This window comes from Olsenella sp. An188 (assembly GCF_002160255.1).
Lineage (GTDB): Bacteria > Actinomycetota > Coriobacteriia > Coriobacteriales > Atopobiaceae > Thermophilibacter > Thermophilibacter avistercoris.
Map to the genome: position 1 here is coordinate 1 of NZ_NFKF01000001.1, position 56,091 is coordinate 56,091.

At 70.2% G+C, this 56,091-nt stretch carries 55 protein-coding genes and 1 tRNA gene (1 of these 56 only partly in view); 32 read left to right on the forward strand and 24 right to left on the reverse strand.

Going from position 1 to position 56,091, the window contains the following annotated elements; genetic code table 11:
• The 4 genes from B5F23_RS00005 to B5F23_RS00020 all read right to left on the reverse strand — a co-directional run.
• A partial coding sequence (locus tag B5F23_RS00005; RefSeq protein ID WP_087350036.1) for a thymidylate synthase occupies nt 1-732 on the reverse strand: 732 nt, incomplete at its 3' end.
• Nucleotides 733-745: 13 nt separating this feature from the next.
• The gene (locus B5F23_RS00010; protein WP_087350039.1) at nt 746-1,093 is read right to left on the reverse strand and encodes a hypothetical protein; all 348 of its coding nucleotides are present in this window, start codon (nt 1,091-1,093) and stop codon (nt 746-748) included.
• Nucleotides 1,094-1,141: 48 nt separating this feature from the next.
• Nucleotides 1,142-1,561 (reverse strand): (deoxy)nucleoside triphosphate pyrophosphohydrolase, encoded by a 420-nt coding sequence (locus tag B5F23_RS00015; RefSeq protein WP_087350043.1) that lies wholly within the window; start codon nt 1,559-1,561, stop codon nt 1,142-1,144.
• The gene (locus B5F23_RS00020; RefSeq protein WP_087351310.1) at nt 1,558-2,295 is read right to left on the reverse strand and encodes an acyl-[acyl-carrier-protein] thioesterase; all 738 of its coding nucleotides are present in this window, start codon (nt 2,293-2,295) and stop codon (nt 1,558-1,560) included. Before B5F23_RS00020 ends, B5F23_RS00015 begins: the two co-directional genes overlap by 4 nt.
• A 106-nt stretch (nt 2,296-2,401) precedes the next feature.
• Here B5F23_RS00020 and B5F23_RS00025 point away from each other — a divergent pair, with 106 nt between their 5' ends.
• Genes B5F23_RS00025 through B5F23_RS00035 form a run of 3 tightly spaced genes read left to right on the forward strand, consistent with a single transcriptional unit; the run spans nt 2,402 to nt 4,478 of the window.
• The gene (locus B5F23_RS00025) at nt 2,402-3,466 is read left to right on the forward strand and encodes a Gfo/Idh/MocA family protein (protein ID WP_087350045.1); all 1,065 of its coding nucleotides are present in this window, start codon (nt 2,402-2,404) and stop codon (nt 3,464-3,466) included.
• Nucleotides 3,467-3,468: 2 nt separating this feature from the next.
• Nucleotides 3,469-4,170, forward strand: coding sequence for an AzlC family ABC transporter permease (locus B5F23_RS10010; RefSeq protein WP_275083127.1), 702 nt, complete (start codon nt 3,469-3,471; stop codon nt 4,168-4,170).
• Nucleotides 4,167-4,478, forward strand: a complete 312-nt coding sequence (locus B5F23_RS00035; RefSeq protein ID WP_087350050.1) for an AzlD domain-containing protein — start codon at nt 4,167-4,169, stop codon at nt 4,476-4,478. The genes B5F23_RS10010 and B5F23_RS00035 overlap by 4 nt, the downstream gene beginning before the upstream one ends.
• Before the next feature lie 27 nt (nt 4,479-4,505).
• Here the strand turns inward: B5F23_RS00035 and rnd are convergent, their stop codons facing one another.
• Entirely contained in the window at nt 4,506-5,636 is a 1,131-nt protein-coding gene (rnd, locus tag B5F23_RS00040; protein WP_087350053.1) for a ribonuclease D, read from the reverse strand.
• A gap of 118 nt (nt 5,637-5,754) precedes the next feature.
• Between rnd and B5F23_RS00045 the strand changes: the two genes are divergently transcribed.
• The 11 genes from B5F23_RS00045 to B5F23_RS00095 all read left to right on the forward strand — a co-directional run bounded on the left by B5F23_RS00045 (nt 5,755) and on the right by B5F23_RS00095 (nt 15,182).
• Nucleotides 5,755-6,726, forward strand: a complete 972-nt coding sequence (locus B5F23_RS00045) for a diacylglycerol/lipid kinase family protein (RefSeq protein WP_087350056.1) — start codon at nt 5,755-5,757, stop codon at nt 6,724-6,726.
• A gap of 81 nt (nt 6,727-6,807) precedes the next feature.
• A complete protein-coding gene (locus tag B5F23_RS00050) occupies nt 6,808-7,521 on the forward strand; it encodes a zinc metallopeptidase (protein WP_087350059.1) in 714 nt (237 codons plus the stop codon).
• Nucleotides 7,521-8,861: an exodeoxyribonuclease VII large subunit gene (gene xseA, locus B5F23_RS00055; RefSeq protein WP_087350062.1), complete on the forward strand. Its 1,341-nt coding sequence runs from the start codon at nt 7,521-7,523 to the stop codon at nt 8,859-8,861. The genes B5F23_RS00050 and xseA overlap by 1 nt, the downstream gene beginning before the upstream one ends.
• 30 nt (nt 8,862-8,891) lie before the next feature.
• Nucleotides 8,892-9,164 (forward strand): exodeoxyribonuclease VII small subunit, encoded by a 273-nt coding sequence (gene xseB / locus B5F23_RS00060; RefSeq protein WP_087350065.1) that lies wholly within the window; start codon nt 8,892-8,894, stop codon nt 9,162-9,164.
• A gap of 29 nt (nt 9,165-9,193) precedes the next feature.
• Complete coding sequence (locus B5F23_RS00065) at nt 9,194-9,538, forward strand: histidine triad nucleotide-binding protein (protein WP_087350068.1); 345 nt, start codon at nt 9,194-9,196, stop codon at nt 9,536-9,538.
• 141 nt (nt 9,539-9,679) lie between these two features.
• On the forward strand, nt 9,680-10,849 hold the full coding sequence (locus B5F23_RS00070) for an acetate/propionate family kinase (RefSeq protein ID WP_087350070.1): 1,170 nt from the start codon (nt 9,680-9,682) through the stop codon (nt 10,847-10,849).
• A gap of 188 nt (nt 10,850-11,037) precedes the next feature.
• Nucleotides 11,038-12,012 (forward strand): glutamate ABC transporter substrate-binding protein, encoded by a 975-nt coding sequence (locus tag B5F23_RS00075; protein WP_087350073.1) that lies wholly within the window; start codon nt 11,038-11,040, stop codon nt 12,010-12,012.
• Between the two features lie 85 nt (nt 12,013-12,097).
• Nucleotides 12,098-12,757: an amino acid ABC transporter permease gene (locus tag B5F23_RS00080; RefSeq protein ID WP_087350076.1), complete on the forward strand. Its 660-nt coding sequence runs from the start codon at nt 12,098-12,100 to the stop codon at nt 12,755-12,757.
• Complete coding sequence (locus B5F23_RS00085) at nt 12,754-13,584, forward strand: amino acid ABC transporter permease (protein ID WP_087350079.1); 831 nt, start codon at nt 12,754-12,756, stop codon at nt 13,582-13,584. The genes B5F23_RS00080 and B5F23_RS00085 overlap by 4 nt, the downstream gene beginning before the upstream one ends.
• Before the next feature lie 21 nt (nt 13,585-13,605).
• Entirely contained in the window at nt 13,606-14,370 is a 765-nt protein-coding gene (locus B5F23_RS00090) for an amino acid ABC transporter ATP-binding protein (protein WP_087350082.1), read from the forward strand.
• 62 nt (nt 14,371-14,432) lie between these two features.
• The gene (locus tag B5F23_RS00095) at nt 14,433-15,182 is read left to right on the forward strand and encodes a gamma-glutamyl-gamma-aminobutyrate hydrolase family protein (protein WP_087350085.1); all 750 of its coding nucleotides are present in this window, start codon (nt 14,433-14,435) and stop codon (nt 15,180-15,182) included.
• Here the strand turns inward: B5F23_RS00095 and B5F23_RS00100 are convergent.
• Complete coding sequence (locus B5F23_RS00100) at nt 15,179-15,673, reverse strand: GNAT family N-acetyltransferase (protein WP_087350088.1); 495 nt, start codon at nt 15,671-15,673, stop codon at nt 15,179-15,181. The two genes, B5F23_RS00095 and B5F23_RS00100, sit on opposite strands and share 4 nt — an antisense overlap.
• A complete protein-coding gene (locus tag B5F23_RS00105) occupies nt 15,673-16,557 on the reverse strand; it encodes an aldose 1-epimerase family protein (protein WP_087350091.1) in 885 nt (294 codons plus the stop codon). Before B5F23_RS00105 ends, B5F23_RS00100 begins: the two co-directional genes overlap by 1 nt.
• A 246-nt stretch (nt 16,558-16,803) precedes the next feature.
• Between B5F23_RS00105 and pckA the strand changes: the two genes are divergently transcribed.
• From pckA to B5F23_RS00120, 3 genes are all read left to right on the forward strand, one after another.
• Nucleotides 16,804-18,405 carry a phosphoenolpyruvate carboxykinase (ATP) gene (gene pckA / locus B5F23_RS00110; RefSeq protein WP_087350094.1) on the forward strand — a complete coding sequence of 534 codons (1,602 nt, stop codon included), beginning with the start codon at nt 16,804-16,806 and terminating at the stop codon, nt 18,403-18,405.
• A 201-nt stretch (nt 18,406-18,606) separates the two neighbouring features.
• A complete protein-coding gene (locus tag B5F23_RS00115; RefSeq protein WP_087350097.1) occupies nt 18,607-18,906 on the forward strand; it encodes a hypothetical protein in 300 nt (99 codons plus the stop codon).
• Nucleotides 18,903-19,364 (forward strand): type II toxin-antitoxin system VapC family toxin, encoded by a 462-nt coding sequence (locus B5F23_RS00120; RefSeq protein ID WP_087350100.1) that lies wholly within the window; start codon nt 18,903-18,905, stop codon nt 19,362-19,364. The genes B5F23_RS00115 and B5F23_RS00120 overlap by 4 nt, the downstream gene beginning before the upstream one ends.
• A 103-nt stretch (nt 19,365-19,467) precedes the next feature.
• On the opposite strand, the gene pta is transcribed toward B5F23_RS00120, so the two are convergent.
• A complete protein-coding gene (gene pta, locus B5F23_RS00125) occupies nt 19,468-20,454 on the reverse strand; it encodes a phosphate acetyltransferase (RefSeq protein WP_087350104.1) in 987 nt (328 codons plus the stop codon).
• Between the two features lie 192 nt (nt 20,455-20,646).
• Between pta and glf the strand changes: the two genes are divergently transcribed.
• Together glf and B5F23_RS00135 are read left to right on the forward strand one after the other, a co-directional pair.
• Entirely contained in the window at nt 20,647-21,849 is a 1,203-nt protein-coding gene (gene glf / locus B5F23_RS00130; protein ID WP_087350107.1) for a UDP-galactopyranose mutase, read from the forward strand.
• 65 nt (nt 21,850-21,914) lie between these two features.
• Nucleotides 21,915-22,949, forward strand: coding sequence for a glycosyltransferase family 2 protein (locus B5F23_RS00135; RefSeq protein WP_087350110.1), 1,035 nt, complete (start codon nt 21,915-21,917; stop codon nt 22,947-22,949).
• A gap of 215 nt (nt 22,950-23,164) precedes the next feature.
• Here the strand turns inward: B5F23_RS00135 and B5F23_RS00140 are convergent, their stop codons facing one another.
• From B5F23_RS00140 to ppk1, 7 genes are all read right to left on the reverse strand, one after another.
• Nucleotides 23,165-24,169 carry a P1 family peptidase gene (locus tag B5F23_RS00140; RefSeq protein WP_241145746.1) on the reverse strand — a complete coding sequence of 335 codons (1,005 nt, stop codon included), beginning with the start codon at nt 24,167-24,169 and terminating at the stop codon, nt 23,165-23,167.
• Nucleotides 24,162-24,797: a Maf family protein gene (locus tag B5F23_RS00145; protein ID WP_087350113.1), complete on the reverse strand. Its 636-nt coding sequence runs from the start codon at nt 24,795-24,797 to the stop codon at nt 24,162-24,164. The genes B5F23_RS00140 and B5F23_RS00145 overlap by 8 nt, the downstream gene beginning before the upstream one ends.
• A gap of 78 nt (nt 24,798-24,875) precedes the next feature.
• The gene (locus B5F23_RS00150) at nt 24,876-25,061 is read right to left on the reverse strand and encodes a ferredoxin (protein ID WP_087350116.1); all 186 of its coding nucleotides are present in this window, start codon (nt 25,059-25,061) and stop codon (nt 24,876-24,878) included.
• Nucleotides 25,062-25,522: 461 nt separating this feature from the next.
• A complete protein-coding gene (locus B5F23_RS00155; protein WP_087350120.1) occupies nt 25,523-25,717 on the reverse strand; it encodes a hypothetical protein in 195 nt (64 codons plus the stop codon).
• 56 nt (nt 25,718-25,773) lie between these two features.
• Entirely contained in the window at nt 25,774-26,556 is a 783-nt protein-coding gene (locus B5F23_RS00160; RefSeq protein WP_087350123.1) for a nucleotidyltransferase domain-containing protein, read from the reverse strand.
• A gap of 39 nt (nt 26,557-26,595) precedes the next feature.
• Entirely contained in the window at nt 26,596-27,888 is a 1,293-nt protein-coding gene (rlmD, locus tag B5F23_RS00165) for a 23S rRNA (uracil(1939)-C(5))-methyltransferase RlmD (RefSeq protein WP_087351318.1), read from the reverse strand.
• 50 nt (nt 27,889-27,938) lie between these two features.
• Complete coding sequence (gene ppk1 / locus B5F23_RS00170) at nt 27,939-30,458, reverse strand: polyphosphate kinase 1 (RefSeq protein WP_087351321.1); 2,520 nt, start codon at nt 30,456-30,458, stop codon at nt 27,939-27,941.
• A 136-nt stretch (nt 30,459-30,594) separates the two neighbouring features.
• Between ppk1 and B5F23_RS00175 the strand changes: the two genes are divergently transcribed.
• Both B5F23_RS00175 and argF read left to right on the forward strand, forming a co-directional pair.
• Nucleotides 30,595-31,875 carry an arginine deiminase gene (locus B5F23_RS00175; RefSeq protein WP_087350126.1) on the forward strand — a complete coding sequence of 427 codons (1,281 nt, stop codon included), beginning with the start codon at nt 30,595-30,597 and terminating at the stop codon, nt 31,873-31,875.
• An 82-nt stretch (nt 31,876-31,957) separates the two neighbouring features.
• Nucleotides 31,958-32,956 (forward strand): ornithine carbamoyltransferase, encoded by a 999-nt coding sequence (argF, locus tag B5F23_RS00180; protein ID WP_087350129.1) that lies wholly within the window; start codon nt 31,958-31,960, stop codon nt 32,954-32,956.
• A gap of 197 nt (nt 32,957-33,153) precedes the next feature.
• Here the strand turns inward: argF and trpS are convergent, their stop codons facing one another.
• Nucleotides 33,154-34,203, reverse strand: a complete 1,050-nt coding sequence (trpS, locus tag B5F23_RS00185) for a tryptophan--tRNA ligase (protein ID WP_087350132.1) — start codon at nt 34,201-34,203, stop codon at nt 33,154-33,156.
• Between the two features lie 134 nt (nt 34,204-34,337).
• On the opposite strand from trpS, the gene B5F23_RS00190 reads away from it, so the two are divergent.
• Nucleotides 34,338-34,940 carry a 5-formyltetrahydrofolate cyclo-ligase gene (locus B5F23_RS00190; RefSeq protein ID WP_087350135.1) on the forward strand — a complete coding sequence of 201 codons (603 nt, stop codon included), beginning with the start codon at nt 34,338-34,340 and terminating at the stop codon, nt 34,938-34,940.
• Nucleotides 34,941-34,946: 6 nt separating this feature from the next.
• Here the strand turns inward: B5F23_RS00190 and aroQ are convergent, their stop codons facing one another.
• The 8 genes from aroQ to aroF all read right to left on the reverse strand — a co-directional run bounded on the left by aroQ (nt 34,947) and on the right by aroF (nt 44,336).
• Nucleotides 34,947-35,882: a type II 3-dehydroquinate dehydratase gene (gene aroQ, locus B5F23_RS00195; protein WP_087350138.1), complete on the reverse strand. Its 936-nt coding sequence runs from the start codon at nt 35,880-35,882 to the stop codon at nt 34,947-34,949.
• 178 nt (nt 35,883-36,060) lie between these two features.
• Complete coding sequence (locus B5F23_RS00200; RefSeq protein ID WP_087350141.1) at nt 36,061-37,347, reverse strand: shikimate kinase; 1,287 nt, start codon at nt 37,345-37,347, stop codon at nt 36,061-36,063.
• Nucleotides 37,348-38,499: a bifunctional chorismate mutase/prephenate dehydratase gene (locus B5F23_RS00205; RefSeq protein ID WP_206392168.1), complete on the reverse strand. Its 1,152-nt coding sequence runs from the start codon at nt 38,497-38,499 to the stop codon at nt 37,348-37,350. It abuts the gene before it with no gap.
• Between the two features lie 273 nt (nt 38,500-38,772).
• The gene (gene aroC, locus B5F23_RS00210; RefSeq protein ID WP_087350146.1) at nt 38,773-39,891 is read right to left on the reverse strand and encodes a chorismate synthase; all 1,119 of its coding nucleotides are present in this window, start codon (nt 39,889-39,891) and stop codon (nt 38,773-38,775) included.
• Entirely contained in the window at nt 39,891-41,207 is a 1,317-nt protein-coding gene (aroA, locus tag B5F23_RS00215) for a 3-phosphoshikimate 1-carboxyvinyltransferase (protein WP_087350148.1), read from the reverse strand. Before aroA ends, aroC begins: the two co-directional genes overlap by 1 nt.
• Nucleotides 41,208-41,317: 110 nt before the next feature.
• Nucleotides 41,318-42,421 carry a 3-dehydroquinate synthase gene (gene aroB / locus B5F23_RS00220; RefSeq protein WP_087350151.1) on the reverse strand — a complete coding sequence of 368 codons (1,104 nt, stop codon included), beginning with the start codon at nt 42,419-42,421 and terminating at the stop codon, nt 41,318-41,320.
• Nucleotides 42,418-43,311 carry a prephenate dehydrogenase gene (locus B5F23_RS00225; protein ID WP_275083129.1) on the reverse strand — a complete coding sequence of 298 codons (894 nt, stop codon included), beginning with the start codon at nt 43,309-43,311 and terminating at the stop codon, nt 42,418-42,420. Before B5F23_RS00225 ends, aroB begins: the two co-directional genes overlap by 4 nt.
• Complete coding sequence (gene aroF / locus B5F23_RS00230) at nt 43,311-44,336, reverse strand: 3-deoxy-7-phosphoheptulonate synthase (protein WP_087350153.1); 1,026 nt, start codon at nt 44,334-44,336, stop codon at nt 43,311-43,313. The genes B5F23_RS00225 and aroF overlap by 1 nt, the downstream gene beginning before the upstream one ends.
• A 154-nt stretch (nt 44,337-44,490) precedes the next feature.
• On the opposite strand from aroF, the gene B5F23_RS00235 reads away from it, so the two are divergent.
• The 10 genes from B5F23_RS00235 to mrdA all read left to right on the forward strand — a co-directional run.
• Nucleotides 44,491-44,567: transfer RNA gene (locus B5F23_RS00235), tRNA-Arg, on the forward strand.
• A gap of 334 nt (nt 44,568-44,901) precedes the next feature.
• Nucleotides 44,902-47,292: an HAD-IC family P-type ATPase gene (locus tag B5F23_RS00240; protein ID WP_087350156.1), complete on the forward strand. Its 2,391-nt coding sequence runs from the start codon at nt 44,902-44,904 to the stop codon at nt 47,290-47,292.
• Nucleotides 47,279-49,960 carry an aconitate hydratase AcnA gene (gene acnA / locus B5F23_RS00245; RefSeq protein ID WP_087350158.1) on the forward strand — a complete coding sequence of 894 codons (2,682 nt, stop codon included), beginning with the start codon at nt 47,279-47,281 and terminating at the stop codon, nt 49,958-49,960. The genes B5F23_RS00240 and acnA overlap by 14 nt, the downstream gene beginning before the upstream one ends.
• Nucleotides 49,961-49,969: 9 nt before the next feature.
• Entirely contained in the window at nt 49,970-50,950 is a 981-nt protein-coding gene (locus B5F23_RS00250; protein WP_087350161.1) for a zinc ribbon domain-containing protein, read from the forward strand.
• Between the two features lie 96 nt (nt 50,951-51,046).
• Complete coding sequence (locus tag B5F23_RS00255) at nt 51,047-51,595, forward strand: peptidylprolyl isomerase (RefSeq protein WP_087350164.1); 549 nt, start codon at nt 51,047-51,049, stop codon at nt 51,593-51,595.
• A 25-nt stretch (nt 51,596-51,620) separates the two neighbouring features.
• Entirely contained in the window at nt 51,621-52,925 is a 1,305-nt protein-coding gene (locus B5F23_RS00260; protein ID WP_087350171.1) for a tetratricopeptide repeat protein, read from the forward strand.
• A gap of 9 nt (nt 52,926-52,934) precedes the next feature.
• The gene (gene mreB, locus B5F23_RS00265; protein WP_087350173.1) at nt 52,935-53,978 is read left to right on the forward strand and encodes a rod shape-determining protein; all 1,044 of its coding nucleotides are present in this window, start codon (nt 52,935-52,937) and stop codon (nt 53,976-53,978) included.
• Nucleotides 53,979-54,058: 80 nt separating this feature from the next.
• Nucleotides 54,059-54,985 carry a rod shape-determining protein MreC gene (gene mreC, locus B5F23_RS00270; protein ID WP_241145747.1) on the forward strand — a complete coding sequence of 309 codons (927 nt, stop codon included), beginning with the start codon at nt 54,059-54,061 and terminating at the stop codon, nt 54,983-54,985.
• A 12-nt stretch (nt 54,986-54,997) separates the two neighbouring features.
• Nucleotides 54,998-55,555 (forward strand): rod shape-determining protein MreD, encoded by a 558-nt coding sequence (gene mreD, locus B5F23_RS00275; protein WP_087350180.1) that lies wholly within the window; start codon nt 54,998-55,000, stop codon nt 55,553-55,555.
• Nucleotides 55,556-55,562: 7 nt separating this feature from the next.
• Nucleotides 55,563-56,091, forward strand: partial view of a penicillin-binding protein 2 gene (mrdA, locus tag B5F23_RS00280; protein ID WP_087350183.1) — the 5' portion only. The gene runs 1,505 nt beyond the window's last position; only the first 529 of its 2,034 coding nucleotides appear in the window; it begins with the start codon at nt 55,563-55,565; its stop codon lies off the right edge, out of view.

The window sequence follows — 56,091 nt, forward strand, 5'->3', positions numbered from 1 at the left end:
GGCGGGGTGGGTCGGGCGGGAGATGAGCTCGCGGACCACGTCGACGTGGCGGTCGTAGATGTGCGCGTCGGCGATCATGTGCACGAGCTCGCCGGCCCTCATGCCGCTCACCTGGGCCACCATCATGAGCAGGATCGCGTACTGGCAGACGTTCCAGTTGTTGGCGGCCAGCACGTCCTGGCTGCGCTGGACGAGCACCATGTTGAGCGTGGGGCGCGCCTCGCCCGGCTCCTGCGTCACGTTGTAGATGGCGTTGTAGGCGCAGGGGTAGAGGTTCATCTCGGGCAGGTCGGCAAAGTTGTAGAGGTTGGTCATGATGCGGCGCGAGTAGGGGTTCACGCGCAGGTCGTGCAGGACGCGGTCCATCTGGTCGAAGTCGCCGTCCGCGTAGTGGGTGACCTGGCCCACCTGGTAGCCGTAGGCCTTGCCGATCGAGCCCGTCTCGTCCGCCCACTCGTCCCAGATGTGGGGCTTGAGGTCGTGCACGTTGTTGGACTTGCGCTGGTAGATCCAGAGCACCTCGTCCATCGCGGACTTGAGCGCCGTGCGGCGCAGCGTGAGGGCGGGGAACTCCTCGCGCAGGTCGTAGCGGTTCACCACGCCGAAGCGCTTGATCGTGTAGGCCGGGGTCCCGTCCTCCCAGCGCGGGCGGACCTTCTGGCCCTCCGTGGTGGTGCCGCGCTCGATGATGTCGGCGCACATGGAGATGAAGAGGTCGTCTGCCTTGCTCATGCGTTCCTCCCGCCTACGCGTCGAGGCGGCCGTCGAGGCCGCTGCCGTAGAGGTCGTCGTAGTAGTAGAGGTCCTCGAGGCCGTCCATGCCGTCGTTGCCCCGGGGCTCGTCGCCCCACTCCAGGCGATACTCCCACTCCCAGCCCGACACGGCGTCCCCGAGGCCGCGCGCGGTGGCGTCGCCGAGCGCGGAGGTGCAGCTCGACACGCCGAAGAGCAGGAGGAAGAGGACGGCCACCACCACGCCGAATATGACGTAGGCGGCGTTGCCGGAGTTTGCGTTGTCGCGGCTCGTCGTGGCGCTCGCGCTCTCGATGACGTGCTCCTCGGGGGCGTTCGCGTCCCTCTCGTCGGTGGTCATGGGGTCTCCTCTCGTCTGGGCTCCATCTTAGCAGGCGCGCTCGCGCGCCTAGAGGAGCTGGTCCTCGAAGGTCTCGTCCCAGTAGTAGGCGAGCGTCTGCGCGAGCGCCACGTCGGCGGGGAGCCACTCGAGCGCCTCGAGCTCGTCGCGCGCGACCCAGCGGAGCTCCGAGTGGACGGCCGGGTCGGGCGCGGGCGTCGCCCCCTCGGCGAGGGTGCAGACGAAGCAGTCCATGACCAGGTGGAAGCTGGGGTAGTCGAACTCCACCGTGTCGTAGGGCCACGCCGCGCCCAGCTCGCAGCCGAGCTCCTCGCGGACCTCGCGCCGAAGCGCCGCCTGTGCGGTCTCGCCCTGCTCGACCTTGCCCCCGGGCAGCTCCCAGAGGCCGCCCTGCTCCCCGCCGGCCCTTCTCGCCGCAAGGACGCGCCCGTCGCGGTGGATGATGGCGGCGGCTACGTGAACGCTCATTGCTGTCCCTCCTGTCGTGCCTGGATTCTGACGACCGCGTAGGTGCTCCCCGCCGCGTCGGCGAGGTCGACGTCCCAGCCGCCCGCGCAGGGGTGGACGCGCGGGCGCACGACGTCGCCGAGAAGCGCCATGGACCGGTACTGGACCTGGAGCGTGAGCGGGACGGCGGGGGCCTCGCACCCGAGCGCCTCGAGCGCGTCGAGGGCGATGCGGACGTAGCGGGCGTTGTTGACGTGGTGGTTGGTGTCGAGGTCCGCGTGGGCGACCACGTGCTCGGGCGCGGCGCGGCCAGGCCCCTCGACGCGTATGCGGCGCGCGAGCGGGGCCATGTCCAGGCGACGCTCGTCGCCGACGTAGACGAGCTGGCTCTCGGGCACGCGCGTGGCGCGCCGCCGCTCGACGTCGAAGACGAACCACTGGGAGTCGGCGCGCACGATCGGCCGCCCGTGCGCGCCGGCGATCTGGAAGCAGCGCAGCGCGTGCGCCCGCGTCATCGCGTAGCACCAGGTCGAGACCGTGACGTCCGTGCCGAAGGGCGGGAGCTCGTCGACCTCGATGGTCCAGCTGGCGAGCACCCACGCGAGGCCCTGCCCGGTGAGCCCCTCGATGCCGATGCCGAGCTCCTGCGACTGGAACGTCGAGCAGTCCTGGAGGTAGTTCATCATGGAGAGGGGCGAGAGGCGCCCCGTCTCGTCACACTCGCTGTAGCGGATGCGGGAATCGAATGAGTACACGTCCACTCCCATCTTTTCGTCCGCAGAAAACCATACCAGCTCCGCGGGCGGGCGCACGAGAAAAGCATTGTGTAGAATCGTGCCAGCGACGACGAAAGGGGAGGCAATGGACACTGTCAGGTTTGCGACCATCGGCACGAGCGGGATCTGCGAGCGATTCCTCGAGGCGCTCCCGGAGGCGTCCGGGGTCGAGTACGTGGCCGCGTACTCGCGCGACGCCGCCCGTGCCCGCGCGTTCGGCGAGAAGTACGGCGCGCGCCTCTTCTTCGACGACCTCTCCGAGCTCGCCGCCTCGGACGAGGTCGACGCCGTCTACATCGCGAGCCCCAACGGCGCGCACGCCCCACAGGCCCTCGCCATGATCGCGGGCGGCAAGCACGTCCTCGTCGAGAAGGCGCTCGCCTCCAACGAGCGCGAGGCCCGCGACGTCTTCGACGCCGCGCGCGAGGCTGGCGTCGTCGTCCTCGAGGCGATGCGCAACCTCCACGTCCCGACCTTCGCGGCGATCGAACGGGCGGTGGGCTCCGAGCTCGGCGCGGTGCGCCTCGCCACGCTGCGCTTCTCCAAGGTGACCTCGCGCATGGCGCGTCTGCGCGCCGGGGAGCGCCTGAACGTGTTCGACCCCGCCCTGGCCGGCGGCGCCCTCATGGACATCGGCGTCTACTGCGTCGAGCCCGCCGTGGCGCTCTTCGGGCGCCCCGAGACCGTGCGCGCCCTGGCCGTGACCTCCGCGGTGCCCGGCTGCGCCGAGGGCGACCCCTGCTCCACCTGCGACCTCGCGGGCGAGGCCCTGCTCGGCTACGGCGACAAGATCGTGAGCCTCTCGTACGGCAAGATGAGCGACGACGTGCTTCCCTCCCAGGTGGAGGGCGAGCGCGCGACGCTGCTCTGGGACCAGACGTCCTGCCCGGTCAACCCCCGCGTCCACGAGCACGAGGACAAGGGCCTGATCTTTCGCATGGAGCAGGCGCAGACGCGTCCGATCGAGGTCGAGGTGCCCGACAACGACATGGTCTGCGAGATCGACGACTTCACGGCCGCCGTCCGCGGGGACGAGGCCGCCCTCGCCGCCCGCGACCGCTGGGAGCGCGTGACGCTCGACTCCCTCGCCGTGATGGACGAGATTCGCCGCCAGGTGGGCGTGCGCTTCCCGGCGGACCTCGAGGGGTAGCCTTGCCCTCGCACGCCGACGTGCGTGCCGCCCTCTCCGCGGCCCTGCCCGTCATGCTCGGATACGTCGCGATAGGCATACCCTGCGGCGTCATGTCTGCCGAGGTGGGGCTCTCGCCCGCCGTGGCGTTCCTCCTCTCCGCGACGTTCTACTCGGGGGCGGGCCAGTTCATGATGGCGTCGCTCGCGCTCGCGGGCACGCCGGTCGCCTCGATGGTGGCGAGCGTCGCCCTGGTGAGCTGCCGCCAGCTGCTCTACTCCGCTGCCCTCTCGCCCTACCTCTCCCGGGCGCCGCGCCCGCTCGCGGCGCTCTTCGCGGCGACGGTGACCGACGAGAGCTTCGGCGTGAACCTCTCGCGCCTCGCTTCCGACGACTCCTGGACGCCCGTGCGCGCGACTCTCGTCAACGTGGCGAGCATGCTCTCGTGGGCGGCCGCCAACGCGCTCGGCGCCGCGGTCGGGCCGGCGCTCGCCATCCCCACGGCGATCATGTCGTTCGCCATGACGTCGATATTCATCTGCCTGCTCGTGGGGCAGCGGTGGGCGCGCGTCACCGTCGTCGTGGCCGCCTGCTCGGCCGTCGCCGTCGTCGCGCTCAAGGCGCTCGGCGCCGGCTCGCTCGCGGTGCTGCTCGGCGCTCTCGTCGGCGTGGGCGCCGGGATGGCGGCCGGCGCGCTCGGCCGGGGGGAGGGGGCGCCGCGGTGAGCGGGACCGACTTTGCCGTCTTCTACGTCTGCGTGCTCGCGGTCATCCTCGCGTGCCGCTGCGTCCCCCTGCTCGCCCTCAAGGGCCGCGAGCTCTCGCCGCGCGTGAGCGAGGCGCTCGGCCTCATCCCGCCGGCCGCCTTCGCCGCGCTCGTGGCCAACGACCTCTTCGACCCCGCCGCGGGACCCTCGTGGCCGGCGCTTCTCGCCGCCGCGCTCGTCGTGGTGGTGGCGAGAAGGACTGGCTCGCTCGTCTGGTGCGCGCTCGTGGGGATGGTCGCCTACGCGCTCGTGGGCGCCGTGGCGTGAGCGCGGCCCCGTCCCGGGCCGGTCGCGCTAGAGCAGCTCGATGCGGCCCTCCTTGACGGTGAGGCCGACCTCGCCGGAGAGTAGCCTGTCGAGCGTGGCGCCCGCGAGCTCCCAGCGCCAGCCGCCCGAGAGTCGCGACGCCCCGCGGTCCTGGAGGAACTCGAGGAGGTCGTCTCGGGTGGCGATGAGCTGGGTGGCGACGCCGCTTCTCTCGGAGACGAGCCGCAGCACGGCGTACATGAGGTCGACGACGCCCTCGGTCTCGGGGGAGGGGCGCAGGTGGCGCGACACCTTGGGGCAGAGCTCGGCGGGGCAGGCGAGGCCGCGGGCCACCGCCTCGATCAGCGACCGGCCCTCGCGCTCCGATATCTGGTCGGTCCCGCGGATGCGGCGCAGGCGCTCCATGGTCGAGGGGGCCCGCTTGCAGACCTCGACCACGACCTCGTCGGACGCCACCCACTTGCGCGGGAGGTCGCGCTCCGCCGCGCTGCGCTCGCGCCAGGCGCAGACCTCGCGCGCGATCGCGAGCTGGCGGCGCGTCAGCGAGCCCGCGCGGCGCAGGCGCAGGTACGCCTCCTCGGGGGCGCGGCGGATGCGCGAGAGGTCGGCGAGCTCCTCCATCTCGGGGGCGACCCACGAGAGGCGGTCCCTCTCGACGAGCTGGGCCATCATGCGCTCGTAGATGCCGGGCAGGTAGCGTACGTCGTCCTCGGCGTAGGCGAGCTGCTCGGGGTCGAGCGGCCGGCGCGACCAGTCGGTGAGCGACTCCGCCTTGGGCAGGTGGACGCCGCAGTACGCCTCCACGAGCGAGCCGTAGCTCACCTGCTGGCGCATGCCAAGAAACGCCGCGGCGAGCTGGGTGTCAAAGACCGGCGCGCACGCCACGCCCATGCCGTCGAGAAGGACCTCGAGGTCCTGCGTGCAGGCGTGGAAGACCTTCGTCACGGTCTCGTCCCCGAGTAGCGCCGCGAGGGGGGAGAGGTCCTCGATGAGGATGGGGTCGATCGCGGCGGTCTCTCCCGCCGCGGCCACCTGGACGAGGCAGAGCCGCGGGTAGTAGGTCTTCTCGCGGAGAAACTCCGTGTCCACGGCGATGACCTTGGCGGTGGCGGCGCGCTCGCAGAACGCGGCGAGCTCTTCTTGGGTCGAAAGGTACAAGGGCGCTCGATTCTCCCGTGCGAGGTTTGGGTACACTTGGTGGAACGGGGCGTCGGTCGTGCGCCGACGGCCCCACCATGATACAGAAACGCCACGTCGCTTCTTGGGGAGGAGAGCCGTGCGCACGCTCGTCATCCACAATCCAAAGTCCGGCTTTGGGTCGGACGCCATCTTCCAGTTCGTGCGCGCGCTTGTCAGCGCCGGGGACGAGTGCGTGATGCGCATGCTCGAGGACGACTTCGCGGCGGACCGGGCGTGCTCCGACGCCGAGTCGTTCGACATGGTCGTGGCCTCGGGGGGAGACGGGACGGTCGCCTCGCTGCTCTACGCCCTGCGCGGCCGTGACGTCCCGGCGTGCGTCTTCCCCTCCGGCACCGCCAACCTCCTGTGCGCCAACATCGGCAACGCCCCCGAGCCCTCCGCGCTCGCCCGCGCCTGCCGCGTCGGCAAGACGGCGCCGGTCGACCTGTGCGAGATCTCCTGGGAGGGGGAGGGCGGCGAGCGTCACGTCCGTGGCTTCGCGCTCATGTCCGGCACCGGCTTCGACGCCCAGCTCATGCAGGCGGCGCTGCCCAACAAGGCCGTCATGGGGCAGGCAGCCTACTTCGCGGCCGCCCTCGCCAACCCGCGGCCGGCCGTCGAGCGCTTCTCGATCACCGTGGACGGGCGGACCCTCGAGCGCGAGGGGATCGCGTGCCTCGTCGCCAACAACGCGATGATGCAGGGGGACATCCAGATCGTCCCCGACTGCCGCATGGACGACGGGCTCCTCGACGTCATCGTGGTCGAGACCTCGGGCGCGGCGCAGCTGCTCAAGCCGCTCGCCTTCGGGCTGGTGGACCGGAGCGGCAAGGCGATAGGCAGGCCCCACCTCGAGAGCTTCAAGGGCCGCGAGGTCCGCGTCGAGTGCTCCGAGCCTGTGCCCATCGAGGTCGACGGGGAGGCCCTGCCCGGCACGGTGCGCTCCTACGAGGCGCGCGTCCTCCCCGCGGCGGTGCGCATCGTGGTCGACGCGATGAGCCCCTACGGGACCGCCGACGACGGCTCCTCCCGCTTCGGCCACTCCGACGTGATCGCCTACCCCGAGTAGCGCGCCGGTGCCTCCCTCGCGCGGCGAATTATCGTCCGGCCGGTGGGTAGAATGGACCTCAAGCCTACGATTGGAGAGACGATGCCGCTGCACTTCTACGGATACGGTTTCGGGTACGGGATCGACATGGGCTACCTGCTGGTCGCCCTCGTCGCCCTCGTCATCGGCGGGGCCGCCCAGGCCTACATCAAGAGCACCTACCGCAAGTGGTCCCAGGTGGACGCCCACATCCCGGGCACCGGGGCCGACGTCGCCCGGCGCATGCTCGCCGACGGCGGCGCCTCGGCCGTGGGGATCACGCGCACCCCGGGGAGCCTGACCGACCACTACGACCCGCGGGACAACCGCCTGCACCTCTCCGACGACAACTACCGCGGGGCCTCGGTCGCCTCGGTCGCCGTGGCCTGCCACGAGGCCGGTCACGCCATCCAGGCGGCGCAGGGCTTCGGGCTCTACCGCCTGCGCTCCGCACTCGTGCCGGCGGTCAACCTCGCCCAGCAGTTCTGGGTGGTCGTCCTGGTGCTCGGCCTCCTGCTCAACGCCTTCGGGCTCGTGCAGCTCGCCATCGCGCTGTTCGGGGTCGCCGTGGTCTTCCAGCTCGTGACGCTTCCCGTGGAGATAGACGCCTCCCGGCGCGCCGTCGCCTACCTCTCCGCGCACGGCGCGGGCCTCGACGAGAAGGGCGCCCGCTCGGTGCTCACCGCCGCCGCCCTCACCTACGTCGCCGGTGCCCTCACCTCGATCATCCAGCTCGTCTACCTGCTCGGGCGCTACGGAAACCGGGGCAACGAGTAATGGCTGCCGAGAAGGGCGCCGCGCCCCTCTCCGTCACCGACGCGGTGGCGCTCGCCAAGGGCGCCGTCTCCGCGTGGCCCACGCTCGTGGTCAACGGCGAGGTCTCCGGGTTCCGCGGCCCCAACGCCCGCTCGGGCCACTGCTACTTCGAGGTGAAGGACGACGGCGCCTCGATGAGCGTCATCGTGTGGCGCGGCACCGCGGCGAAGATGGGCTTCGAGCTGCGCGACGGGCTCTCGGTCCAGCTCACGGGCAAGTTCGACGTCTACAAGGCGTCCGGCAAGCTCTCCTTCGTGGCGAGCAAGGTCGAGGCGGCGGGCGAGGGGCTCCTGCGCCAGCAGGTCGCGGAGCTCGCGCGGCGCCTCGAGCGCGAGGGCCTCATGGCGGACGAGCGCAAGAGGCGCGTCCCGGTGTTCTGCTCGCGCGTCTGCGTGGTGACGTCGCTCTCCGGCTCGGTCATCGAGGACGTCAAGCGCACGCTCGCCCGCAGGAACCCCCTCGTGGAGATCGACGTGGTCGGCTGCTCGGTGCAGGGCGCGGACGCCCCGGCCACCATCGTCCGGGCCCTCGGCACCGCCGCCTCGTCCCACCCCGACGCGATACTGCTCGTGCGCGGGGGCGGCTCGTTCGAGGACCTCATGTGCTTCAACGACGAGTCCGTGGCGCGCGCCATCGCCGGCTGCGAGGTCCCGGTGGTCACCGGGATCGGCCACGAGCCCGACACCACGATCGCCGACATGGTGGCGGACCGGCGCGCCTCGACCCCGACGGCCGCCGCCGAGTCGGTCGCCCCCGCCATCGACGAGGTGGAGCGGCAGATGCTCCAGCGCCAGGTCAGGCTCGGTCGCGCCATGTCCGCGGCGATCGAGGTGCGGCGCCAGAGGGCAGACGCCCTCGGGCGCGTGATGGCCGCCTCGGCCGAGGGCGAGCTCGCGCGCCGCCGCGTGGCGCTCGACGGCTTCGCGGCCCGGCGCTGCCTCACCGACCCGCTCGCCCCCGTGCGCGACCGCGCCGCGGACCTCGCGCAGACCGAGGAGCGGCTCCACGACGCCATCCCACGCGCCCTCTCGCGCGACCGCGAGGGAGTGGAGCGCTCCGGGAGGCGCCTTGTGGAGGTCTCCGCGCGCCTCACCCGTCCCGCCGAGGCCACGCTCGCACGCCTCGCCGCGTCGCTCGACGCGCTCTCGCCGCTCTCGGTGCTCTCCCGCGGCTACGCCATCGCGCGCGACGCGCGCGGTCACGTGATGAAGGACGCCGCCGAGCTCTCGGCGGGCGACGAGGTCACCGTGCTGCTCGGCTCGGGGTCGTTCGGCGCGAGCGTCACGAGCGTAAACGTCTAGCTGGGGCACGTGCCCCGAGAGGAGAGAAACATGTCAGAGACGACCTACCGCCCCATCGACGAGATGACCTTCAAGGAGGCCTCGGTCGAGCTCGAGCAGATCGTGCGCTCCCTCGAGGGCGGCGAGCTCGAGCTCGAGGAGTCGCTCGAGCGCTATAGCCGCGGCGTCGAGCTGCTGAGGAGCCTGCGCGAGCGCCTCGCGTCTGCCGAGCAGCGTGTCCGCGTCCTTCTCGACGCCACGGACGAGAACGCCCCCGTGACCGACACCGCCTCCGCGCCGAGCACCGCCTACATCAACGAGTAAGCCAGCCACCCGAGAAGAGGGGAGAGACCATGTCCGACTGCGTCTTCTGCAAGATCGCCAACGGGGAGATCCCGAGCGAGTTCCTCTACGAGGACGACAACGTCGTGGCGTTCAGGGACCTCAATCCGCAGGCGCCCGTCCACGTCCTCGTGGTCCCCAAGGCCCACCACGAGAACTTCGTCGACGACGTCCCCGCCGAGACGCTCGCCTCCATGGAGCGCGCCGTGCGCGCCGTCGCCGAGGCGACCGGCGTCTCCGAGTCGGGGTTCCGCTGCATCATGAACACGGGCGCCGCCGCCGGGCAGACGGTCATGCACCTGCACATGCACGTCCTCGGCGGCCGCGACCTCGGCGAGGGGCTCATCCCGGCCTAGGCGCGGCGCACGCCCGCCGACGCGCTCGCCCTCCCGCACAAAACCCACACGTCCCGCGCCGAACTCGCGGTGCGCGAGGGCGTATTATATGAACGTTGTTGGGAAATCCGGAGGGCGGGGGAGTCCCGCGAGAGGAGAGTCATGAACGTTCTGGTCATCAATGCTGGTAGCTCGTCGCTCAAGTACCAGCTCCTCGACGTCGACACGCGCGAGGTCTACGCCAAGGGCAACTGCGAGCGCATCGGCATCGACGGCTCGTTCGTCGGCCACCAGGAGATGGGCGGGGAGAAGCAGAAGCTCGAGGTCGCGCTGCCGGACCACAAGACCGCCATCCGCCACGTCTTCGACATCCTCAAGACCATCGACAAGCCCATCGGCGGCATCGGCCACCGCGTGGTCCAGGGCGGCTGGTACTTCCCCGAGTCTGCCGTCGTGACCGACGAGACGCTCGGCTGGGTCCGCGAGGTCGCCCCGCTCGCGCCGCTCCACAACTACGCCGAGGCCGACGTCATCGAGATCTGCCGCGAGATGTTCCCCGAGATCGGAAACGTCATCGTCCCGGACACCGCCTTCCACTACAACATGCCCGAGCGCGCCTGGCGCTACGCCCTGCCGCGTGACGTGGTGGACAAGTACCACGTGCGCAAGTACGGCGCCCACGGCACGAGCCACCGCTTCATCTGGCGCACCGTCCACGAGCTCATGGGCGACAAGACCCACAAGCTCGTGAGCTGCCACCTCGGCTCCGGCGCCAGCCTCTGCGCCATCGAGGACGGCCAGTGCATGGACACCACGATGGGCCTCACCCCGCTCGACGGCCTCATCATGGGCACGCGCTGCGGCACCCTCGACCCCGCCACGGTCTTCTACCTCAACCGCGTGGGCGGCTACTCGATCGACGACATCGACACGATGATGAACAAGCAGTCCGGCCTCCTCGCCGTCTCGGGCGTCTCCTCCGACTCCCGCGACATCGAGGACGGCGCCGCGAAGGGCGACGAGAACTGCCAGATGGCGCTCGACATGTTCTACTACCGCACCGCCCAGCTCTTCGCCGAGATGGCCTCCTCGATGGAGGGCGTCGACACCATGGCCTTCACGGCCGGCATCGGCGAGAACGCCCCCGAGATGCGCGCCGGCGTCGCCGAGCGCCTCGCCTGGATGGGCGTCAAGATCGATCCCGAGAAGAACGCCGTGCGCTCGGACGAGCCGCGCGTCATCTCCACGGACGACTCCGCCATCACCGTCCTGGTGGTCCCGACCAACGAGGAGTACATGATCGCCCTCGACGTCGAGGAGCTCCTCGGCTAGGTTCCCAGGGCACCTCGGCTCACCTTCGGGCGGTCCCGGCACGCGTCGGGGCCGCCCTTTTGCGTCCGCGCCCAGCCGTCCCGTGGTTATCGGTTGATTTCCAAGCGCCCCGGTATGAATAGAGGCGCCTGAAAGTTGGGTAGACTTCAGAAATATGCACTGCGGAACCCAAGGGAAAGGAACGCAGGATGTCCATCAACGACCTCATGCTCAGCCGTCGCCAGGCCCTCGGCTTCGGCGCCGCCGCGCTCGCGACCTTCGGCCTCGCCGCCTGCGACTCGGGCGAGGGCGCGGACGCCCCGTCCACCGGCTCCGACGACCAGGCCTCTGAGGAGGCCCAGCTCGACGCCGAGGCCTATGACGCGCTCATCGCCACCGGCGCCGTGGCCACCGACGAGGAGATCGCCGCCAGCGAGTGGGCTACCAAGGTCAAGGAGGCCGGCACCATGCGCATCGGCGGCGTCCAGACCTCGATGCTCTTCTCGCTGCTCAACGAGGTGGACGGCAAGACGCGCGGCTTTGACGCCGGCCTCTCCCAGCTGCTCACGCGCTACATCCTGGGCGACGAGAACGCACAGGAGATCACGCAGGTCACCTCAAACACCCGCGAGAGCGTCCTGCAGAACGACCAGGTGGACGCCGTCTTCGCCACCTACTCGATCAACGACGAGCGCAAGGAGGTTATCTCCTTCGCCGGCCCGTACTACACCACCCAGCAGTCCATCCTCGTGATGGCCGACAACACGGACATCAACTCCGTGGAGGACCTCGCCGGCCGCAACGTGGCCGCGCAGTCCGGCTCCACCGGCCCCTCCATCCTCGAGGAGTACGCGCCGGACGCCAACGTCCAGGAGTTCGCCACCGACGAGGAGGCGAGAAGCGCCCTCGAGCAGGGCCGCGTGGACGCCTACGTCATCGACACCGCCATGCAGATGGGCAGCATGACGCGCAACCCCGGCCGCTACCGACTGGCCGGAGAGGAGTTCGGCCCCGTCGACCCCTACGGCATCGGCCTGCCGCACGACTCCGACGGCGTCGAGTTCGTCAACGCGTGGCTGCAGCGCATCGAGGACGAGGGCATGTGGGCCGACCTCTGGAAGGTCTGCATCGGCGACCGCGCCGGCATCGACACCGTGCCGGAGCCGCCCGCCATCGGCGCCTAGCGCAGGCGCCTCTCGGTCTTGAATCGCACGCGGGGCCCGTCGCTCACGCAGGAGGTGACGGGCCCCGCACGCGTAAGGAGGTTCCATGGGGCTCACCGAGCTTCTCGGCACATACGGGCAGAACTACCTGAACGGACTGCTCACCACCTGGTCGCTGACGGCGGTCTCCTTCGTCTTCGTGATGGTGCTCGCCGTCGCCGTGACCGTCATGCGGGTCTCGCCGTTCGCGCCGCTGCGCGTGGTCGGCGACCTCTACGTGCAGGTCTTCAGGAACATCCCCGGCGTCGCCCTGCTCATCATCATCGCCTACGCCCTGCCTGACCTGAACGTGGTGCTCGACTGGCGCACCTGCGTCATCGTGACCACCATCCTCATGGGCTCGGCCTTCGGCTCCGAGAACTTCATGAGCGGCATCAACACCATCGGCGTGGGCCAGATTGAGGCGGCGCGCTCCATCGGGCTGTCCTTCGGGCAGATCCTGCGCCGCATCGTGATCCCGCAGGCGCTCAGGACCACGGTGCTGCCCATGACCAACCTGCTCATCGCCGTGATGCTCACCACGGCCCTCGGCTCGCAGGTGCCGCTCAGCCCGCAGGAGCTCACGGGCGTCGTCTCCTACGTCAACACGCGCGCCACGGGCGGCATCCTGGCGTTTCTCGTCTCTGCCGTGGGCTACGTGGGCACCGCGCTGGTCATCTCGCTCGCGGGCAACCGCATCGACAGGAGGGTGAGGATTCTCCGATGAGCAGAGCAAACTCCGCGACCTCCATGCGCGACGCCCTCTACGAGGCTCCCGGCCCGCGCACGCGCCGCAAGATCGTCGTCGGGACGGTCATCTCGCTGGCGCTCGTGGCCCTGGGCGTGGCGGCCGTCATCCGCCAGTTCTACGTCACCGGCCAGCTCGCGCCGCGCTACTGGTCGTTCCTCCTCGAGTGGACCACCTGGCGCTTCCTGCTCCAGGGCCTCATGGGCACCGTGCAGGTGGCGCTCACGGCGGGCGTCATCGCGCTCGTCCTGGGCCTGCTGCTGATGCTCGGGCGCACGAGCGGCGTCCGGCCGCTCTCGGCGCTCTGCCGCGTGGTCACGGACTTCTTCCGCGGCGTCCCGAGCCTGCTGCTCATCTATTTCTTCTTCTTTGTGCCGGCGCAGCTCGGGCTCAAGATGCCGAGCTTCTGGATGCTCACGCTCCCGGTGGCGCTGGCCGCCTCGGGCGTGCTCGCGGAGGTGTTTCGCGCCGGCGTCAACGCCGTGCCCAGGGGCCAGGTGGAGGCCGCCATGTCGATCGGCCTCTCGTCGGCCAAGACGATGTTCAAGATCGTGCTGCCGCAGGCCGTGCGCTACGTGATCCCCTCGCTCATCGCCCAGCTCGTGGTGGTCGTCAAGGACACGACGGTGGCCTACGTGGTGAGCTACCCCGACCTCATGCAGAACGCGCGCGTCCTCATCACGAGCTACGACGCGCTCGTCTCCATGTACCTGGTGGTGGCCGTCATCTACATCCTCATCAACTACCTGATCAACAGGGCGTCCGTCTATATCGCAAACAAGACCGGCGTCAAGATCATCCGCTAAACCGCGTCCGATCGGAGAGCCATGAAAGAGCAAAGTGCCGCCGAGAAGAGCGTGCCCGTCATCGAGCTTCGCCACGTCGACAAGCACTTCGGAGACCTGCACGTCCTGCGAGACATCAACCTCACCGTCGAGAAGGGCGAGGTGCTCGTGGTGATCGGGCCCTCCGGCTCGGGCAAGTCAACGATGTGCCGCACCATCAACCGTCTCGAGACCATAGACTCCGGAGAGATCCTCATCGAGGGCGAGCCGCTGCCGCAGGAGGGCGCCGAGCTCACGCGCATGCGCGCCGAGCTGGGTATGGTGTTCCAGCAGTTCAACCTCTTCGCCCACATGACGATCCTCGACAACGTGACCCTGGGCCCGCGCGAGGTGCTCGGCGTCCCCAGGGACGAGGCCGAGAGGCGCGCCATGGAGCTGCTCGAGCGCGTGGGCGTGGCCGAGCAGGCCCAGAAGGTGCCCGCGCAGCTCTCGGGCGGGCAGCAGCAGCGCGCCGCCATCGCCCGCTCGCTCGCCATGAGGCCCAAGGCCATGATGTTCGACGAGCCCACGAGCGCCCTTGACCCCGAGATGATCAACGAGGTGCTCGACGTCATGGTGGAGCTCGCGCGCGAGGGCATGACGATGGTCGTGGTCACGCACGAGATGAACTTCGCCCGGCGCGTGGCCGACCGCGTGGTCTTCATGGCGGACGGCCAGATCGTCGAGGAGGGCGCCCCTGACGAGTTCTTCGACCACCCCAGGACCCAGCGCGCCCGCGACTTCCTGGACTCCATCAAGGGCCACTAGCCAGGCCCCTGACCCTACCGCATCATCAACGAGCCTTCCGATTTCGAAAGGAGCCATCCCGCATGGCCTCACGTCGCCCCCTGATTCTCATCACCCCGCGTTGGGAGCAGCAGGTCCCGAGCGTGCGCGTGCCTGAGCCGCTCGCGCCCGAGGAGACCATGGCCTGCGTCTTCGCGGACGCCATCGTGGCCGCGGGGGGCACGCCGCTCATGATGGCGCTCACGGAGGACGAGGGCGTCATCGACGGCTACCTCGAGATGGCCGACGGCATCGCGGTGCCGGGCGGCCAGGACGTCGACCCGCGCCTGTGGGGGGACGACTCCGGCTACGACGAGGCGCTGCTGTGCCACGAGCGCGACGCGTTCGAGGGCCGCGTGCTGCGCCGCGCGCTCGAGCTCGACAAGCCCGTCTTCACCACCTGCCGCGGCACGCAGCTCCTCAACGTGGTCCTCGGCGGCACGCTCTGCATGGACGTTCCGGGCCTCGAGCCCCGCGAGGGGATGGCGCTGTGGCGCCACCAGATGGTGCTCACGGACCCCGTGCACCCGGTGGAGGTAGAGGAGGGGTCGCTGCTCTCCCGCGCGCTCGGCGGCGCTACGCTCGTGCAGGCCAACTCGAGCCACCACTGCTGTGTCGAGCGGCTCGGCGAGGGGGTGCGGCTCGTGGCGCGCGCCACGGACGGCGTGCCGGAGGGCATCGAGGTCGAGGGCAGGCGCTTCGCGCTCGGCGTGCAGTGGCACCCCGAGTACACCTGGCGCAGCCTCGAGACGGACTTCTCGCTGTGGCGCTCGTTCGTCGAGGCGTGCCGCTAGGCGCGCACGAAGTGGTACGCCACGCGCGGGGTGCCGTCGTCGCAGATGACGGTGCCGCGGCGGACGAAGCCCGCGCGCTCGAGCGCGCGCTGCATGGGGAGGTTGAGCTCGTGCGTGTCCGCTCGCACGTTGTCGTGGCGCTCGCAGAGCCAGGCGAGGAGCGCGCCCCCGCGGCCATGCCCGCTCTCGGCCACCGCGAGCCGGTGCATCACGGTGTAGGGCCCGTCGTTGAGCCACGGCTCGCCCTCTATCGAGGTATAGGTGCGGTCCGGCCCCGGCAGCACGCTCATGCAGCCCACGGGGCCCGCTCCCTCGTCGAGCACCCACAGCCAGCCGCCCGCGAGGTCGCGCGCGGCGCTCTCGCGGCCGGGGTAGCCGCCCACCCACTGCACGTCGTTTCCGTTGGCGCGCATGAAGGCCCGGGCTGCGTCGTAGATCGCAGCCACCGCGTCGAGGTCTGCCTCGGTCGCCGGGCGTATGTCGGCGGCCACTAGAGGGGCCTCATCGAGAAGGTCTTCTCGCAGGACTCACCCGGGGCGAGGGTGATGGTGCCGCGCTTCTCCTCGAAGACGTCGGACTCGTCGTAGGCGGTGGCGCAGCCCACCCACGGCTCGATCGCCACGAACGGCGCGTCCACGGACGCCGTCCACACGCCCAGGTAGTCGAACCCGTCGAAGGACACCTCCACGCCGTGGCCCGCCGGCCCCTCCAGGCGCACGCTGCGCCCGGGGACGTCGACCAGCACCACCGTGAGCAGGCGCTCGAAGAGCTCGTGGGAGAGGGGCAGGCGGTCAGCGTCGCGCATGACCTCGTGCGTGACGGAGAAGTCGTGCAGCCCCGCCTCGTCGATCGTGGGTACGACGGCCGTCCACCGCTCGGGGAAGACGAGCGCGTAGTCCGAGAAGGACGCCCCCTCGTCGCCGGGCGCGGGCACGTTGAAGGCCGGGTGGCCGCCGAGCGTGAAGGGCAGGTCGACCGAGCCGGTGTTGGTCACGGCGAAGGTCTGGGAGAGCGCGCCGTCCGCGACGGCGTAGGTCATGTTGAGGCGGAAGTCGAAGGGGTAGGCCGCGCGCGTCTCGTCCGTGGAGGAGAGCTCGAAGGTCACGTGGCTCTCGCCCCTCTCGACGACGGCGTGGTCGTAGAGGCGCGCGATGCCGTGGCGCTTGAGGCTCACGGGACCCTGTGCGCTCTTGGCGTGGTCGTTTCGCAGGCAGCCGACGATGGGGAAGAGAACCGGGGCCCGGCGCGGCCAGAAGCGCTCGTCGCCCTGCCAGAGGTACTCCGCGCCGCCCAGCGTGAGGCTCATGAGCTGAGCTCCCATGGAGTCGATGCGTGCGCCGACCGTGCCGTCCGAGATGGAGACGATCTCCGACATGGTTCCTCCCGTCGTTGAAACTCATACACTCAAAACAATAGCCTAGTTTTTCCTAGCGCAAGTGCGCTCTCCCGCGAGCGAGCGTTTTTATCGGGCAAGCGGGGTCAAGATTTGAAAACGGTTCGGTCTTTGTTAACTTTGCTTGGTGCGCTCCCGCTTTGGGGAACAATCTTAGGGGCGCTCTCTGAGGCGCTCGTCTCGCAGTCATCGTTCACGGCGGCTCCGTGCCGTCCGAAGGAGGTACGCATGATCATCGAGGAACTCGCACGCTACGGCATCGCGCACACCGAGGAGAAGACCGTCATCGACGCGTCTCCCGCGGTCCTCATAGAGACGGCCGTCGAGCGCGGCGAGGGCGAGCTCACGAGCACGGGCTCGCTCTCCGTCATCACGGGGCAGTACACGGGCCGCTCGCCCAAGGACCGCTTCATCGTGGACACGCCCGACGTGCACGACAAGATCGCCTGGGGCAGCGTCAACGTGCCCTTTAGCGTCGAGAACTACCAGAAGGTCAAGAGCGAGGTCATCGGTCACCTCTCCGAGCGCCGTCTCTTCGTGGTGCACGGCCTGGCGGGGGCCGACCGCCGCTACTCCCGCAAGATCGTCGCCATCTGCGAGCTCGCGAGCCAGGCGCTCTTCGTCCACCAGATGCTCGTGCGCCCGGACGAGAAGGAGCTGCGCGACTTCGGCGACGCCGACTTCTGCGTGATGGCCGCGCCCTCCCTCAAGCTCGACCCGGAGGTCTTCGGCACTCACTCCGAGGCCGCCGTCCTCATCAACTTCCAGGAGCGGATGATCCTCGTGGTGGGCACCCAGTACAGCGGTGAGATCAAGAAGGCGATCTTCTCGGTCATGAACTACCTGATGCCCGTCGAGGACCACGTGCTCACGATGCACTGCTCCTGCAACATGAACCCCACCTCGCACGGCACCACGGTCTTCTTCGGCCTCTCCGGCACGGGCAAGACCACGCTCTCGGCCGCCGAGGGGCGCCTGCTCATCGGCGACGACGAGCACGGCTGGGCCGAGGACAAGGTCTTCAACATCGAGGGAGGCTGCTACGCCAAGACCATCGACATCACGCCGGAGACCGAGCCTCAGATCTGGAACGCCATCCGCTTCGGCTCCATGTGCGAGAACGTGGTGATCGACCCCGAGACGCGCGAGGCGGACTACTTCGACACCTCGCTCACCGAGAACGGCCGCGTGGCCTACCCGGTCGAGTTCGTCCCGGGCGCGGTGGCCAAGGGCCGCGCCAAGCGCACCCCCGACGTCGTGATCTTCCTGACGGCCGACGCCTTCGGCGTGCTGCCCCCGATCTCCAAGCTCGACCGCAACGCCGCCATGTACCACTTCATGACCGGCTTCACCTCCAAGGTCGCTGGAACCGAACGCGGCGTCGTGGAGCCGCAGCCCACGTTCTCCTCGCTCTTCGGCGAGCCGTTCATGCCGCTCGACCCCAACGTCTACGCGCAGATGCTCGGCGAGAAGATCGACGCCGGCGGCGTGCGCGTCTACCTCATCAACACCGGCTGGACCGGCGGCCCCTACGGCACCGGCAAGCGCATGAAGCTCGCCTACACGCGCAAGATGGTCGAGGCGGCGCAGACCGGCATCATCGACGACTGCGAGTTCGTGCACGACGAGCGCTTCAACCTCGACGTGCCCACCACCTGCCCCGGCGTGCCCTCCGAGCTGCTCAACGCCCGCAACACCTGGGAGGACCGCGCCGCCTACGACGAGACGGCCGAGCGCCTGGCCCAGATGTTCGTGGACAACGCCGAGAAGCGCCTCAAGACGATGGCCCCCGAGGTGCGCGCCGCCGGCCCGCACCCGATCATGGGGTAGCGCACGCGCGGCCCGTTCCGATGCACGACTGACCGTTAGCCCGAGCCAAAGTCACGCCTCGATCCTCGATTCCGTGACTTTGGCTCGGGCTTTGCTGTCGATCGGGTCCGACCCTCGACGAGCGCTCCTGGGTGGCGCAACAACCCCGTCCACCAGAAGATGTATACTGCATGCAAAACGCATGCGAAGAGGGGAGAGAGCATGCCTGCCTTGCAGATACGCGACCTTCCGCAGGGGCTCTACGACGAGCTCAAGCTGCGCGCCGAGTGCGAGCACCGCAGCCTTGCGCAACAGGCGACCGTTGCCATCGAGGAGCACCTGAGGATGGTGCCGCCCGCAGAGCAGCCGGCGCGCCAGCTCACCGAGGAGGAAGAGCGCCAGGCGCGCATCGCCAAGCGCAAGGCGATCTTCGCCCGGATTGACGCCATGCCCAAGGCCGAGATTCCGGAGGACTTTCCCACTCCGGAGGAAATCATCCGTGAGCTGCGTGATTCCCGATGATTGTCCTCGACGCGTGCGCAGCGCTTGAGATGGTGCAGCGTACCGAGGCGGGAAGCACTCTCGAGGGACTTGTCTACAACGGGGAGACAATCATCTCGGTGGATCTCCTTTACGGTGAGGTGCTCAGCGCGTTTACTAAATATGCTCGCGCGGGACTCATGAGCGACAAAGAGGTGAAGGAAAAGGTCGAGGCGGCTATCTCGATGGTCGATCGTTTTGTGCCTATGAAGGACCTCTATGTGGAGGCGCTGAGCGAGTCGCTGCGTCTGGGACACTCGCCCTATGACATCTTCTACTTCGTCCTCGCCCGTAGGAACGCCGCGACGCTCTTCACCATGGACCGCCGCCTCATCGACCTTGCCATGAGAAACGGACTCAACTGCGTCTTCGAGGCTGAGGTGACTCCGGGGGAGAACTGGACCATCCGCGCGGAGATCGAGGATGCGGCAAAACTCTAGACCGCTGTTTAACGCGATGATGCAGAGCTAAAAAGCGGCCCGGCTGCGCGTGCAACCGGGCCGTACGTCTGGGACGTGAGGTTCTTCTCGCCAGGGCCTGAGCTTACTCGCTCATCTGCGCCTGGACGGAGGTGATGGCCACCACGCCCACGATGTCGTCTGCGGAGCAGCCGCGGGACAGGTCGTTCACCGGCTTGGCGATGCCCTGCAGGATGGGGCCGTAGGCCTCGGCGCGGCCGAAGCGCTGGACCAGCTTGTAGCCGATGTTACCGGTCTCGAGGTTGGGGAACACGAGCACGTTGGCGTGGCCGGCCACGGCGCTCTCCGGCGCCTTGAGCGCGGCCACCTCGGGCACGATGGCGGCGTCGAGCTGCAGGTCGCCGTCGATGGCGAGCTCGGGGGCCTTCTCCTTGGCGAACTTGGTGGCCTCCTGGACCTTCTTGGCTGTGTCGCCGCCGGCCGAGCCCATCGTGGAGTAGGAGAGCATGGCCACCTTGGGCTCGACGTCGTCCATGAACGTGGCGAAGGAGTTGGCCGAGGCGATGGCGATCTCGGAGAGCTCGTCGGAGGTCGGGTCGATGTTGAGGCCGCAGTCGGCAAAGACAAGGGTGCCGTCCTCGCCGAACTCGGGGGTCTGCGTGCACATGACCATGAAGGCGGAGACGAGCTTGGTGCCCGGGGCGGTCTTGAGGATCTGGAGCGCCGGACGCAGCGTGTTGGCGGTGGAGTGGCAGGCGCCGGAGACCAGGCCGTCGGCGTCGCCCATCTTGACCATCATGGTGCCGTAGTAGGTGGCGTCCATCATCTGGGCGCGGGCCTGCTCGATGGTCACGCCCTTCTTGGCGCGCAGCTCGGCGAACTTCTGGGCGTAGGCCTCGTGCCTGGGGGCGGTGGGCGAGGTCGGGTCGATGACGGTCACGCCCTCCACGTCGATCTTGGCCGGGTCGCCAAGGATGACGAGGTCGGCGAGGTCCTCGGCCACGATCTTGCGCGCGGCCTCGATGGTGCGCGGGTCCTCGCCCTCAGGCAGGACGATCGTCTTCTTGTAGGCCTTCGCGGCGGCCTTCATCCGTGCGAGAAAATCGCTCATGTGCGCTCCTTCACAAAACGCTCGAATCCTTGCGCGCTCACGCCGCAAATATGTGCAGGTTGGCGGTGCGGGCGCACGCCCGGGACCATTATAGGGGCGAGGTGCTAGAATCGAGCGGACGATTGGGCGAGCGCGCTCGTCCTTCTCGCCGTGTGCGGGGCGCGCCCCCGGAGCTTGCAGAGAGGATTATCAATGGGTATCGAGAACGGTCTGCCCGCGGGCTTCTCGCCCGACGCCTATGACGCGATCATCGTGGGGGCAGGCTATGCCGGCGCCACCTGCGCGCGCCGCCTGGCCGAGTCGTGCGGCTTCAAGGTCTGCGTGCTCGAGCGCCGCGACCACATCGCCGGCAACGCCTACGACTACACCGACGAGGCGGGCGTCCTCGTGCACAAGTACGGACCGCACATCTACCACACCGTCAACGACCGCGTGAACGAGTTCCTCTCCCGCTTCACCGAGTGGACCGACTACCAGCACAAGGTCCTGGCCAACATCCACGGCACGCTCATGCCGGTGCCCTTCAACCACCGCTCCCTCAAGCTCGCCTTTGGCGAGGAGAAGGGCGAGAAGCTCTACCAGAAGCTCGTGGCCACCTTCGGCGAGAACAAGAAGGTGCCGATCATGGAGCTCCGCGAGAAGAACGACCCGGAGCTCGTCGAGGTCGCCGACTACGTCTTCGAGAACGTCTTCCTCCACTACACGATGAAGCAGTGGGGCCAGACGCCCGACCAGATCGACCCGTCCATCACCGGCCGCGTGCCCGTCTTCGTCGGAGACGACGACCGCTACTTCCCGGGCGCCCCGCACCAGGGCATGCCGGCCGAGGGCTACACCGCGCTCTTCGAGCACATGCTCGACCACGACCTCATCGACGTCTTCCTCGGCGTGGACGCCCGCGAGGTGCTCGGCGTCACGGAGACGAGCGTGAGCGTGTGCGGGCGCCCCTACGGCGGCGAGATCATCTACACCGGCCCGCTTGACGAGCTCTTTGGCCTCGACCTCGGCGCGCTGCCGTACCGCACGCTCGACATGGTCTTCGAGACCCTGGACATGGACCAGTTCCAGCCCGTGGGCACCGTCAACTACACCACGAGCGAGGACTTCACGCGCATCACCGAGTTCAAGAACATGACCGGCCAGGTGGTGCCCGGCAAGACCACCATCATGAAGGAGTACTCCAAGGCCTACACGCCCGGCTCCGGCGAGACCCCCTACTACGCGATCCTCGAGGACGAGAACCTCGAGCTGTACCGCCGCTACCGCGAGCGCGTCTCCGGCCTGGTGAACTTCCACTGCGTGGGGCGCCTGGCGGAGTACCGCTACTACGACATGGACGGGGTCGTGGCCTCAGCGCTCGACCTCTCCGACGAGATCATCGCCCAGCACAACTAACGTAGACGCTCGCGCGCGTCGGGCCCCGGAAGGGGCCCGACCCATGCCTGCGGACAAGGACTGACATGAACAAGACCATCACCTTCGGCATCCCGTGCTACAACTCCGCCGCCTACATGGACCACTGCATCGAGTCCATCCTGGAGGGCACGGGCTATGCCGAGGACGTCGAGATCATCATCGTGGACGACGGCTCGGCCAAGGACGAGACGCCCGCCAAGGCCGACGAGTGGGCCGAGCGCCACCCCAAGATCATCCGCGCCATCCACCAGGAGAACGGGGGCCACGGCGCCGCGGTCATGCAGGCCGTGCGCAACGCGAGCGGCGTCTACTTCAAGAACGTCGACTCCGACGACTGGGTGGACGCCGAGGCCGTGAGCGCGCTTCTCGCCCAGCTGCGCCACTTCATCGAGCTCGGGGAGCACGTCGACCTCGTGATCACCAACTACGTCTACGAGCACGTGGAGGACGACACGCGCAACGTGGTTGACTACCGCCGCGTGCTGCCGGTGGGCAAGGTCTTCACCTGGAACGACATGGGCCACTTCATGATGTGGCAGTACCTGCTCATGCACGCGCTCACGTACCGCGTGGACGTGCTGCGCGAGGCCGGGCTCGACATGCCGCCGCACACCTTCTACGTGGACAACATCTACGCCTACGTCCCGTTCCCGGCCTGCCGCAGCATCTACTACCTCGACGTGGACGTCTACCGCTACTTCATAGGGCGCGAGGACCAGTCCGTCAACGACAAGGTCCTCACGAGCCGCGTGGACCACTACTGGCGCGTGGCGCGCGTCATGATGCACGCCTACCACGTCTACGACGACATCTCCTCGGCCAAGCTGCGCAGCTACATGATGAACTACTTCACGATCATCATGGCCATCTGCTCGGTCTTCTCCAAGAAGAGCGACCGTCCGGACGCCATGGACGAGCTGCAGAGGCTCTGGGACGAGCTCAGGGCCTACGACCACCGGATGTACCGCCGCGCGCGCCACGGCGTGGTGGGGCTCGCCACCAACCTGCCCGGCACCGTGGGCAGGGCGCTCACGCTGGCGGGGTATCGCGCCGCGCAGAAGCTCGTGAAGTTCAACTAGCGCCCACCTGCGCGGTCCGGTCCCATCTGGGATAGTTGACCCTCCCAAACCCACGTTCTTCTCGTCAGATCGTTGGTTTGGGAGGGTTCAGTTTGCTTAATGCCGCCTAAACCTACGGACCGAGTCGATAAACGTGGGTTTGGGGGGGGTGACATAGATGGCGCGGGCACGGGGTGTCCGTTTTGAGGGACAGGGGAGAAGAACCTCGGGGAACGTCACCCCTGCGAGCCGCCGAGGTCGCGCGCCGCGGGGTAGCCGTGGGCGCCCTCGGCCTGGCGCGCACCGTCGGCTATGGCGCGCCCGAGCGCGCGGACGGCCAGGGCGCCCACCGCGTCCACGGGCGCCTCAACCGCGCCGGTCGCCATCACGAAGACGGTGTCGCCGTCGTTGGTGGTGTGGGTGGGGGAGATGGCGTGCGCGTAAGCGTCGGCCGCCATCTGCGCGACCTTGGTGGCCTGCGCCTTGGTGAGACGCGCGTTGGTGACTACGCAGGAGATGGTGGTGTTGGTGCGCTCGAGCGGCATCTGGGCGTACCCGCCGAGAAGGGCATCCGTGCTGCTCGCGAGCGCGCGGCCGTCCTCGGTGCGCATCCCCGCGACCATCTCGCCCGTGTCCGGGTCGCGCACGTCGCCGCAGGCGTTCACGGCAGAGACCGCGCCGCAGACGAGCTCTCCGGCGCACTCGACGTCCTCCCCGAGGCCGGACTTCATCGCACGCCCCGGACCTGCCAGCTTGCCCACGGTGCAGCCTGCCCCTGCGCCCGCGTTGCCGCGCTCCAGCGGCTCCCCGGCGCGCCCGAAGGCCGCCGCGCACGCCGCGCGGCCCTCCTCGACGCCGGGCCGGACGTGCGGGTCGCCGCACGCGAGGTCGAACAGGCACGCGCCGGAGACGATCGGCACGCGCGCCACGCCCACGTCGAGGCCGTAGCCGCGGCGCTCGAGCTCCTCGGCCACGCCGCAGGAGGCGGCCAGTCCGTAGGCGCTGCCGCCCGAGAGCACGACGGCGTGCAGCACGTCGACGGTCTCCTCGGGGCGAAGCAGGTCGGTCTCGCGCGTGGCGGGCGCGCCGCCGCGCACGTCCACGCCTCCCGTCGCGCCCTCGGGGCAGACGATGACGGTGCAGCCCGTGGCCGCGTCGGGCAGCGTGGCGTGGCCGGCGAGGATGCCGGGGATCTGCGTGACGCTCGTGATGGCGCGCTCGGCGCCCTTCTCGCTAGGCAAGGGGTCCTCCCTCTCTGATCGAGGCGGCAACAAGGTCCTGGGTGCCGAGCAGCCTCCCGAGCTCGCGCACGAGGCGCGCCACCGGCAGCCCGACGACGTTCTGGTAGTCTCCCGAGATGCGGCGCACGAGCAGGCGGCCCGCCCCCTGGATGCCGTAGGCGCCCGCCTTGTCCAGCGGCTCGCCGGAGTCCACGTAGGCGGCGACCTCCTCGTCCGTGAGGTCCCAGAAGGTGACGTCGGTGGTCTCCACGAAGCTCGTGCGGGCCGTGGGCTCGCCGGCGGGGGAAAGCGCCACGAGGCACGCGCCGGTCGAGACGTGGTGCGTGCGACCCGAGAGCTCACGCAGCATGCGCGTGGCGTCGGTGGCGTCGGCGGGCTTGCCGAGCACGTCGTCTGCGGTCCAGACGATGGTGTCGGCGGCCACGAGCGCGCCCTGCCCCGCGAGGCGCGCGGCCCCGAGCCCGGCGAGCGCCGCCTCGGCCTTCTCGCGCGCGAGGCGCTCGACGAGCTCCACGGGCCTCTCGCCGGGGAGGCGGGACTCGTCTATGTCCGCGGGCGCGAGCGAGAGCTCGAAGCCGGCCTGCTCCAGCAGCTCCCTGCGGCGTGGCGACTGCGAGGCCAAGATCATGGGCAACCTCCAAACGTGCCTACAAAAAAGGCGGGAGCCGCAACGCGACCCCCGCCAAGCGTGCTGAGTGCGCCCGAGCTACTCGACCGTGATGGCGGAGACGGGGCAGTTGTCGGCAGCCTCCTGGCAGCTGTCCTCGGCGTCCTCGGGGACGTCCTCCTCGATGGCGACGGCGACGCCGTCGTCGGAGATGGAGAAGACGTCGGGGCAGGTGCCCTCGCAGAGCCCGCAGCCGATGCAATCCTCGTTGACCGTAGCCTTCATGTTGGAATCCTCTCTCCTGCCTGGGCCCCCTGCCCAGGTCTTGCTATTTTTTTACACGTTTCCGCCCCCGTGCGCAACTGTTAGCGGCGTATAGCCAAAAATGGCTCTCAGACGGCCCTGAGCTGGGATTATATTCCTAGCTGCAGAGTGGGTTTTGCTTGGCTCCGCGGGCCGGGCGGCCGCCCCGCCCGTGGGGCTCCCGCCCGCGTTGCCCTGCCCGTTCCGCACCCGCCTGCGTTGCCCTGCCCGTTCCGCACAATTCCGGAATTGTGCGCCCGCGGGCGGGCACTTGAGTGCAAAGCGCCAGTTGAGGTCCTTCTCGCGCTTAGATAATCGGGGTTGTCCGGGGCACTATCCGCACAATTTGGGAATTGTGCGGACTCAAGTTCACGGACGCAAGCTGAGAGAGGCGAGAAGAACCTCAGAAATGTGCGCCCCGACGCTCGGAGGCACTGCGCGCGCTACGGCGTGGCCGTCGCGGCCAGACGCAGAACAAGCAGGTCGTCGCGTGTCCAGCTCACGATGAAGCCGCACTTCTCGGCGACCCGACGGCTTGCTGCGTGACTGGGGGAGCACTCGATGACCGCATCTCGCCCGCCCGCGTGCGCCCGGGCGGCGAGAAGCGCCGTGAGGGGCCCGAGGTCCTTCTCGGTCATGCGGCGTATCGAGAGCGTGAGGCCTCCGTCTCCTGCTGCCCAGGCGGATCGCCGCGTCAGCGCCCGGCGGGGAAGAGCGTCGTGCCCAGGCCCGAGCGAACCCACTCCCAGAAGCGGAGGTCAAGCTGCGCACGCAGGGACGGCCCCGCCTCGGCGAGAAACGCGCCGAGTGCCTGCGTCAGGAGCCTGGCGGCCCGCGGCAGCTCCGGCCCGCTCAGGTGGGCGTAGATACCCTCCAGCAGGCGGTAGCGCTCCGGCGACACGATCTGGTTGAGCTTCTTGAGGCCGAGAAACGCGTGGGTCGGGTCGTCCGACCAGCGCAGCAGGACGGCGGCGGACCCGGCGGCGTCGCCTAGGATCTTGGCCGCCCACGCGTAGTTGTCGCGGCGATAGGCGCTGTCGGCCTCCACGATGCCGTAGAGCGCGCTCGAGAAGAGCCGTGCCAGGGTCTCGTCGCTCACCGCCGCGCGCTCCCATGCGAAGCCCTCGAACAGGCCACTCGGGTCGCTCCACACGCGGATGGGGTCCTCGTGGCCGATCTCCTCCCTCAGCGCCACGTAGAGGTCAACGTGGGTCGCGTCGTCGAAAATTGCCACGAGCTGCGGTAGCCCGAAGCTCACCTCCTCGAGAAAGACCGGCTCGTCGAAGGCGGCCAGGTATGCTCGCCGCCGCGCGAGCACGGCCTCTCGCGCGGCGGGCGAGGCCACGAGGTAGAGGTCGACGTCAGAGAACGCGTCCTCGTCACCGCGGCCGAACGAGCCCTTGAGAAGCGCTGCCTCGACGAGCCCGTCGGCCATGGCCGCCCCGGCTATGGCATCTATGGCCTCGGTCTGTCTCATGTCGCTGCCACGTCCTCTCGGCGATGCCCCGAGCGCCCCCTACGCGCGCTCGAGCAGGGTCACGGTCTCCACGTGGAAGGTCTGCGGGAAGAGGTCGACCGGCGTCACGCGCCTCGGCGAGAAGGTCCCGGCCAGCTCGAAGCGGGCGAGGTCGCGCGCCAGGGTGGCGGGGTCGCAGCTCACGTAGGCGATCGCGCGTGCGGGCCGCTCGGAGAGCTGCCTCACCACGTCCTCGGCCAGCCCCGCGCGCGGCGGGTCCACCACGATGACGTCCGCGTCGGTGTCCGGGAACTCGAGGCCCGCGTCGCCGCCGATGGGGTCGACGTTGTCCAGCCCGGCGGACTCCAGGTTGCGACGCAGGTCGCGCACGGCCGGGCCGTAGGACTCCACCGCGCTCACGAAGCCCGCGCGCCGCGCGAGCGGCAGCGTGAAGGTGCCGGCTCCGCAGTAGAGGTCCATGGCCTCCTCGTCCTCGCCGGGCTGCAACGCGTCCATCACGAGCTCGACGAGCTTCTCGGCGCCGCGGGTGTTGACCTGGAAGAAGCTCGGGGCCGAGACGCGCATGCGCTCGGAACCCACCTGCTCGCCCCAGGAGCCCGCCCCCGAGAGGCACTCCACGCCGGCGATCCGGCGCGCCTTGGCGGGTCCCTTCTGCATGACGCGCACGACCGAGGTGGGCCTGAGCGCGTCGGCGAGCACCTTGGACGCCTGCGCGCGCGGGAAGGCCCCCGGGCGACCCCAGAGCGCCACCTCCACCTCACGCGTGCGGCGCGAGACGCGGATGCCAACGCGCTCGAGGTCGAGGCCGTGACTGCCCGCGAGGTAGCCGAGCGCGCCCGAGACGGCGCGCACGGCCTTGGCGTGGCGCCCGTCCAGAAGCGGGCACTCCTTGACGCGCACCACGCCCTCGCCGGCGGCCGCGTGCATCCCGAGCGCGGGGCGCCCTCCCTCGGTCGCCACCGCGAGCTCGACCTTGTTGCGGTATCCCCAGGGCTCGCCCGGCGAGACGATCGGCGCCACGAGGCCCTCGGCCCGCTCGGCGCCCATGTGGGCGATGCGCGCGAGGGAGTCGACCACGCCGGAGCGCTTTGCCGCGGCCTGGGCCTCGTAGGAGAGCGAGGCCCAGGGGCAGCCGCCGCAGACGCCCGCGTAGGGGCACGCGGGGGCCACGCGGTCGGCCGAGGCCTCGAGCACCTCGACGGCGCGCGCGTGCGAGAAGCGCCCCTCGTCGCGGTCCACCACGGCGCGCACGCGGTCCCCCGCCACGGCGCCCGAGACGAAGACGGTCTTGCCGTCCGCGTCGTGGGCCACGGCGTCGGGCCCGTAGCTCATTCGCTCGGCGAGAAGGACGACCTCCCGCGTCTCGACGCCCTCCTCCCGGCTCACTCGTCACCCCCGCCGAAGAGGGTCCCGAAGGCCTGGCCGAAGAGGGAGAGCGCGCGGGAGACGCGCCCGCGCCTCGGGGCGGCCGGCGCAGGCGGGACGGGGGAGGGCGTCTCCTCGCGGCGCGGGGCGGCAACGGCCTCCTCGGGCGCGAGGGGCTCCGGGTCCGTCGTCGCGGGGACGACCTCGACGTAGCCGTCGGCCGCGGCCTCCTCCTCCGCCGCCTCCTCGCGCACGGGCGCGAGCGCCGGGGCGGCGTCGGGGACCGGCTCGATGCGCTCGGCCTTGCGCGCCGCGGCGCGCTCCTCGACTGCGGCGCGTGCGCGCTCGTAGGCCTCGCGCAGCAGGACCTCCTGGCAGTTGACGCGCGGCGCGCCCTCCTCGCCCTCGACGTGGGCCCACGTGCCGTCCGCGGTGAGCTGGCGCGCCTTGACGTTGTCGGAGAGCTGCAGCTTCACGAAGTGGCGCACGATCTCGGAGCACGCGGGGTCGCGCACGGGGTAGGCGATCTCCACGCGTCGCTCGGTGTTTCTCGTCATCATGTCCGCGCTCGAGAGGTAGATCGTGTCCATGTACTCGCCGAAGGCGTAGATGCGCGCGTGCTCGAGGAAGCGGCCGGCGATCTGGCGCACGACGAGGCCGTCGGTCTTGCCCGGCACGCCCGCCTTGATGCAGCAGATGCCGCGCACGATCATGACCACCTGGACGCCCGCCTCGCAGGCCTCGGAGATCTTGTCGATGACGTCGCGGTCGGTGAGCGAGTTCATCTTGAGGACCACGCGCGCCGGGGCGCCCTCGCGGGCGCGCGAGATCTCGCGGTCGAGCCCGCGCATGACGAGGGGCTTGAGCCCGACGGGGGCGACGCCGAGGTGCTTGTAGGAGCCGCGGAGGTTGCCGAGCGAGAGGTTGCGGAAGAAGGTGTTTCCGTCGGCGCCGATGCCCTCGTCCGCGGTCAGGAGCATGAAGTCGGAGTAGAGCTTGGCGGTCTTCTCGTTGAAGTTGCCCGTGCCGAGGCAGGTGATGCGGGAGATGCCGTCGCGGTCGTGGTAGGTGATCTGGCAGATCTTGGAGTGGCACTTGAAGCCCTCCGAGCCGTAGATCACGGTGCAGCCCGCGTCCTCGAGGCGCTCGGCCCAGGCGATGTTGTTCGCCTCGTCGAAGCGGGCGCGCAGCTCCATGAGCACGGTGACGTCCTTGCCCGCCTCGGCGGCGGCGATGAGGCTCTCGCACAGGTGCGAGCTCTTGGCCACGCGGTAGAGCGTGATCTTGATGGAGATGCAGGCGTCGTCGGCCGAGGCCTCGCGCACGAGGCGCAGCAGCGGCGTCATGGACTCGTAGGGGTAGGTGAGCAGGACGTCGTGGTCCTCGACCTGCCCGCGCATGGGCAGCGAGAGGTCGACCATCGGAGAGACCTGCGGCTCGAAGGGGCGGAAGACGCAGGCGGCGTGCTCGTGGTCGGGGATGTGGGACTCGAGGCCGTAGACGTAGCCCAGGTCGATCGGGCGCTCGAGGCGGAAGATGCGGCGCGGCTCGAGGGAGAGCTCGTCGGCGATGAGGCCCTCGAGCGCCTTGCCCAGCTTGCCGCGGATCTCGAGGCGCACGGGCTGGAGGCGCTGGCGGAGCTTGAGGACCTTCTTCATGTGCTGGCGGTAGTCCTCCTCCTCCTCGACGCCCTCGCCGTCCGGGTCGATGTCGGCGTTGCGGGTCACGCGCAGCACCGCGGAGCGCTTGGGGACGTAGTCGCCGAAGCACTGGTCGAGGTTGGTCTCGAGCACGTCCTCGAGCAGGGTGTAGCGCCAGGCCTTGGGGGAGGAGGGCAGCGCGACCACGCGCGCCTCGGTGGCCGGCACCTCGATGATGCCGAGAAGCCCCGTCTCCTCGCGGCCGTCGAGCGAGCAGGCCACGAAGAGGCGGCCGTTGCGCAGGTTGGGGAAGGGGTGGCGCGGGTCCACGATGAGCGGGGAGATGATCGGGGCGAGCCGGCGGTCGAAGTGGCGCGCCACGGCGGCGCGGTCGGCCTCGGTGTAGTCGCCGGGGGAGACGCGCACGAGGCCCTTCTCGGCGAGCTGGGCCTCGACCTCGGCGAGCGCGCGCTCGTGGCGGCCGATGAGCGGGGGCAGCGTCTCGAAGATGGCGTCGAGCTGCTCGGCGGGCGTCATGTTGGACTTGTTGTCCTTGGGCTGGTTCTTGAGCGAGGCGAGGTCGGAGAGGCCTCCCACGCGGATCATGAACCACTCGTCGAGGTTGGACTCCACGATCTCGCAGAACTTCAGGCGCTCGAAGATGGGCACCTCGGGGTCGTAGGCCTCGTCGAGGATGCGGTCGTCGAAGCGCAGCCAGCTGACCTCGCGGTTCTGGGTGTAGGAGAAGTCGCGCTTCTCCGACTTGGCGGAGCCCTTCTCCTTCTGGCCGCCCTTCTCGCCCTTGCCGTGGTCCTTCTCGCCCTTGGGACGCTCCGCCCTCTCGGCGTGGTCGCCCCTCTCCGCGCGAGCGGCCTTCTCGGAGATCTCCTTGCTCATGGGCATCGTGCCCCTCTCGTCTCGCGGCGCCCCCGGCGCCGAAATATGGCATCTCTTGATGATAGCAGCCGCGGGCGTGCGGGGCGCGGGCCCCTGCGTTATGGTTGTGAAAGGAAACGCGCTTTCGGGAGGTGCCATGTGCGAGGGTCTCAACGTCCGCTCGGAGATCGGGCGTCTGCGCAAGGTGATGCTGTCACGGCCCGGCGCCGAGCTGCTGAACCTCTCTCCGGACACGCTCGCCCCGCTGCTGTTCGACGACATCCCGTTTCTGGAGGAGGCACAGCGCGAGCACGACGCCTTCGCCCGGATGCTCTCCGAGGAGGGCGTGGAGGTGCTCTACCTCGACGAGCTCGTCGCCGAGGCGCTCGACGCCGTCCCGGGGGCGCGCGAGGAGTTCTGCGAGCGGTGGCTCGACGAGTCCGGCCTGTGCGCCGCCTCGGCGCGCCGCGCGGTGCGCGAGCTGCTGGACGACGTCGAGGACACGCGCTCTCTCGTGGACCGCTGCATCGCGGGCGTGCGCGCCGACGAGCTCGACCTCGCCCCGTCCTCGGCGTCCTCCCTCGCCGACCTCATGCTCACCGACGGCAACGCGGGCTCCCCGCTCGTAATCGACCCGATCCCCAACGTCTACTTCACGCGCGACACGTTCTCGGTGATCGGCTCCGGGGTCTCGCTCAACAGCATGCTCACGTCCACGCGCCGCCGCGAGGGGCTCCTCGGGGAGTTCGTCTTCCGCTACCACCCCGAGTACGCCGGCGCGCCCCTGTGGTACCGCCGCGACGACGCGCACAACATCGAGGGCGGCGACGTGCTCGTCTTGGGCGCGGACGTGGTGGCCGTGGGCATCTCCGAGCGAACCTCGGCGGCCGCCATCGACGTGCTGGCGCACCGGCTCCTGTGGGGCTCGGCCCCGGGCGAGGCGCGGGGCGCGCGGGCGGGGGAGTCCGGGATCGGCCGCGTGATGGCCTTCTCGATACCGCACAAGCGCTCGTTCATGCACCTCGACACGGTGTTCACCCAGGTTGACGTCGACACCTTCACCGTCCACCCCGGCATCCTGGGGACGCTGCACGTCTTCGAGCTCACGCGCGGCGCGCGCGAGGGGGAGGTGCGCATCCGCCGGCTCGACGACACGCTCGACACCATCCTGGCCCGCGCGCTCGGCCTCGACGCGGTGCGCCTCGTCAAGTGCGGCGGGGACGACCCCATAGCCGCGGCGCGCGAGCAGTGGAACGACGGCTCCAACACGCTCGCGGTGCGCCCGGGCCGCGTGATGGTCTACCAGAGAAACGCGGTCACCAACGACATCCTGGACCGCGCGGGCGTCGAGCTCCTGGAGATCCCCTCGGCCGAGCTCTCGCGCGGCCGCGGCGGCCCGCACTGCATGTCCATGGCCTTCTGGCGAGACGACCTGTAGGGCGGCGGCGAGAAGCGCGCGCCGCGGACCCAGCGCTGCGGTACAATCGGGGCCAGCCAAAGCACCCCGAAGGGAGAACAACATGCCCGTCAGCCTTTCCGGACGTCACTTCCTGAAGCTCCTCGACTTCACGCCCGAGGAGATCCGCTACCTCATCGACCTCTCGGCCGAGCTCAAGGCCAAGAAGCGCAGCCACGAGCCGCACCGCTACCTCGAGGGCAGAAACGTCGCCCTCATCTTCGAGAAGACCTCCACGCGCACGCGCTGCGCCTTCGAGGTGGGCGCCGCCGACCTCGGCATGCACGCCGTCTACCTGGACCCGAGCGCCTCGCAGATCGGCAAGAAGGAGTCCATCGCCGACACCGCGCGCGTGCTCGGCCGCATGTTCGACGGCATCGAGTACCGCGGCTTCGGCCAGGAGCGCGTCGAGGAGCTCGCCGAGTACGCGGGCGTCCCGGTGTGGAACGGCCTCACCACGGAGTTCCACCCCACGCAGATGATCGCCGACGTCCTCACCATGGAGGAGGAGTTCGGCCGCGACGGCATGCGCGGCCGCAAGGTCACCTTCATGGGCGACGCGGGCAACAACGTGGGCAACTCGCTCATGGTGGTCTGCGCCAAGCTCGGCATTGACTTTTGTGCCTGCGGGCCGGCCGAGCAGATGCCGGACGCCGCGCTCGTGGAGCAGTGCCGCGCCGTCGCGGCCGAGACGGGCGCCACGATCACGCTGACCGAGAGCGTCGACGAGGGCGCTGCCGGCGCGAGCGTCATCTACACCGACATCTGGGTCTCCATGGGGGAGTCGGCCGACCTCTGGGGCGAGCGCATCCGCCTGCTCTCCCCGTACCAGGTCAACGCCGAGCTCATGGCCAAGGCCGCGCCCGACGCGATCTTCATGCACTGCCTGCCGAGCTTCCACGACCGCAAGACCACCATCGGCGAGGAGGTCTTCCAGAAGTTCGGCCTGCCCGAGCTCGAGGTGACCGACGAGGTCTTCGAGGGGCCGTGCAGCCGCGTCTTCGACGAGGCCGAGAACCGCCTGCACTCCATCAAGGCCGTGATGTACGCCACGCTCAGGTAGGTGCGCGTCGGCGGTGCTGCGCCGCGCCAAGGTCCGAGCTATGCACGAGCAAGCCCGCACTTCTCGCCGGTTGAGAAGTGCGGGCTTGCCGTCTACCTGCTGGTATACAGCATGAAATCGCCCAACTCCGAGTTTTGCTCGTGCACAGCTCGAAGTTGGGCGGAGGCCCCGCGCGCAGGGGCGAGAAGGACCGTGCGCTAGTACACCATGCCCATGGCCTCGCGGACCTCGTCGAGCGTGGCCGCGGCGATCTCGCGGGCGCGGCGGTTGCCCTCGGCGAGGACGTCGGTGACGTAGCCCATGTCCTTCTCGATCTGGGCGCGCCGCTCGCGGATGGGGGCGAAGTAGTCGTTGACGGCCTGGGTCACGTACCTCTTGAGCTGGCCTGCGCCGCCCATGCCGATCTCCTCGGCAATCTCGCGCGGGTCGCGCCCGGTGCAGATGCCGGCGGTGGTGAGCAGGCCGGAGATCTCCGGGCGGCTCTCCGGGTCGAAGGTGATCATGCGCTCGGAGTCGCTCTTGGACTTCTTGATGAGCCTGGCCGTCTCCTCCGCAGTCATGGAGATGGAGATCGCGTTGCCGTAGGACTTGCTCATCTTGCGCCCGTCGAGGCCCGGCAGCAGCGGCGTGGAGGTGAGGAGCCCCACCGGCTCCGGGAAGACGTGGGCGTAGCGCTCGTTGAAGCGGCGGGCGATCTTGTCGGTGATCTCGATGTGGGGCAGCTGGTCGCGGCCCACGGGCACGATGTTGCCCTTGCAGAACAGGATGTCGCAGGCCTGGTGCACCGGGTAGGTGAGCAGAAGGCCCGTGAGCGCGTGGCCGGAGGCCTCCTGCTCGGCCTTGACGGTGGGGTTGCGCTCCATCTCTGCCTCGGTCACGAGGGAGAGGAACGGCAGCATGAGCTGGTTGAGCTCGGGCACCGCGGAGTGCGTGAAGATCATCGTCTTGGCCGGGTCGATGCCGCAGGCCAGGTAGTCGATGACCATGTTGTAGACGTTGTCGCGGATGTGCTCGGTGGTGTCGCGGTCGGTGATGACCTGGTAGTCCGCGATGATGATGTTGGTGTTGACGCCCATGTCCTGCAGGCGCACGCGGTCCACGAGCGTGCCGAAGTAGTGGCCCAGGTGCAGCCGGCCCGTCGGGCGGTCGCCCGTGAGCATGGTGTAGTTCCCCGCGTTGGCGAGAAGGTCGGCGTGGACCTCGTCGCTCCTTCGCTTTGCCGCCTCGTAGCTTCCCTCGTTGGGCATGATCGCTCCCGTTTCTCTCGCGCGTGCTCAGTCGGCTCACTATGGTACGGCAAACCGGCGCCGCTGTGGACCGAGCGTCAGCGCAACCCTGCTAGAATGGAGCAATTGCAGTCCGAGACGCGAGGGGAGGTCCCGTGGCAAGCTCATACGGCACGGACGCCGACAAGAGCTCCCTCAGGAGCAACTACCTCAGCGTCCGTCGGACCATCCCCGCCGCGAGTCGCGTCTCCTCCGACTCCGCCATCCGCGCGCAGCTGGAGCGCTTCGAGCTCTTCTCGCACGCCCGTACGGTGCTTTCCTACGTCTCCTTCGGGGCCGAGGTGGACACGCGCGAGCTCATCTGCGCCCTCATCGCCGGGGGCCGTCGCGTGGCCGTGCCGCGCGTGGACGGGGAGCGCCGCCGCATGGACTTCTGCGAGATCGGCGGCCTCGGCGAGCTCCTGCCGGGCGCCCACGGCATCCTCGAGCCGGACGAGGACGCGCCGGCGCTCACGGTGCCGGACATGGTTGGCTCGGTCTGCCTGGTCCCCGGGCTCATCTTCGACGGCGCGGGGCACCGCGTGGGCTACGGCGGCGGCTACTACGACCGGTTCCTGGCGTTCTACCCGGGTGACAAGATCGGCCTGGCGAGAACCACGATGCTCTCGTCAAACCCGCTGCCGCACGACGGGACCGACGTCCCGGTAGACTTCATCTGCACCGAGGGCGGCGTCTGGGGCTGCCGCGCGTATCGCTGATCCTGGCTAGATGCCGAGGTGCGCCGCCATGTCGAACATGGCCTTGCGATAGCCCTCCACGCCCATGCCGGCGATCGTCTCGAAGCACGCCGCGCGGATGTAGCTCACCTTGCGGAACTCCTCGCGCTCGTCCACCTTGGAGATGTGGATCTCGATCATCGGGAGGCCGACCGCCTTGGCGGCGTCGAGGATGGCGATCGAGGTGTGCGTGTAGGCGCCGGGGTTGATGACGATGCCGGCGTAGGAGCCGTAGGCGTCCTGGATGGCGTCGATGAGGTCGCCCTCGTGGTTGGACTGGAAGCACGTGCACTCGGCGAAGCCTGCGTCGCGCGCCGCCTCGTGGCAGATGCGCAGCATGTCCTGGTAGGAGTCGTGCCCGTAGATGTCGGGCTCGCGGATGCCGAGCATGTTGATGTTGGGCCCGTTGATCACGAGCACGCGCGCGGGTGCCGCGGCGCGTGCGGGGGAGGTCTCGTCGGGACCTGCCGCGACGCCCTCGTCGGCCGCAGGTGCGTCCATCGTGTCGAGCAGGCTCACCAGGTCCTCGACGCTCGTCTCGTCCTCCTCGTCCCGGGCGGAGTCTCCCTCCCCGGCGGCGAGCGCTGCCCCGAGCAGCGGGTTCTGGGTGATGTGGACGTGGAGCGGGGCCGCCGGGGCGCCGGAGCCGGCGAAGTCGTCGTCCACGCCCTCGATGCCGGTGAGCTTGACGAGCGCCTCGTGCACGGCCTCGACCTTGCCGGGGCCAAAGACGACCTCGATGCCGTTCTCGCCGCGCTTGACAAAGCCGAGGACCCCGTGCGCCGCGGAGAGCTGGTCGGTGTCAACGAGGGAGGGGTTCTCCGTCTTGATCCTCAGGCGCGTCATGCAGATGTCGTTGGCAGTGACGTTGTCCCGGCCGCCCACTGCGGCGAGGACCTCCTCCGCTATCTGCTGTCTGTCCACGTCGCGACCCTTCCCGTCGTCGAATCGCGAGCGGGAGCCCCGTCTCCTCACTCACCACATTTCCCGACACATGCTCTGGCCTAGATTCCCTGCACAGTATACGGGGGTCGCCCGACGCCCCCGCCTCAGACCGCCGAGCGGTCCCGCAGACGGCGAGAAGCGCCGCAAAACTGCACGTTTAAAGCACAAGCAGCCTGCGGGCGAGCTCTGCGTCGCCTGCGGGCGATCCCGTGCACGGGAGCGTCACGTCCGCCCACGAGCGGTAGGCGTCCATCCGCTCCGCGGCGAGGCGCTCGACCCCCTTGGTCTGGGACATGGGCCTCCCGTCGTCCGAGAGCTCGGCGATAGGCCGGTCGAGAAACACCACGCGTGCGTTCTGCCGGATGAGGTCGCGGTTCTCCTCGCGCGTGACGACCCCGCCGCCGCAGGCGAGCACGAGTCCCGAGCGCGCGGCGTAGCGGCCGGTGACCTCGGTCTCGACGGCACGGAACGCCTCCTCGCCGTCCTCGCGGATGATCTGCGCCGCCGAGCGCCCGCACTCGAGCGCGATGGCCTCGTCGACGTCCACGAAGGGCCTCCCCAGCAGGCGGGCGAGCGCGCGGCCGCAGCTCGACTTCCCCGCACCCGGCATGCCGATGAGCACCACGTTCTCCGTCTGGGCGCGAATCTGGCCCTCGACCTCGGCCACGAGCGAGTCGTCGAGGTTGCGCCCCTGGAAGAGCTCGCTTGCGTAGAGCGCCTGGGCGACAAGCATGGCGAGCCCGCTCTCGGCGGGCAGCCCCAGTCGCTCCGCCGCGAGCAGAAGGCCGGTCCTGCGCGGGTTGTAGACCACGTCGAGGACGGCGACGAGCCCGGTGAGGGCGGAGAGGGTCGCCTCGTCGAGCGGCGAGGCGGGGCAGTTGGGGAACATCCCGACGGGCGTTGTGTTCACGACGAGCGCGGCGTCGGCGTGGCGCCGGGCGAGCCCCTCGTAGGTCTCCTTTCCGCTGCGCGAGACGGTGACCACGTCCATCCCGGCGTACTCCTCCAGCGCGAGGCGGACGGCCTGCGACGCCCCGCCCGAGCCGAGCACGAGCGCCTTGCGGGAGCCGAGCGCCTCGCTCACGCTCGAGCCCAGCTCGCGCCGGCAGAAGCGGGTGAGCATCCAGAAGAACCCGAGGACGTCGGTGTTCTCGGCGAGGATCGACCCGTCCTCCCGGCGTACGAGCGTGTTCGCCGCGCCGAGCCGCTCGACGCGCGGGCTGCGCTCGTTGGCGAGCTCGGCCGCGCGGCGCTTGTAGGGGATGGTCACGTTGAGGCCGCACCACGCCCCGTCGCGCACGAACGGGGCCACCTCGTCGGGCTCGAGCTCGTGGAGCGCGTAGGGGGCGGACCCCAGGCGCTCGTGGATCTGCCGCGACCAGCTGTGTCCGAGCGTGCGCCCGACGAGGCCGAACGGGGCGGCGTCGAGGTCCTTCTCGCCCATCTAGAGCACCTCCGTGTAGCTTCCGAGGTAGCGGAACTCCTGTGCGAGGCCGCCGACCGTGGAGAGGAGGGAGGCGAACTCGGGGGATGCCGCGGGGCAGTCGACGTCGAAGTAGAACATGAACTCGAAGTCGCGCTCCGGGATGGGGCGGCTCTCGAGCTTGAGGATGTTGACGTCGAGCGCGTAGAACTTTGCGAGGAGCTTGTAGAGCGTGCCCGGCTCGTGCGGCAGGACGATCATGAGCGAGGCGCGGTCGGCCCCGGGGTAGACCTCGAGTCGCTTGGAGATGCAGGCGAAGCGCGTGTAGTTGTTGTCGCGGTCCTGGACGCTCGCGCGCAGGACCTCGAGCCCGTAGAGGTCGGCGCAGGGGCGCGACGAGAGCGCGGCGACGTCGTCGCGGCCGGACTCCGCGACGCGCTTGGCGGCGACGGCGGTGTTCTCGCACACGTGCACGCGGACGTCGGGCAGGCCCGAGAGGAACTCGGCGCACTGGTTGACGGCCTGCTCGTGGCTGTAGATGTCGCGGATCGCCTCGAGGCGCGCGCCCGGGCGGGCGAGCAGGTTGTGGTCGACCTTGACGCGCGTGGTGCGCACCACGTAGAAGGAGTGCTCCATCATCAGGTCGAAGACCTGGTTGACCGAGCCGGCCGTGGAGTTCTCCAGCGGCAGGACGCCGTAGTCGGCGAGGCCCTGCTCGACGGAGCGAAAGACGCCGTCGAAGGTGGTGGCGTAGCTGATGGTGGGGTGGCGGAAGATGCGCTCGGCGGCTATCTGCGAGTAGGCGCCCTCGACCCCCTGGCAGGCCACGTGGGCGGAGGGAGGGAAGAGCTCGGGCGTGCTCGCGCGGGCGGCCTCGACGCGCGCGAGCGTGGGGTCCTCGTTCGTGTCGGCGAGAAGCGCGTGCTGGCGCGAGCGCGAGGCCTCCATGAGGAGCTCCATCAGCACCTGCGCGTAGGTGGCGAGGTCCTCCGGGGCGCGTCGCGCGGCGTCGGCCACCTTCGCCCGCTCGCGCGCGGGGTCGAAGACGCGCATGCCGTGCTCGCGCTTGTAGGCGGCGACGCCCTCGGAGACCTCCGCGCGCCGGCCGAAGAGGCGGAAGATCTCCGCGTCAATCTCGTCTATCTGCTGTCTCAGCTCGGAGAGCTCAGCCATGTCGTTCCTTCCTCTCATGTACGTACCCGTGCGTTACCGGGCGGCGGGGCGGGAAGACCCGGCGCTCGGACAGCTTCGCGCGCACAGGACGCGCGCTGCAGAACTCGCGGCGGGCCTTCCCGCCCCGCCGCAGCCCGTCACGTTCTCGCTCGCCCCGGGTCAGGTGATACCGCAAGAGGGTCGGCGGCAAAAGGTCCGCCGCGAGTTCTTGCCGAGCGCTCTTCTCGGCAAGCTGTCCGAGCGCCGGACCTTTTGCCGCCGACCCCCGACGACTCACTCCTGCGGCGGCCAGGCGAGAAGCGCGTCGGCAACGGCGAGCGCGCAGACGGCCTCGACCACGGGGACGGCGCGGATCACGGCGGTGGTGTCGTGGCGCCCGTGGACCTTCAGCCGCGCCGGCTCCATGCTTGCGAGGTCGACCGAGTCCTGCTCCACCATGACGCTCGAGATGGGCTTGAACGCGCAGCGCACGAGCAGGGGAGCCCCGGTGGTGATGCCGCCGAGGATGCCTCCGGCGTTGTTGGTGCGCGGCACGCAGGCGCCGTCCCGGACCTCGTAGGGGTCGTTGTTCTCGGTCCCCCGCATGCGGGCCGCGGCAAAGCCGCGGCCGAACTCGACGCCCTTGACCGCGGGGATGCCAAAGAGGGCCCGGGCCATCACGTTCTCGATGCCGTCGAACATCGGCGAGCCCACGCCCGCGGGCAGCCCGCAGCACGCGCACTCGACGACGCCGCCCACGGTGTCCCTCTCGGCGCGCGCGGCCATGACGGCATCGATCATGCGCTGGCCCGCCTCGACGTCGAGGGTGGGCATGCGACGGCCGTCCGCGAGCGCGGACATCTCGCGGGCGAGCGCCTCGCGCGCCTCGACGGAGTTGTCGAGCGCCGAGAAGGGCGCGTCCTCGATGCCCGCGAGCTCGGCCACGTGGGCGCGGACGCTCACGCCGCGCGTGGCGAGCCACTGCAGCGCGAGGGCGCCGGCGGCGCACAGGGGGCCGGTGAGGCGGCCCGAGAAGTGCCCGCCGCCGGGGACGTCCTGCGCGCCGTGCCACTTGGCCCACGCGGTGAAGTCGGCGTGGCCCGGGCGAGGAACGTCGAGCAGGTTGCTGTAGTCCTGGGAGCGCGTGTTGGTGTTCTCGATGATGACGGCGAGCGGCGCCCCGCACGTCTCGCCGTCGACGTTGAGGCCGGAGACGATGCGCGGGAGGTCGGGCTCCCTGCGCGGGGTGCCCCACGGGTCGTTGCCGGGCGCTCGGCGCGCCACGAAGGCGGCGAGCGCGTCCTGGTCGACCGGCATGCCGGCGGGAAGGCCCTCGACCACGCAGCCGACGGCGGGGGAGTGGGACTGCCCGAAGACGCTCACGGTGAGGGCGGTGCCAAGCGAAGAGGGCATCAGCTCTCCTTTCTCACGTTGCCGCCGAGCGAGGAGAGGTCCTCGAAGAAGGCGGGGTAGGACTTGTTGACGCACTCGGCCCCGAGGATGGTCACCGGTCCCGCGCAGCGCCCGGCCATCACCGCGGCCATCATGGCGATGCGGTGGTCGTTCGCCGCGTCGACGGTTCCGCCGGCGAGCTCGCGCGCCCCCTCGATGACGAGGCCGTCGTCGAGGGCCGTCGCCCGGCCCCCGAGAGAGTTGATGGCCGCGGAGACGGTGGCGATTCGGTCCGACTCCTTGAGGCGCAGCCTGGCGGCCCCGGTGATGCGCGTGACGCCCTCCGCGAACGCGGCGACGGCGGCGAGCGGCGGGACGAGGTCGGGGCAGCTCGAGACGTCGAGCTCGCGCCCCGCGAGGCCGTCGTGGGCGCACGCGGCGCCCTCCGCCCCGCGCAGCACGCGCGCCCCCAGAAGCGCCAGCGCCGCGAGCGCCTGGCGGTCTCCCTGCGCGCTTCTCACGTCAAGCCCGCGGACGGCGACCCCGTCGTCCGAGAGCGCCCCGGCGGCGAGCCAGAAGGCGGCGTTTGACCAGTCGCCGCCGACCGACACCGTACCCGGCGAGACGAGGCCGTCCGACCCGGAGACGACGTAGGAGCGCGCGGGGCCGTCCGGGCCCTCGACGCGCCCCTCGTCGACGCCGACGCCGAAGCGCCTGAGCGCGGACACGGTGATGTCTATGTAGGGGAGCGACTCCACCGGCTCGCTCACGACGACCTCGACGGGGGCGGCCAGCAGGGGGGCGGCCAGCAGGAGCCCGCTCACGTACTGCGAGGAGACGTTCCCGGGAAGCGAGAAGCGCCCCGCCCGCAGGCGGCCGCCCACGCGAAGCGGCATCCTGCCCTGGGGCGAGAGCTCCGTCCCGTGCGCGACGAGCTCCTCGTAGAGCGGCGAGAGCGGGCGCTCCGGGAGCCTCCCGTGCCCGGTGAGGCTGGCGTCGCAGCCGAGGGCGGCCGCAACCGGCAGCAGGAAGCGCAGCGTGGATCCGGACTCCCCGCAGTCGAGCAGGGCCCCGCGGGCCGCCTCGGGGATGTTGTCGGTGGCCGAGGTCCCGCGCACGGGCACCACGCGGAAGCCGCGCCTCGTGCGGGTGACGCGCGCGCCGAGCGCCGAGAGGCAGCGCGCGGTCGCGTCGATGTCCTCGGACGTGGTGGTGCAGTCGATGTCCGTCGTCCCGGGGGCGAAGGCGGCGCAGATCAGCAGGCGGTGCGCCTCGGACTTGGAGGACGGCGCGGTGACCTCCCCGGCGAGGGGGCCGGGCTCTACGGTGACGTTCAAGTGGCCTCCAGAGTCGTGGGTTTGCTTGCGGACTATGCTAGCGCGGCGCGCCTCGGCGGTGCAGGCGGCGTCACAGGCGAGAAACGCCGGCGCGTGGCGCGGCGGGTGCGCTACCGTCCCAGGGCGACCAGCTCGGCGAGCTCGTCGAGGCTGACGCGGCGCACCTCGCAGCGGCCGACCTCGGCGGGCACGACCACGTTGACGCCGTCGCCGCGGCGCTTCTTGTCGTGTGCCATGTAGCGCATGAGCACGTCTGCGCCCAGCTCCGAGCCCGTGGGCAGGCCGTGGGCGGCCACGCAGGCCTCGACGCGCCCGGCCGTCTCGTCCGAGCACCAGCCGCGCCGCGCGGAGGCGCGCGCCATCATGCAGAGTCCCGCCGCGACGCACGAGCCGTGCCCGAGCGTGAAGTCGCTCGCGGCCTCGATGGCGTGGCCGATCGTGTGCCCGAGGTTGAGCGTCTGGCGCACGCCGCTCTCGCGCTCGTCCGCGTCGACCACGTCGCGCTTGATGGCCACGTTGCGGGCCACCACGTCGGCGAGCCGCGCCTCGTCGAGCTGGTCGGCCGTGATCGGGCGCGCAATAAGCTCGTCGAGCAGCGCGGCGTCAGCGAGCACCGCATGCTTGATCACCTCTCCGCAGGAGTCGCGGAAGAGCTCGGGCGAGACGCTCGCGAGGCAGCGCACGTCCGCCACCACGGCAGCGGGCTGCCAGAAGGCGCCGGCGAGGTTCTTGCCCGCGGCGAGGTCCACGGCGGTCTTTCCGCCCACGGAGGAGTCCACCATCGCCAGAAGCGACGTGGGCACCTGCACCACGGCAACGCCGCGCAGGTAGAGGGCCGCGGCAAGTCCCGCCATGTCGCCGGTCACGCCGCCGCCCAGGGCCACCACCACGTCGGCGCGCGTGAGCTCGCGCTCGGCCAGCGCCTCGAGGATCTCCCCGAGCGTGGCGAGCCGCTTGCTCTGCTCGCCGGCGGCGAACACGACGCGCTCGGCGACGCTATAGCCCGCCCCCGCCAGCGACGCCTCGGCCGCGTCCGCGTAGAGCGGGGCCACGTTGGTCTCGCTCACCACGCAGCAGCGGGCGCCGCCGGCCGCGCTGCGGGCAATGCGCCCCAGCTCAGAGAGCACGCCGGCGCCCACGGTCACGTCATAGTCCGCCGACGCCGCGCTCACGTGCACGACGCGGGGCGCCGCGGCAAGGCCCTTCTCGCTCATCTGCCCTCCACCTCGCGCTTGATGCGGTCGCCCTCGGCGAGAAGCGCCTCGAGGCGCGCTGCGTTGCGCTCGTCGATGGCGTCCTTGTACGCCTGCAGGCTCTCGATGATGGTGCCGATCTCCTCCGAGAGGAAGTCGGCGTTGTCCAGGAAGAGCTCGGTCCACATGGGCGCGTTCAGGCGCGCCACGCGCGTGAGGTCCTTGTACGAGCCGGCCGAGAAGCCCTTGTGCTCGCGGGCGGTGGGGCTCTTCACGTAGGCGTTGGAGACCACGTGGGCGAGCTGGGAGGTGAAGGCGATGATGCGGTCGTGCTCCTCGGCGGTGGCCAGCGTGAAGCTCCCGAAGGCGCAGGGCTCGAGAAGGCCCTTCAGGCGCTCGAGCACCTCGACGCGGGCGAAGTCGTCCATCGCGGGCGGCACCACCACGAGCGGCGCGCCCCTGAACATCGTGGCGCGCGAGTGCGCGAAGCCCGAGTACTGGGTGCCGGCCATGGGGTGGCAGCCCACGAAGGTGAAGGGGCGCCCCGCGCAGATGGCCTCGCAGCGCTCGCAGATGACGCGCTTCACGCCAACGGTGTCGATGACGATGGCGCCGGGCGCCACCAGGTGCGCGTTTGCCTCGAGCCACTCGATGGCCGATGCGGGGTAGCCGGCGAGGATGATGAGCTCGCAGGTGCCGACGGTGGCCTCGTCGAGCTCGCCGGCCACGGTCTCGATCATCGCGAGCTCGAGCGTGGAGCGCGTGCGGTTCCAGGCGAAGACCTCCACGCCCGCGGCGGCGAAGGCGCGCGCGAACGAGCCGCCCATGAGGCCGAGCCCCACGATGCCGACGCGTCCGGGCGCGAACGTCGACGTCTCGCCCGCGCCGCCTGCGTTCTTCTCGCCAGCCACTATGCCTCCTCGATCGGCGCGCAGACGGCCTCGCGGATGAGCGCGATGCGGCGCATGGCGTCCTCGAACTGCCTTGGCGTGAGGGCCTGGGCGCCGTCGGACCAGGCGGCCTGCGGGCAGTCGTGGACCTCGACCTCCAGGCCGTCGGCGCCGGCCGCGGTGGCTGCGTAGGCGGCGGGGCGCACGTAGCGCGTGTAGCCGGTGGAGTGGCTCGGGTCGGCGATGACGGGCAGGTGCGTGAGGTGGTGCAGCACCGGCACGGCGTTCACGTCGAAGGTGTTTCTCGTGCGCGTCTCGAAGGTGCGGATGCCGCGCTCGCACAGCATCACGTCGGCGTTGCCCTCGCTCATCACGTACTCGGCACTCATGAGCAGCTCGTCTATGGTCTCGGACATGCCGCGCTTGAGCAGCACGGGGCGCCCGGCGCGGCCCACCTCGCGAAGCAGGGGGAAGTTCTGGGCGTTGCGGGCCCCGATCTGCAGGACGTCCACGCCCTTCTCGACGAACATGGCCACGTCGCGCGGGTCCATGACCTCGGTCACGACCGGCATGTCCAGCTCGGCGCCGGCCTCCATGAGAAGGTCGAGGCCGCGCTCGCCCATGCCCTGGCTCGTGTAGGGGGAGGTGCGGGGCTTGAACGCGCCGCCGCGCAGCATCGTGGCGCCGGCGGCCTTGACCGCGCGCGCGATCTTGATGAGGTTGTCGCCCTCCACCGAGCAGGGCCCGGCGATGACCTGGAAGTTGCCGCCGCCCACGAGCACGCCGTGGCCGCAGTCGACGACGGTGTCCTCGGGGTGGAACTTGCGGTTGGCGAGCTTGTAGGGCTCGGTCACGCGCTGGACGCGCTCGACGATGTCCATGCTCTCCAGCAGGAACGGGTCGATGCGCGTGGTGTCGCCGATGATGCCGACGATGGTCTCGTTGTCTCCCTGGGAGACGTTGGTCTTGAAGCCGCGGCCCTCGATCCAGCTCACGAACTGGTCGAGCTGCTCGGGGGTGGCGGTCTCCTTGATGACTGTTATCACGCGGGCCTCCTGGTCCGGTCCTTATCCAAAAAAGCAGACGCCATGCTAGCACAGGGATGTATCGGCGCGGTTACGGCGGGCGCGCGATGACGCGCGACCGCCTTGCCCTCGATGCGTGCATCGTGCGGGTCGATTCGCTATACTGTGCCCACGCGCGCCCATAGCTCAGTGGATTAGAGCGTCTGCCTCCGGAGCAGAAGGTCGTGGGTTCGAATCCCCCTGGGCGCACCATTGCTGGCAGGAGGCCCGGGTCGTCGCGTGCGGCCTGGGCCTCTCACGTTCTTCTCGCCGCAGGACGTGCCGCTCCCGGTGCGTGCAGGTTATAGACGGAATGCTTCCGGAAAGCGTCCGCAAGCCGCACGTTTGTGACGGGCGTGCAGGTTGCGGACGGTTTGGCGGCCGAATTCGACCACAACCTGCGCCTTTCTCCGGGAGGGTGTCTCGCGGACGGCCCGCCCGCCCGCCGCTCTCTTCTCGCCAATCTATCTCTTTCGTAAGAAACGAATAGGACCCGCCGGCGCGTGGCACAATGTTCGACGTATGAGCCGCCGCGGAAAGAGATGACATGACCAACGAGAAGGACGCGCCGCTCGCCGGCCTCACCGACGCGGAGGTGGCCGAGCGCGTGGCCGACGGCCGGACCAACGCAAACACCGACGTCCGCACCAAGTCGGTTCGCCAGATACTCGCCGAGCACACCCTCACGCTCTTCAACGGCGTGAACCTCGCGCTCGCCCTGCTCGTGCTCGTCACCGGGCAGTACCGCAACATGCTCTTCATGTGCGTCGTGGGGGCGAACCTGCTCATCGGCGTCGTCCAGGAGGTTCGCGCGAAGCGCATGGTCGACCGCCTCACGATCCTCACGCAGAAGGAGGTCACGGTCGTGCGCGCCTCCGGCGAGCGCGCCGTCGCCCCCTCGGAGCTCGTGGCGGACGACCTCGTGAGGCTCGCGCACGGCGATCAGGTCCCGGCCGACGCCGTCATAGTGTCCGGCTTCGTCTCGATGAACGAGAGCCTGCTCACGGGCGAGTCGACCCCGGTGTCGAAGGGTCCTGGCGACGAGCTGCTCTCCGGCAGCTTCGTCGACTCGGGAAGCCTCGTCGCGCGCGTGACGCGCGTGGGCGCCGAGGGCTACGCCGCGCGCATCAACGCCGAGGCGAAGTACGTCAAGGCGGTCCGCTCCGAGATCCAGGACACCCTGCGCGCGATCATCCGCCTCGGCACGATCGCGCTCGTCCCGCTCGGACTCGGGCTCTTCCTGCGGTCGGTGCTCATGGACGGCGGCAGCCTCAACGACGCCATCCTCACCTCGGTGGCCGCCGTGATCGGCATGATCCCCCAGGGCCTCGTGCTGCTCACCTCCTCGGTCCTGGCGATCGCCACCTTCCGGCTCGGGCGCCGCATGGTGCTCGTCCAGCAGTCCTACTGCGTCGAGACCCTCGCGCGGGTGGACACCCTCTGCCTCGACAAGACGGGCACCATCACCACCGGCGAGATGGAGGTCGCCGAGGTGGTGGGCGCGCCCGGCGCCGGGAGGGACGAGGCCTCGCGCGCGCTGGCCACCATCGTCTCGGCCAACGAGGCCGACGCCAACGAGACCGCGCGCGCCATACTGCGCCACGCAGCCGAGCGCGGGATTGCAGCCGAGGGGGTCGCGCGCGCGGTGCCCTTCTCGTCCGCGCGCAAGTACTCCGGATGCGTCACCGCCGGGGGCCGCGCGCTCGTCATGGGCGCCGCCGCCTTCGTGCTCGGGGCTGGGCGCGCCTCCGAGGCCGACGCGCTCGCCCGCTCCTTCGACGCGACCGAGCGCGTCCTGGTGGTGGGGGAGGCCGCCGGCTTCTCCGAGGACGACGCCATCGTGGGCGACGTGCGCCTGCTCGGCTGCGTGGCCATACGCGACGAGATCCGCCCCACCGCGGCCGAGACCATGCGCTTCTTCCTCGACCAGGGGGTCGAGCTACGCGTCATCTCGGGCGACGACCCGCGCACGGTCTCCGCGATCGCCGCGCGCGCCGGCGTCCCGCTCGCCGAGCGCTACGTGGACGCCACGACGCTCGACACCCCCGAGAGGCTCGACGCCGCCGTGGACGAGGCGCGCGTCTTCGGCCGCGTGACCCCGCAGCAGAAGCGCGAGCTCGTCGCAGCGCTCCACCGGCGCGGGCGCACGGTCGCCATGACCGGGGACGGCGTCAACGACGTGCTCGCGCTGCGCGAGGCCGACTGCTCGGTCGCCATGGCCTCCGGGTCCGCGGCCGCGCGCAACGTCTCCGAGATCGTGCTCGCCGACAACGACTTCGCCCACATGCCGGAGGTGGTCGCCGAGGGTCGCAGGTCCATCAACAACCTGCAGCGCTCCGCGTCGCTGTTCCTCGTAAAGACGGTGTTCACCGCCGCGCTCGCCCTGGTCTGCATCGTGATGCCGCCCTACCCGTTCGTCCCGATCCAGATGTCTCTGCTCTCCACGGCCGTGATCGGCATCCCGTCGTTCGTCCTGGCGCTCGAGCCCAACCACGAGCTCGTGCGCGGCAGCTTCCTCGCCAACGTCCTCGCGCGGTCGCTGCCCGCCTCGGCGGCCATCGTGGTCGCGCTCGTCGCCGAGCTTCTGGCCGGACGCGCGCTCGGCCACTCCTTCGACGAGATCTCGACGGTCTGCACCGTGCTCGTCGCCTTCGTGGGCGTGGCGCTCGTCTGGCGCATCTCCCAGCCCCTCACGCCGCTGCGCGTGGCCCTGCTCGCCGTTGTCGTCGCCATTGTTGCGGGTGGATGTACGCTCGCGGCCCCGTTCTTCGAGATCGTGGGTCTGACGGGTAGCATGGGGGTGGTGATCGTGGCCGCGGGCGTGGTCGCGGTTGCCTTCTTCAACTGGATGTACGACCGCTCGCTTGCGAGCTACGAGTCGAGCGAGAGATTCGCCCGGCTGGTCAGGAAGGTGGAGGGTAGACATGGCAGCAAGTAGCGAGCTTCGCGAGGCGGTTCTTCTCGCCCGCCGTCCCACCAAGGTCGAGGCGGGCGGGCTGAGCCGGCTCGCCTACCTCGTCTCCGGCATCCCCGGGGCGAGCAGGCTCCCGCGCGCGCTCGTGGTGCTTCTCGAGAACGTGGTGCGCCGCGCCGCGACCGACGAGGACGCCGTGCGCATGGCGCAGGCCGTGGTGAGCGCCGGGTGCGCCGGCGAGGCGGGCTCCGAGATCGAGTTCATGCCGGCCCGCGTGCTGTTCCAGGACTTCACGGGCGTGCCCGTGTTCGTCGACTTCGCCGCGATGCGCGACGCGATGGTCGAGCGCGGCGGAGACCCGATGCGCGTCAACCCGCAGATCCCCTGCACGCTCGTCGTGGACCACTCGGTGATCGCCGACGTGGCGGAGTGCGCCTGCGCCGTCGAGAAGAACCAGCAGGTCGAGGCCGAGCGCAACCGAGAGCGCTTTGCCTTCCTCAAGTGGGCGGGCCGCTCCTTCGAGAACGTCGAGATCGTCCCGCCCGGCGGCGGCATCTGCCACCAGCTCAACATCGAGCGCTTCTGCGACGTGGTGACGACCGACGCCCTGAGCGCGCCCTCCGAGGTCGCGTGCTTCGACACGCTCGTGGGCACCGACTCCCACACCACGACGGCCAACGGGGTGGGCGTGCTCGGCTGGGGCGTCGGGGGCATCGAGGCCGAGGCGGCCGCCCTCGGGCAGCCCGTCTCCATGCTCGTCCCGCCCGTCACCGAGCTCAGGCTCTCCGGGAGCCTCCCGGCCGGGACCTCGGGCATGGACCTGGCGCTCACCGTGGCCGAGCTCCTGAGGTCGGCGGGGGTCGTCGGCTCCATCGTCGAGGTCACCGGCGACGGGGCGGCCACGCTCACGGCCACCCAGCGCGCCTGCGTGGCGAACATGACTCCCGAGTACGGGGCCACCGCGACGCTCTTCCCGGTCGACGACGCGACCTTCGACTACCTCGCCCTCGCGGGGCGCGACGACGCTGAGCTCGCCTTCGCGCGCGCCTACCTCGAGGCGCAGGGCGTGCTCGGCGCCGGCGGGGAGCGCACCTACGCGCGCACCCTCGAGCTCGACCTCGGCGCGGTCGAGCCCTCGCTGGCGGGCCCGTCTCGGCCGCACGACCGCGTCGGCGTGTCCGGCGTGCGCGAGCGCTTCGAGTCCGCGGCGACCGCGGCCGGGCGCGACCTGTCCGAGCGCGTCGAGGTCGACGGCGTCGGCGAGCTCGGCCACGGGGCCATCGCCATCGCCGCGATCACGAGCTGCACCACGGCCACCGACCCGGCCATGATGGTCGCCGCTGGCCTCGTCGCGCGCCACGCCGTCGAGCGCGGGCTCTCGCCGAGGCCCTGGGTCAAGAAGGTGCTCGCGCCCGGCAGCCACGCGACCGAGCTTCTGCTCGAGCGCTGCGGCCTTGCCGAGCCCCTGCGCGCGCTCGGCTTCTCTACCTGCGGATTCGGCTGCATGAGCTGCATCGGCAACTCCGGCGAGATCAAGGCCTGCCTCAAGGACCTCGCCTCTCGCCTCGAGCTCACGAGCGTCCTGTCGGGCAACCGTAACTTCGAGGGTCGCATCTCCCCCGACGTGAGCCAGAACTACCTCTGCGCCCCCGCGCTCGTGGTCGCCTACTCGCTCGCGGGGACGATGGACGTGGACCTCACGAGCGAGCCGGTCGGGTACGGCGCGCTCGGCGAGCCCGTCATGCTCGGCGACATCATGCCCACCGACGAGGAGCTCCGCGCCACGCTCGACGCCCACCTCGACGCCTCGCTGTTCGAGGAGGGCTCGCGAGGCCTGCTCGAGGGCTCCGAGGCCTGGCGCTCCATCGAGGCGGGGGAGTCCCGGTCGACCTTCGCCTGGGACCCCGACTCCACCTACGTCCGGCGCGCGCCCTACTTCGAGCTCGCGCGCGAGCGGAGCGTCGTCGAGGTCGAGGGGGCCCGCGCGCTCGCGCTGCTCGGCGACTTCGTGACCACCGACCACATCTCCCCGGCGGGATCGATCGCCGCCGGCTCCCCGGCCGCGCGCTACCTCGAGGAGCGCGGCGTGGCCCCCGCCGACTTCAACACCTACGGGGCGCGCCGCGGCAACCACGAGGTGATGGCGCGCGGCACCTTCGCCAACGTCAAGCTCAGAAACGCCCTCGCGGACGGACGCGTGGGCGGCTGGACGAGGAACCTGCTCAGCGGGGAGATCGAGACGATCTTCGACGCGGCCGAGGCGTACCGGGCCGCGGGCGTCCCCCTGGTCGTGGTCGCGGGCAAGCTCTACGGGTCCGGATCGAGCCGCGACTGGGCGGGCAAGGGGCCGCTGCTTTTGGGCGTGCGCGCCGTCATCGCGGAGAGCTTCGAGCGCATCCACCGGTCCAACCTCGTCCAGATGGGCGTCCTGCCGCTGCAGTTCATGGAGGGCCAGGGCGCCGACTCGCTCGGCATCCGCGGCGACGAGACCTTCGACGTCGCCCCGGTCGACCTCTCGGGCGGGCTCCCGTGCCCCCGGACCGTCGAGGTGACGGCGACGCGACCGGACGGCTCCGCGTTCAGCTTCGAGTGCGTCGTGCGCATCGACACGCCGATGGAGGGGGCCTTCCTCTCGAGGGGTGGTATCCTCCCGTACGTACTCGAGAGCCTTGACGAGCCCGGGAGGGAGTGACCGCCCTCGATGAAGTGCCCCCACTGCGGCGCGGGCGTGCCTGACGGCGCGCTCTCGTGCCCCGCCTGCAGGACCGCGCTCGACGTCACGCAGAAGATCTCCCTCGGCGACGCGACGTGGTGCCCGAGCTGCGGCGCGCTCGTCGCGCCGGGGGAGCAGACGTGTCCCAAGTGCGGCTCGTCGCTCGTCCCGGAGGACCCGGTGCGCCCCACGCGCGACCTCGACCTGCCCGAGATAGGCAACACGGGCATGATGGACGCGCTCGACTCGGGCGAGACCGGCGTCATGACCCGCATCGAGAGCGCGATCCCGCCCGAGGGGGACGAGTCGTCGCGCTCGGCCCTGCGCGACCGCATCCCGCGGCCGCGCTCGTTCGCGCTCGCCGCGCTTCTCGCCGTGGTCGTGGTGGGCGGCGCCGCGGTGCTCATCACGCACCCCTGGGACCCGACCGCGACGCAGACCAAGGCCACGACGCCCGCCGACACCTCCATGTCGGGCTTCCCCGGCATCCTCGAGTCCCTGACGGGCCAGGACGTCCGCGGCGGGTCGGACGGGGAGGGGGCCGAGCAGCTCGACGCCTTCAGCGTCCTGGAGAGCTCCTACGAGTCCCTCTCCGCGCTCTCCGAGCGCGTCGACGCGAGCGAGGAGAGCCTGCGCGACGTTGGCGTCTCGGGAGACGACGACGCGCGCTCCAAGGGCCTCTCCGACGCGCAGGCGATCTCGCTCGAGGTCTCCAACCTCATCTCTCAGGTCGGCATGCTCGACGACGGGGGCGGAGCCTACTCGGACGACATCTCCAACGTCATCACGCTCGGAAACTGGCTGCGCAACCGCTGCGACGCCCTCACCGAGGCGTGGCAGCGCTCGGTGGACGCCGAGGACCCCGCGGCCTCCGCGTCCTCGATCCTGGCCCCGGTGGAGGGCTCCTCCGACTACGCCAGGCTCTTCTCGGAGAACTACGATGCGTGGAAGCCCGAGCAGGCCTCGTGATCGTCTCTGCCGAATATGTGAAACGGGCTCCTTCCTGCTAGAATCTAAGAGCTGAAGCAAGGGGGAGGTCCGCTCGCCCGTTCGAAAGGGACGAACATGGGTTTCATTCGCGATGCGCTCTACACGCCTGCCTACGAGGTCGTCGGTGACGAGGTCGCCGTGCTCGACACCTCCCAGGGCACGATCCGCGTGCGCCTCGACGGCGCCGGCGCCCCCGTGCACGTGGCCAACTTCTGCGAGCTCGCCGAGAAGGGCTTCTACGACGGCCTCAAGTTCCACCGCTACGTCCCGGGCTTCGTGATCCAGGGCGGCTGCCCCAACACGCGCGACATGACCCCCGAGGCGGTCGCCCGCGGCGAGGCCGGCCCGACCGGGCGCCCGGGGACGGGCGGGCCCGGCTACCGCATCCGCCAGGAGTTCACCACCAACCCGCGCAACTCTCACGAGGACGGCGCGCTCGCCATGGCGCGCTCCATGGACCCCGACTCCGCGGGGTCGCAGTTCTACTTCTGCCTCGGCCCCCAGCACGGCCTCGACTCGGGCTACACCGTCTTCGGGCAGACCGTCGAGGGCATGGACGTCATCTCCGCGCTGCGCCAGGGCGACGTCATCAACTCCGTCACCATCGAGCACGTCGGCGCCTAGCGCCGTCACCTTCCGGGAGGCCACCGTGAACCAGCAGGCATACGAATCGGGCAAGCGCGCGTACCAGAGCGGCGACTGGCTGGGCGCCGTCACCTACCTCGGCGAGGCCAAGGCCGCCGGAGAGCTCTCGGGCGAGGTCGACCACCTGCGCGGCAACGCCTACATGAAGCTCGGGCAGTTCGAGTCCGCCGCCCTGTCCTACGAGTCGGCCCTCGCCGACGCCGCCTACGGCAAGCGCGGCGCGCTCTCCTGCAACCGCGGCCGCGCGCTTCTCGCCGCCGGACGCGACCAGGAGGCCGTCTCCGCCCTCACCGAGGCCGTCCAGGACGGCTCCTACGCGACGCCCTACAAGGCCTACATGGCCCTCGGCTCCGCCTACGAGCGGCTGGGGGACGTCCGCAACGCCGGCATCGCCTACCGCGCCGCCGCCATCGACGAGTCCAACCCCGCGCCCTCCGTCGCCCTGTGCGACCTCGGCAGCTGCTTCATGAGGCTCGGGCGCGCCGTGGACGCCGTCGAGGCATACCGCACCGCGCTCGACTTCACCACGCCGCTCGAGAGCCAGAACCAGATCTGGTGCGACCTCGCGCTCGCCTACGTGGCCGCCAACCGCATGTCCGAGGCCGTCGACGCCTTCGCGCACGCGACCTCCGACGGCAGCTTCCAGCTCTCCCCGGAGGCCCAGGCCTCCTACGACGCCGCCCGCAAGGCCGTCGCCTCCATCTCGAGCCGCCGGCCCTCCGAGACCGACGCCTTCCTGGCCGCGGCCGGCTACGGCGGCGGCTACGACCCGCTCGACCCCACGGGCGAGTCCGGCGAGCTCATGCCGTCCCCCGAGGACACCGGCTTCTTCTCGGTCACCGAGGAGGACCTCGTCCAGCAGGACAAGGCCGACCGCAGGGTGCGCCGCAAGCACCGCCACACCGGCCTCAAGGTGCTCGTCTTCGTGCTCGTCCTTCTCGTCCTGGTGGTGGGCGCCGTCGTCTTCGGGTACACGCAGGGCTACGGCTGGCCCACGCAGCAGGACGTCGTCGAGTCCCTCTTCCAGGCCAAGACCGACGGCACCGACATCTCGCAGTACGCGGCGACGGGCACCTCCTCCACGCAGCTCCAGGAGATGTCCGACGCCCTTCCCGCCGGCGCGCAGGTCAGCATCACCGGCATTGACCGCTCGATGACCGACTCCACCGTCAGCGTCTCCGCCACGCTGGCGGCCGGCGGCGAGCAGGACTACACCGTGGAGCTCGTGCGCGACGGCATCGGCTGGAAGGTCAGCTCCGTCACGCCGACCTACGCATCCCAGAGCGGCTCCGGCACCTCGACGAACTAGGGACGGACCATGTCAATTCTTGACTCTCTCTTCGGTGAGTACGGCGGCGACCTCGCCATCGACCTCGGCACCGCTAACACGCTCGTGGCGGTGCGCGGCCAGGGCATCGTCATCAACGAGCCCTCGGTCGTCGCCATCGACAAGTCCGAGAGCCGCGTGCTTGCCGTGGGCGCCGACGCCAAGCGCATGATCGGCCGCACGCCCGGCTCCATCATCGCGGAGCGCCCGCTCAAGGACGGCGTCATCGCCGACTTCGACGTCACCGAGGTCATGCTCCGCTACTTCATCGAGAAGGCGCGCGAGCGCCGCTACCCGTGGTCCCCGCGCCCGCGCGTCGTCGTGTGCGTCCCCTCGGGCGTGACCTCCGTCGAGAAGCGCGCGGTCTTCGAGGCCACCATCCAGGCCGGCGCGCGCCAGGCCTACCTCATCGAGGAGCCCATGGCGGCCGCCATCGGCGCCGACCTGCCGATCGAGGACCCGACCGGCTCGATGGTCGTCGACATCGGCGGCGGCACCACGGAGGTGGCCGTCATCTCGATGGGCGGCATCGTCGTGTCGCAGTCCATCCGCACCGCGGGCGACGAGTTCGACCAGACGATCCTGCAGCACGTCCGCGACGCCTACAACCTCTCCATCGGCGAGCGCACCGCCGAGGACATCAAGATCAAGGTCGGCTCCGCGGCCCCGCTCGCCGAGGAGCTCGACGTCGAGGTCAATGGCCGTGACGTGATGAGCGGCCTGCCCAAGACGGTCCGCATCGAGAGCGAGGAGATCCGCCGGGCGCTCGACCGCCCGCTCGACGAGGTCACCAAGGCCGTCAAGGACGCGCTCGACGTCACGCCCCCGGACCTCGCCTCCGACCTCATGTACTACGGCATCCTGCTCACGGGTGGCGGCGGCCTGCTGCGCGGGCTCGACCAGCGCCTGCGCGAGGAGACGGGCGTCCCCGTCAACGTGAGCCCCACGGCCCTCGAGAACGTGGTGAACGGCTGCGCCAAGGTCCTCGAGGCCAACGCGCTCTCGGGCGGCTTCGTCCAGAGCACGGGCCAGTAGGCGTGCCCCTCTCCACCAGGGGTCGGGGGGCGGCGCCGACCATAGGGAACAGCAGGCAGTCATCAGGTGGGCGCGCCCTCGTGGTGTGCGCCGTCCTGTCGGTGGCGCTCTTCACGCTGAGCTGCAGGACGGGGGAGTCCGGCCCGCTCGGCGTCGTGCGCTCCGCCTTCCAGACCGTCACGATGCCGGTCCGCTACCTCGGGGCGACCGTCGCGGCACCCTTCCAGGGGCTCGGCAACATCTTCACCAACCTCACCGCCGACCAGGCCACGCTCTCCGAGCTGCAGGCCGAGAACGACCAGCTCCGCGCGAGGAACGTCGAGCTCGAGGAGGACGCCGAGAGTGCCCAGCGCCTCCAGGACCTGCTCGACCTGCGCGACGCCAACAACCTCCAGTCGACGGCGGCCCGCATCATCTCCGGGTCGACCGACTCCTGGAGCTCCACGGTCACCATCGACAAGGGCACGAGCTCGGGGCTCACCGCGGGGATGCCCGTGACCTCCTCGAGCGGCATCGTCGGGCAGATCATCTCCTGCAGCGCCTCGACCTCCGTCGTGCGCCTGCTCACCGACGAGAACTCCTCGATCTCCGCGATGATCCAGTCGAGTCGTGCCCAGGGCATGCTCGACGGCTCGGCAACGGGGGAGGTCACCCTCACGCTCGTCCGTACGAACCAGCAGGTGAGCGTCGGGGACACCGTGGTGACGAGCGGCCTGGGGGGCGTCTTCCCCAAGGGGCTCGCCATCGGCCAGGTCACGAGCGTCGAGAACAACCCCGGCTCGCTCTACCTCGACATCGTGGTCGAGCTCTTCGCCAAGGCGGAGACCACCGAGGAGGTGCTCGTCATCACCTCGCTCACCGAGGAGCAGCAGGCGAGCGCCGAGGACATCGCCGAGGCGGACGCGCAGGAGCGCGAGGGCTCCGGGGCCTCCTCGACCGACGAGGGGACGGACGCCCCGACCGACGGCTCCGAAGAGGGCGCGTCGGACGACGCGGGACAGCAGTAGGGGAGGTGCGGGATGCTCGTAGCCGACAAGAACCGTGACGTCAGGACCTGCGTGGTCCTCGCGATCGTGTGCGCCGTCGCACAGCTCGCCCTCGCCCCCAACGTCGGCCTCGGCAACGGGCGGGCAAACTTCGCGCTCGTGTTCTCCTCGTGCGTGGCCCTGCTCATGGGCGGGAGGCGCGGCGTCGTGGCGGGGTTTGTCGCCGGCCTCTTCTTCGACCTCTCGACGACCGGGCCCGTCGGGCTCATGGCGTTTTGCCTGACGGTCAGCTCCTACGTGCTCGGCCTCGAGGGACGCGACCGCATGTCGGGCGACCTCGGCGCGTCCGTGGCGCTCTTCTCGGCCTCGGCGCTCGCGGTCTCGCTCGTCTACCACCTCGCCATGCTGCTCGTCGGCCAGGCCGACTCCGTGGTGGACGTCCTGTTCCTGCGCACGCTCCCCACCGCGGCCCTGAGCGTCGTCTTCTTCCTCCCGTTCGCCTACTACTTCTCGAGGGTCCGCTCGTCCGGATCGGGCCTCGGCTCGTCTCGCGCGGCGCGCGGCGGGCACTTCTCCAAGAAGGGTCTGTAGGGCGGCCATGGACCTCACGCTGCTCATCGTCATAGTGTGCGTGGTCGTTGCGGTCGCGCTCGTGGTGGTCTTCGTCGTCTTCGGGCGCTCGGAGGCCAACTTCACCTTCGACATCGGAGGCGCCTCCCCGCGCGCCTCGGGCGGCTCCGACTCCTCGACCGAGAAGACCCTCTCCGGGCGGCTCGTCGGGCTGGCCGTGGTGGTGGGCGGCGTGTTCACCACGCTCCTCGCGCGCCTGTGGTCCATGCAGCTCGTCTCGAGCGACGAGTACGCCGCCCAGGCGGAGAGCAACCGCACGAGCACCGTCTACACGCAGGCCCCGCGCGGGCGGATCCTCGACCGCAACGGGCGCGAGATCGTGGTCAACCGACCGAGCCTCACGGTGGTGGCGAGCTCGGACGTGCTCGACGACGACGTCGAGATGCAGCTGCTCGCCAACCTCATTGGCATGCCTACGCAGGCGGTCCGCCGCAAGATCCAGGACACGACCGAGGGCCAGCAGAGCCTGAGGACCGTCTCCACCGACGTCTCGCGCC

Coding starts and splice junctions, on each gene's coding strand:
- B5F23_RS00010 (WP_087350039.1), bottom strand. CDS start 1,093: ATGACCACCGACGAGAGGGACGCGAACGCCCCCGAGGAGCACGTCATC.
- B5F23_RS00015 (WP_087350043.1), bottom strand. CDS start 1,561: ATGAGCGTTCACGTAGCCGCCGCCATCATCCACCGCGACGGGCGCGTC.
- B5F23_RS00025 (WP_087350045.1), top strand. CDS start 2,402: ATGGACACTGTCAGGTTTGCGACCATCGGCACGAGCGGGATCTGCGAG.
- B5F23_RS00050 (WP_087350059.1), top strand. CDS start 6,808: ATGCCGCTGCACTTCTACGGATACGGTTTCGGGTACGGGATCGACATG.
- xseA (WP_087350062.1), top strand. CDS start 7,521: ATGGCTGCCGAGAAGGGCGCCGCGCCCCTCTCCGTCACCGACGCGGTG.
- xseB (WP_087350065.1), top strand. CDS start 8,892: ATGTCAGAGACGACCTACCGCCCCATCGACGAGATGACCTTCAAGGAG.
- B5F23_RS00065 (WP_087350068.1), top strand. CDS start 9,194: ATGTCCGACTGCGTCTTCTGCAAGATCGCCAACGGGGAGATCCCGAGC.
- B5F23_RS00070 (WP_087350070.1), top strand. CDS start 9,680: ATGAACGTTCTGGTCATCAATGCTGGTAGCTCGTCGCTCAAGTACCAG.
- B5F23_RS00075 (WP_087350073.1), top strand. CDS start 11,038: ATGTCCATCAACGACCTCATGCTCAGCCGTCGCCAGGCCCTCGGCTTC.
- B5F23_RS00080 (WP_087350076.1), top strand. CDS start 12,098: ATGGGGCTCACCGAGCTTCTCGGCACATACGGGCAGAACTACCTGAAC.
- B5F23_RS00085 (WP_087350079.1), top strand. CDS start 12,754: ATGAGCAGAGCAAACTCCGCGACCTCCATGCGCGACGCCCTCTACGAG.
- B5F23_RS00090 (WP_087350082.1), top strand. CDS start 13,606: ATGAAAGAGCAAAGTGCCGCCGAGAAGAGCGTGCCCGTCATCGAGCTT.
- B5F23_RS00095 (WP_087350085.1), top strand. CDS start 14,433: ATGGCCTCACGTCGCCCCCTGATTCTCATCACCCCGCGTTGGGAGCAG.
- B5F23_RS00105 (WP_087350091.1), bottom strand. CDS start 16,557: ATGTCGGAGATCGTCTCCATCTCGGACGGCACGGTCGGCGCACGCATC.
- pckA (WP_087350094.1), top strand. CDS start 16,804: ATGATCATCGAGGAACTCGCACGCTACGGCATCGCGCACACCGAGGAG.
- B5F23_RS00115 (WP_087350097.1), top strand. CDS start 18,607: ATGCCTGCCTTGCAGATACGCGACCTTCCGCAGGGGCTCTACGACGAG.
- B5F23_RS00120 (WP_087350100.1), top strand. CDS start 18,903: ATGATTGTCCTCGACGCGTGCGCAGCGCTTGAGATGGTGCAGCGTACC.
- pta (WP_087350104.1), bottom strand. CDS start 20,454: ATGAGCGATTTTCTCGCACGGATGAAGGCCGCCGCGAAGGCCTACAAG.
- glf (WP_087350107.1), top strand. CDS start 20,647: ATGGGTATCGAGAACGGTCTGCCCGCGGGCTTCTCGCCCGACGCCTAT.
- B5F23_RS00135 (WP_087350110.1), top strand. CDS start 21,915: ATGAACAAGACCATCACCTTCGGCATCCCGTGCTACAACTCCGCCGCC.
- B5F23_RS00145 (WP_087350113.1), bottom strand. CDS start 24,797: ATGATCTTGGCCTCGCAGTCGCCACGCCGCAGGGAGCTGCTGGAGCAG.
- B5F23_RS00150 (WP_087350116.1), bottom strand. CDS start 25,061: ATGAAGGCTACGGTCAACGAGGATTGCATCGGCTGCGGGCTCTGCGAG.
- B5F23_RS00155 (WP_087350120.1), bottom strand. CDS start 25,717: ATGACCGAGAAGGACCTCGGGCCCCTCACGGCGCTTCTCGCCGCCCGG.
- B5F23_RS00160 (WP_087350123.1), bottom strand. CDS start 26,556: ATGAGACAGACCGAGGCCATAGATGCCATAGCCGGGGCGGCCATGGCC.
- rlmD (WP_087351318.1), bottom strand. CDS start 27,888: ATGAGCTACGGGCCCGACGCCGTGGCCCACGACGCGGACGGCAAGACC.
- ppk1 (WP_087351321.1), bottom strand. CDS start 30,458: ATGAGCAAGGAGATCTCCGAGAAGGCCGCTCGCGCGGAGAGGGGCGAC.
- B5F23_RS00175 (WP_087350126.1), top strand. CDS start 30,595: ATGTGCGAGGGTCTCAACGTCCGCTCGGAGATCGGGCGTCTGCGCAAG.
- argF (WP_087350129.1), top strand. CDS start 31,958: ATGCCCGTCAGCCTTTCCGGACGTCACTTCCTGAAGCTCCTCGACTTC.
- trpS (WP_087350132.1), bottom strand. CDS start 34,203: ATGCCCAACGAGGGAAGCTACGAGGCGGCAAAGCGAAGGAGCGACGAG.
- B5F23_RS00200 (WP_087350141.1), bottom strand. CDS start 37,347: ATGGGCGAGAAGGACCTCGACGCCGCCCCGTTCGGCCTCGTCGGGCGC.
- B5F23_RS00205 (WP_206392168.1), bottom strand. CDS start 38,499: ATGGCTGAGCTCTCCGAGCTGAGACAGCAGATAGACGAGATTGACGCG.
- aroC (WP_087350146.1), bottom strand. CDS start 39,891: ATGCCCTCTTCGCTTGGCACCGCCCTCACCGTGAGCGTCTTCGGGCAG.
- aroB (WP_087350151.1), bottom strand. CDS start 42,421: ATGAGCGAGAAGGGCCTTGCCGCGGCGCCCCGCGTCGTGCACGTGAGC.
- B5F23_RS00240 (WP_087350156.1), top strand. CDS start 44,902: ATGACCAACGAGAAGGACGCGCCGCTCGCCGGCCTCACCGACGCGGAG.
- acnA (WP_087350158.1), top strand. CDS start 47,279: ATGGCAGCAAGTAGCGAGCTTCGCGAGGCGGTTCTTCTCGCCCGCCGT.
- B5F23_RS00250 (WP_087350161.1), top strand. CDS start 49,970: ATGAAGTGCCCCCACTGCGGCGCGGGCGTGCCTGACGGCGCGCTCTCG.
- B5F23_RS00255 (WP_087350164.1), top strand. CDS start 51,047: ATGGGTTTCATTCGCGATGCGCTCTACACGCCTGCCTACGAGGTCGTC.
- mreB (WP_087350173.1), top strand. CDS start 52,935: ATGTCAATTCTTGACTCTCTCTTCGGTGAGTACGGCGGCGACCTCGCC.
- mreD (WP_087350180.1), top strand. CDS start 54,998: ATGCTCGTAGCCGACAAGAACCGTGACGTCAGGACCTGCGTGGTCCTC.